Origin of the sequence: Streptomyces sp. NPDC057616, assembly GCF_042800575.1 — a bacterium.
Classification (GTDB): domain Bacteria; phylum Actinomycetota; class Actinomycetes; order Streptomycetales; family Streptomycetaceae; genus Streptomyces.
In genome coordinates, this window is the sequence record NZ_JBHVGU010000047.1 from 6734 (window position 1) to 61983 (window position 55250).

The window sequence follows — 55250 nt, forward strand, 5'->3', positions numbered from 1 at the left end:
CGGACGGGCTGGGGTGGCTGGACTGGGCTGAAGCAAGAAATGACCGGCCTCCCGGTTGCCGGGAGGCCGGTGGTCACCGCGTCGGTGTGGAGGGGGTCAGCGGTTGACGCCCAGGTTGCCGAAGGCGGGGTTCAGGACGCCGACGACGTTCACGCTGTTGCCCACGGCGTTCACCGGGATGTGGACCGGGGCCTGGATGAGGTTGCCCGAGATGACACCGGGCGAGCCCGCGGCGGTGCCGTCGGCGTGGGCGTCGGTGGCGGAGGCCATGCCGGCGCCGGCGGCGATCAGTCCACCGGCCACCATCGTCACGGCCGCTGCCTTCTTCAGGTTCTTCACTTTCTGAGCCCTCCCTAGCGACTGCCGCGACGTTCGCCGCAGCACGCACTGGAGAACGGCGGAGATCCACAGAGGATGCGCCATCCGGGGGCCATTCCCACGACAGTATGAATCTCAGCCCGGAGTGCAACCATCCGTGTTGCCGCCGGGAGCACCGGCGCGCACGGCGCGTCTCAGCCGGTCACGCCGTGGCGCACGGCCCAGAGTGCGGCCTGGGTGCGGTCGGCGAGGTCGAGCTTCATGAGGATGTTCGAGACGTGCGTCTTGACGGTCTTCTCGGACAGCACGAGGGCGCGCGCGATCTCGCGGTTGGAGCGGCCGTCCGCTATCAGGCCGAGGACCTCACGCTCCCGCTCCGTGAGCGAACCGCCTCTGCCCTGGCCCGAGTTGGCCTCCTCCTGTGACAGGAGGGCGCCCGCGACCTCCGGCTGGAGCAGGATGTGCCCGGCGTGCACGGAGCGGATGGCGCCGGCGAGGGCGTCCGGGTCCACGTCCTTGTAGACGTAGCCGGCGGCGCCCGCGCGCAGGGCCGGGACCACCGTGCGCTGCTCGGTGAAGCTGGTGACGATCAGCACGCGCGCGGGGTTGTCCAGCTCGCGGAGCTTGCGCAGGGCGTCCACGCCGTCCATACCCGGCATCTTGACGTCCATCAGGACGACGTCGGGCTGCAACTCCTCGGCGCGGGCGACTCCTTCGGCGCCGTCGGCCGCCTCGCCCACGACCTCGATGTCGTCCTGCACCTCCAGGAAGGTGCGCAGGCCGCGGCGGACCACCTGGTGGTCGTCGACGAGCAGCACCTTGATTGCGTCAGCCACCGGGGACCTCCATCTCGACCGTGGTGCCCTTTCCGGGCGCCGACTCCACCGTCAGCGTGCCGCCGACGCCGCTCGCGCGGTCGCGCATGGACACCAGGCCCAGGTGGCGTCCCGCGCGCCGTATCGCCTTCGGGTCGAAGCCGCCGCCGTCGTCCGCCACGCGCAGGACCGCGGCGCTGCCGCGCCGGGCCAGGGTGACGTCCACGCGCTCGGCGCCGGAGTGCCGCAGGGCGTTGTGCAGGGCCTCCTGGGCGACGCGCAGCAGGGCCTCCTCCTGGGCGGAGGGCAGGGCCCGCACGCCGCAGCTGTCGAAGGTCACGCGCGCGCTGTGGGCGCGGTCGAGCACCTGGATCTGGGTGCGCAGGGTGGCGACCAGGCCGTCCTCGTCGAGGGCCGCGGGGCGCAGCTCCACGACCGCGGCGCGCAGCTCGTCCGCCGCCTCGGCGGCGAGGACGGCGACCTGCTGCAGCTCGCCCTTGGCGCGGGACGGGTCGCGGTCGACGAGGGCGGCGGCGGCCTGGGCGGTCAGGCGCAGGGAGAAGAGCTTCTGGCTGACCGCGTCGTGCAGTTCGTGGGCGAGGCGAGAGCGCTCCTCGGCGATGGTCAGCTCGCGGCTGCGCTCGTACAGGCGCGCGTTGGTGAGGGCGATCGCCGCGTGCTGGGCGAGGATCGACAGGAGTTCCTCGTCGTCCTGGGTGAAGCCGCAGCTGCCCTCGGGCTTGGGGCAGTTCTTGTTGGCGAGGAAGAGGGCGCCGATGACCTCGTCGCCGTCCTTGATGGGCAGGCCCAGGAAGTCGGACATGTCGGGGTGGGCGGAGGGCCAGCCCTCGAAGCGGGGGTCCTTGCGGACGTCGGCGAGGCGCTCGGTCTTCGCCTCCCGGAGCATCGACGCGAGGATGCCGTGCTGGCGCGGGAGCGGGCCGATGGCCTTCCACTGGGCGTCGCTGACGCCGTCCACCACGAACTGGGCGAAGCCGCCGTGGTCGTCGGGGACCCCGAGGGCGGCGTACTGCGCGCCGAGCAGCTCGCGGGCCGAGGCGACGATCGTCTTGAGGACGTCGCGCACCTCGAGATGCCTGCTCATGGCCAGCAGCGCGGAGCTCACCGCGGCCAGGCCCGACCGGGGTCCTTGACTCATGTCCTCAAGGTACCGGCGGGGTGTGACAGCGCGGATCGGACCTGTGACGGCCCGGACTGCTCCGGTGGGCCTAGGTCCTCCGGCCTAGGCCCGGCCCCCCGGACCTGCGGCTTAGGGCGAAGGGCCCCGGCATGTTGCGGCCCGCGTCCGAGGCGCGGCGGGCGGCTCGGTTCCTACGTTGGGATCACCGCCGATCCGGAGGCGGGTGGGACGAGGGGACGTGTCATGCCGGTAGCGATCATCACGGGGGCCTCGAAGGGGCTGGGGCGGGCGCTCGCCGAGGCGCTGGCCGCGCGCGGCTGGGACCTGGTGCTCGACGCCAGGACGGCCGCGGTGCTCCAGGAGACGGCAGCTCTGCTCGAGAAGCACGGCAGGCGCGTGACGGCCCTGCCCGGGGACGTCACGGACGCCGGTCACCGGGCCGCGCTGGTGGCGGCCGCCCGGGAGCTGGGCGGGCTCGATCTGCTGGTGAGCAACGCGAGCGCGCTGGGCGCCGAGCCGCTCGTACGGCTGGAGGCGCTCGATCCGGACGGGCTGCGGCGGGCGCTGGAGGTGAACGTGGTGGCCGCGCTGGGCCTGGTCCAGGAGGCGCTGCCGCTGCTGCGCGCGTCCGGGGCGGGCACGGTGATCGCGGTCAGTTCTGACGCGGCCGCCGAGGCCTACGAGACCTGGGGTGGATACGGGGCGTCGAAGGCGGCCCTGGACCATCTCGCCGCGGTGCTCGCCGCGGAGGAGCCGGGGCTGCGGGTCTGGGCTGTCGACCCGGGCGACATGGCCACCGACCTGTACGCGGCGGCCGTACCGGACGACGGGGATCCACGGCCGGCGCCCGCGCGCGTGGTGCCGGGCTTCCTGAGGCTGCTGGACGAGCGTCCGGCGAGCGGCCGCTATGCCGCCCCGGCGCTGCTGGAGGGACAGCGATGACGGTGGCGGTGCGGGTTCCGGAGGAGCTGTCGGCGCGGATCCCGGTCGAGCAGCGCGGAGCCGGACCGGGCCGGGACGCCGTACGGCTGCTCGTGTCGCGCGGCACCGAGGTGTCGCACCACACCTTCAGGGAGCTGCCGCGGCTGCTGCGGGCCGGGGATCTGCTCGTGGTGAACACCTCGCCCACGCTGGCCGCCGCGGCGGACGGGTGGGTCGGGCACGAGCGCGTGGTGGTGCACTTCTCCACGCGCGGCGACGACGGGCGGTGGGCGGTCGAGCTGCGGGACCCCGACGGGAGGGGAACCACGCGCGCGCGTGCGGGCGGGCCCGCGGGTACGGAGGTGCGGCTGCCCGGGGGTGTGCGGCTGGTCCTGGAGGAGCCGCTGAGCGTGCATGCGGACCGCCTGTGGTGGGCACGCGTGTGCGGGGCGGAGGTGCTCGGGATGCTGCGGGAGCACGGGCGGCCCATCCGCTACTCCTACACGGAGCGGGACCAGCCGCTGTCCGTCTACCAGACGGTGTTCGCGCTCCCCTCCCGCGACGGGACGGGCAGTGCGGAGATGCCGAGTGCCGCGCGGCCCTTCACCGAGCGGCTGGTGGTGGAGCTGGTGAGCCGGGGTGTGCAGTTCGCGCCGGTGACGCTGCACACCGGGGTGGCGTCGATGGAGTCGCACGAGCCGCCGTATCCGGAGCGGTTCTCGGTGCCGGAGGCGTCGGCGCGGCTGATCAACGCCGCGAAGGCCGCCGGCCGCCGGGTCGTCGCCGTCGGGACGACCGCGGTGCGCGCCGTGGAGTCGGCCGCCGGGCCCGACGGGACCGTACGCGCGCGTGCGGGCTGGACGGACCTCGTGGTCACCCCCGAGCGCGGGGTGCGGGTGGTGGACGGGCTGCTGACCGGGCTGCACGAGCCGGAGGCCTCCCACCTGCTGATGCTGGAGGCGATCGCCGGGCGGACCGCGGTCGACCGCAGCTACGACGCGGCGCTGCGCGGGCTCTACCTGTGGCACGAGTTCGGCGACGTCCACCTCATCCTGCCGGAGGAGGGCCCTCACAGTGCGCATTGCGCCAGCAACTGCCGGTGAGACTGTTACGCCCCTGATGTGAGCCCGCGCATAGGGTCCACATCACGTACGAAGCCCGGTAGGAGATACAGCGTCCCTATTTGAGCGGGGCAGACGGTCCAGTCTGCCCCGTTTTGCCCATCCCTGATCCACTATCCAGGATCGTACGTCACATCTTTGCCTCCGCATTTTGCGGCCGCTAAGAATTGCTCCCGTCGCTCGGCGCCGCGGTTTCCCGCCGCGGCTTTTGTGCGGGACGGGCCCCATGCCCCCCGCCGGCTCGAAGCGACCTCCGCGCTATTCGAAGAGGTCCGTCTGCTATGCCCAAGAACATCCAGATTCGCCGACTCAGTCGCCAGCTCAACCGCCACCAGAAGATCGCGATAGCCGGTGTCGCCTCCCTCGGTGCCGCGGCCCTCGCGTTCTCCGCAGTCCCGAGCAGCGCCGACACGACCACGAACGAGGCCGCCGTCTCCACGGCCAAGGTGGAGTACAGCAACAAGCCCATCAAGGACGTGAAGGCCAGCGTCACCGACCAGCTCGCCGCCCAGCACCTGAAGGCCGAGGCCGTCGCGAAGCAGGCCGCCGCCAAGAAGAAGGCGGCCGCCGAGGCCGCCGCGAAGAAGGCCCTGGCGAAGAAGAAGGCGGCCGCCGCTGCCGCCGCCAAGAAGGCCGAGGCCGCGCGCAAGGCCAAGGCCGCCGCGAGCCGCTCCGCGCACCGGCCCACGATCAAGAAGGCCGCGCCGAAGCTCTACGCGAACAACCTCAACGGCTGGATCAACCACGCCCTCGACATCATGCACAAGAAGGGCATCCCGGGCAGCTACAACGGCCTGTACCGCAACATCATGCGGGAGTCGTCCGGCAACCCGAACGCGATCAACGGCTGGGACATCAACGCCATCAACGGCGTCCCGTCCAAGGGCCTGCTCCAGGTGATCCCGCCGACCTTCTCCGCGTACCACGTGAACGGCACGTCGTGGAACATCTACGACCCGGTCGCCAACATCACCGCCGCCGCCAACTACGCGGCCGACAAGTACGGCTCGATCGACAACGTCAACAGCGCGTACTGAGGTCGGCGCGGACCTCTTCACGTGAACGCCGAAGGGCGGCACCCCGTACGGGTGCCGCCCTTCGCACGTCACTGGAGTGCGACTACTTGCGCATGACCTCCGGCTCGTGGCGGCGCAGGAAGCGCGCCACGAAGAAGCCGCAGATGACGCCCAGGACGATCAGGGCGAGCATGTCCATGCCCCAGGCACCGACCGTGTGCTCCCACAGCGGGTCGTTGCTCTTGCCCTTGCCGGGCGGACTGATCTTGTTGAAGTCCAGCGTGGCGCCGGCCGCGGCCACCGCCCAGCGGGACGGCATCAGGTACGAGATCTGGTTGGCGCCGATCGAGCCGTTCAGGGCGAAGAGGCAGCCGGTGAACACGACCTGGATGATCGCGAACATGACCAGCAGCGGCATGGTCTTCTCGGCCGTCTTCACCAGCGACGAGATGATCAGGCCGAACATCATCGAGGTGAAGCCCAGGCCCATGATCGGGATGGTGAGCTCGAGCAGCGTGGCGTTGCCGAGGACGAGCCCCTCCTTCGGGATGTCGCGGCTGGCGAAGCCGATGACGCCGACCATCAGGCCCTGCAGGATCGTGACCACGCCGAGCACGAAGACCTTGGACATCAGGTAGGCCGAGCGCGACAGGCCGGTCGCGCGTTCGCGCTCGTAGATGACCCGTTCCTTGATCAGCTCACGGACGGAGTTCGCGGCGCCGGCGAAGCAGGCGCCCACCGCGAGGATCAGCAGGACGGTGGTGGCCGTGCCGTTCGGGACGGGCTGGCCGGTGGCCCGGTTGATCATCGGGTTCGGCAGCAGGCCCTTGCCGGAGTCGATGAGCAGGCTCACCGCGCCGAGGACGAGCGGCAGGATCACCGTCAGCGCCAGGAAGCCCTTGTCCGAGGCGATGACCGACACGTAGCGGCGCACCAGCGTGACGAACTGCGACATCCAGCCCTGCGGCTTCGGCGGCTTCATCGCCTGCATCGGCGGCATCTGTACGGACTGCGGCGCAACGGCGTCGATGTCCGCGGCGTACATCTGGTAGTGCTGCGAGCCCTTCCAGCGGCCCGCCCAGTCGTAGTCGCGGTAGTTCTCGAAGGCGGAGAAGACGTCGGCCCAGGTGTCGTAGCCGAAGAAGTTCAGCGCCTCCTCCGGCGGGCCGAAGTAGGCCACCGAGCCGCCGGGCGCCATCACCAGGAGCTTGTCGCAGATCGCCAGCTCGGCCACGGAGTGGGTGACGACGAGGACCGTGCGGCCGTCGTCGGCGAGGCCGCGCAGCAGCTGCATGACGTCGCGGTCCATGCCCGGGTCGAGGCCCGAGGTGGGCTCGTCCAGGAAGATCAGCGACGGCTTGGTGAGCAGCTCCAGGGCCACCGAGACGCGCTTGCGCTGGCCGCCGGAGAGGGAGGTGACCTTCTTCTCCTTGTGGATGTCCAGCTTCAGCTCGCGCAGCACCTCGTCGATACGGGCCTCGCGCTCGGCGCCGGTGGTGTCGGCCGGGAAGCGGAGCTTGGCCGCGTACTTGAGGGCCTTCTTGACGGTCAGCTCCTTGTGCAGGATGTCGTCCTGCGGGACCAGACCGATGCGCTGGCGCAGCTCGGCGAACTGCTTGTAGAGGTTCCGGTTGTCGTAGAGGACGTCGCCCTGGTTGGCGGGCCGGTAGCCGGTGAGCGCCTTGAGCAGGGTCGACTTTCCGGATCCGGACGGGCCGATGACCGCGATCAGCGACTTCTCCGGGACGCCGAAGGAGACGTCCTTCAGGATCTGCTTGCCGCCGTCGACCGTGACGGTCAGGTGGCGGGCCGAGAAGGAGACCTCACCGGTGTCGACGAACTCCTCGAGGCGGTCGCCCACCAGGCGGAAGGTCGAGTGGCCGACGCCGACGATGTCGTTCGGGCCGAGGAGCTGCGAGCCGCCCTTGGCGATCGGCTGGCCGTTGACGTAGGTGCCGTTGTGCGAGCCGAGGTCGCGGATCTCGAAGCGGCCGTCCGGCGTCGCGTGGAACTCGGCGTGGTGGCGGGAGACCTGCAGGTCCGAGACGACCAGTTCGTTCTCCAGCGCACGGCCGATGCGCATGACGCGGCCGAGCGAGAACTGGTGGAACGTGGTCGGACTGCGGTCGCCGTAGACCGGCGGCGCCCCCGCGCCACCACCGGGACCCTGCTGCGCCGGAACCTGCGCCGCGCCCTGCTGGGACGCGGACTGCTGCGGCCAGCCGGCCTGCGGCGCCTGCTGCTGCGGCGGCGCCTGCTGCGCCCAGCCGGGGCCCGCGCCCTGGGCGGCGTACGGCTGCTGCTGGGGCTGGGCGACGGCGGCCGCCGCCCCGCTCACGGTCACCAGTGGGCCGTCGGTCGCGTTGCCGAGGTGCACGGCGGCGCCCGGCCCGACCTCCATCTGATGGATCCGCTGCCCCTGCACGAACGTGCCGTTGGTGCTGCCGTGGTCGTCGATGACCCAACTGCGGCCGTTCCAGCTGATCGTGGCGTGACGCCAGGACACCCTGGCGTCGTCGATCACGATGTCGCCCTGCGGATCGCGTCCGAGGGCGTACGGCCTGGACGGATCGAGCGTCCAGGTACGTCCATTCAATTCCAGTACGAGTTCAGGCACTCCATGCCCCATGAGTAGTCCCCCGAGTTGCCCCCATCACAGGGAGTCTAGGGATGTCGAACATCGTCGGGAACTATTTCAGGCTCGCCCCCCTGACCGAAAGTCGGGCCTTGTGAAGACCACGCCGGTGCGCATCGGATGGTTCCGTTGACGGGGTTGAAACCGACCCGGAGAGTGGTAATCCACGCGAGGGGGACAGGCGCGGTGGCCGTGCCGTGTCGCGGATCGGGGGGTCTGCCATGAGCGTGTCGTCGAGTGTCGAGACCGTACGGAGCGGCGCCAAGGTGCCGTGGGGGGATGTCGCGCTGTCCGCGATCGCCTCCGTGAGCTGGGCGTTGATAGGAATGGCGGGCACGGCCGCGCTCGGTCTGCACCTGCTGGGCGCGGACGCGTCGGCCTCGCTCGGGCCGATGACCGCGGCGGTGGTGGCGCTCGGGGCGGGCGGTTCGGTCACGCCGTCCGGAGATGTGTCCGCGTTCGGGCTGAAAGGCGCGGAGGCGCACACGGCCGTCACGATCACCCCGCTGGGGGTGAGCCTGGTCGGGGCGCTGCTGTTGTCCTGGTTCTTCCTGAGGTCCTTGCGTACGGCGGGAGTTGTGGTCGAACCGGCCGAACTCCTCGCCCGTGCGGGCGCGGTGGTCGCGCTGTTCGTGGCGACGCTGGGCGGGCTCGCCTGGGCAGGACACGATGTCATCACGATCGACGGCGGCTCACTGGGGCTGGACAAGCTGCCGGGCGGCGGAGGCGGGGGCGGCGGCGTCAACATCCCCGGACTCGGGGACATCGGGGACATCGGCGGGCTGCTGCCCGACAAGATCGGCAACCTCATCGACGCGAAGGCGGCGGTCGGCTTCACCGTCGACACCGCGGCGACGCTGCTCGGCGGCCTCGGCTGGTCGGCCGGCGTGCTGCTGATCGCCCTGCTCGCCTCGCGCCGCACCCCGCTGCCGCGCGGCTGGGAGGCCGTGCACCGGGTCGTGCGGCCGGCGGTGTCGGCGGTCGTCATGGTGATGGTGATGTCGGTGGTGGCGGGGCTGGCGGCCGCGACATACGCGGCGATCGGCGACGACCATCCCAAGCGGATCTTCGGCGCCGCGCTGCTGGGCGCACCCAACGGCACCTGGCTGGCCATCCCGATCGGCCTCTTCGTGCCCTACGACGGCAAGGCGACGGGTGAACTGGCCAAGCTGCTGCCGAATCCGCTGGACGACCTGCTCACGGCCAAGACCGACCAGTCGGTGACGCTGGGGCGGCTGGCGGACCTGGACGGGCGGGTGTGGCTGCTGGCCGTGGCGGCGGCCGTGATGATGCTGCTGGCCGGGGTGCTGACGGCGGTACGGACGCCGGTCGACATCGACGGTGTACGGGGGCCGGGCGCCCTCGGGTTCGCGGGGCGCTGCGCGGTGCGGCTGGGGATCGTCACGGCGCTGACGCTGCCGCTGCTCGCCTGGCTGACGGAGGTGTCGGTGAACGCCTCGCTGTCGGTGCTGGGCTTCGACGCGTTCGGCGCCGGGATCACCTTGAACGGCAATCTCGGGCTGGCGCTGCTGCTGGGCGCCCTGTGGGGTGCGGGTGCGGGGGCCGTCGGGGCGCTGCTGGCCTGGTCGGCCGGGTCGGCGGGACGGCGGGCGGCGCCGCTCGCGCTTCGGGCCGCGGGCTCGGGGGCGCCGGCCGAGGGTGCCGCGCAGCCGCCGCAGTATGTGCGCGAGGCGGGGGTGCCTGCCGGCGAGCCGGGCAGGCACCGGGCGGCAGGGACGGCTGGGGCTGCAGGGCCGTACACGCCGGGCCGGCCGTACCGCGCGCCGAACCCGGCCACGAACCCCTACCTCCAGCTGCCGGACGAACTCCGCGACCCCGAGGACGCACGACCACCGTCCGGCACGACGCCGCCCGGGGACGGCGCGAGCGACGACAGCAACATGTACGGCGCCCCCACGGTCGCCTGGCAGGCAGGAGACCCACCCCCACGCCCCCCACGCCGCCGCCCGCGCCCCGGCGAACGCCCGCGGTCGTCACGGGACGACGGCCCGCCTCCACCTCCTCCACCGCCACCGCCGGCACCGCCCAAGCGGTCTTAGGGGGCGGCCTTGAGGTGATGGGAGCGGTGGGGGTGGTGCGGGAGTGGACGGCGGCCGCCGGGACGGAAGGGGGCCGACGGCAGCGCCGCGGGCCGGCAACTGGCCGCCGGAAGGAAGGGCCGCCGTGGGCCGGCGGTCGCGGGACGACGAGCCCCCGCCTCCGCCGCCGAGGCCGAGGCGGAGGCCGAGGCCGAGGCCGCCCAAGTCTGTGAGCTGCCGCGTGCCGCCGCGGCCTGTCCGAGGGGCACCGCGGGCTGTCCGAGCGGCACCGCGGCCTGGCAGGCGCCGCCACGGCACCAGGAGGGGGCCCTGGGCCGGCGGACGGCCGCCGGGGACTGATGAGCTGCCGTGGGCGTCGGGCGCAGCCGCCTCCTGACTGGGCACGCCGCCCTGGCCGGCGCAGGGCGCCCGGGGCCGAGGGTGCCGGGGAAGACAAGCGTGGCCCCCGCTCTGGCCGCCCCCGTTGATGTCTGCGAAGCTGCTGCTGTCGGCGTGGGGCCTCGGGGCTGCCGTGGCCGGAGCTTCAATCCGTTGTCATCCACGCGACACCCACTGTTCCGTGTCCGCTAGGCGGACCGCGGCGGCGGTAGGCACTGGGTGCCGGATACGGTGGAGCCACCATGAGCGCTGAGCAGACCTCGACCTCCGACGTTCCCACACTCCTTGTCAAGATCTTCGGCAAGGACCGGCCCGGCATCACGGCCGGCCTCTTCGACACCCTCGCCGCCTACTCCCTCGACGTGGTCGACATCGAGCAGGTCGTCACCCGTGGCCGAATGGTGCTGTGCGCGCTCGTGACCCAGCCGCCGGCCGGACTCGAGGGTGACCTGCGCGCGACCGTGCACAGCTGGGCCGAGTCGATGAAGATGCAGGCGGAGATCATCTCCGGCCGCGGCGACAACCGGCCACGCGGCCTCGGGCGCTCCCTGGTCACCGTCCTCGGGCATCCGCTCACCTCGGAGGCCACCGCCCGCATCGCCGCCAAGATCACCAAGGCCGGCGGCAACATCGACCGCATCTTCCGCCTCGCCAAGTACCCCGTGACGGCGGTCGAGTTCGCGGTGTCCGGCGTGGAGACGGAACCGCTGCGCACCGCCCTGGTGACGGACGCGGCGGCACTCGGTGTCGACGTGGCGGTCGTCGCGGCGGGCCTGCACCGCCGGGCGCAGCGGCTGGTGGTCATGGACGTCGACTCCACGCTCATCCAGGACGAGGTGATCGAGCTCTTCGCCGCGCACGCGGGCTGCGAGGACAAGGTCGCCGAGGTGACCGCGGCCGCGATGCGCGGCGAGCTGGACTTCGAGCAGTCGCTGCACGCGCGCGTGGCGCTCCTGGAGGGGCTCGACGCCTCCGTGGTCGACAAGGTGCGCAGCGAGGTGCGGCTGACACCGGGTGCCCGCACCCTGATCCGCACCCTGAAGCGCCTCGGCTACCAAGTGGGCGTGGTCTCCGGCGGGTTCACCCAGGTCACCGACGACCTCAAGGAGCGGCTGGGGCTGGACTTCGCCCAGGCCAACACCCTGGAGATCGTCGACGGGCGGCTCACCGGCAAGGTCACCGGCGAGATCGTCGACCGCGCGGGCAAGGCGCGCCTGCTGCGCCGGTTCGCCGCCGAGGCGGGCGTACCGCTGGCCCAGACCGTGGCGATCGGCGACGGGGCGAACGACCTGGACATGCTCAACGCGGCCGGCCTCGGCGTCGCCTTCAACGCCAAGCCCGTCGTCCGCGAGGCCGCCCACACCGCGGTGAACGTGCCCTTCCTCGACACCGTCCTGTACCTGCTGGGCGTCACCCGCGAAGAGGTCGAGGCGGCGGACACCCACGACGAGGACTAGGCCTCTCACGCACACGCGAGGGGCCCGGCACCGTGGTGGTGCCGGGCCCCTCGTGCGTCGTGCCGGCTACTCGGACGGCGCCCAGTAGTCGATCAGCGTGGCCACGGACGGCTCCAGGGTCTTCCAGGAGCCCTCGAAGGACAGGACGGCGAAGGCGGCGGCCGGGAAGCCGCGGCGGTCCAGCCGCTCACGGGCGTCGCCGTCGGCCGAGCCGGCCAGGATGTCGGTGAGGCCCTGCACGCCCGGGTTGTGGCCGATCAGTACGGCATTCTGCACGTCGTCCGGGGTTTCGTTGAGCAGCGCGATCAGCTCGCCGGGCGAGGCCTCGTAGATCCGCTCCTCGTAGACGGTTTTCGGCCGCTGCGGGAACTCGTGGACCGCGAGCTTCCACGTCTCGCGGGTCCGGACCGAGGTGGAGCACAGGGCCAGGTCGAAGGGGATGCCGGTGTCGGTCAGCTTGCGTCCGGCGACTGCGGCGTCCGTCCGCCCCCGCTCAGCGAGGGGGCGCTCGTGGTCGGTCACCTGCGGCCAGTCGGCTTTCGCATGCCGGAAGAGGACGATCCTGCGTGGTTCAGCGACGCTCATGGAATCCAGCTTCGCACGAAACAGGCCAATGGGCGCAGGTAGTTGACCGGCGGCCGGAACGGCACTCAGTGCGCCATCAGCTGCTGCAGGCGCTCGAAGAGGTGGGCTATCGCCGGGTCGCCCGACGCGGCCTGGGCGTCGGTCGGGTTCAGCATCAGGGCCAGGAGAACGACGAAGGCGAGCGCGGGCAGGGCGAGGGCCCACCACGGCAGCCGGATGTCGACGCCACCCTTGGCCGTCGGGTGGGACAGGGTGTGCGTGCGGCCCGACATGGATACCTCCGCTGATCTTCGAACGGTCCGTGGTCCGCCTCTCGCGGTCACAGTTCGAAGGTACGGATCCGGCGGCCCTCAACCCATCCGGAGATCCACCCACTTGACCCTGACACCCACCCCCTAGGGGACAGGGGGGCTAACCCCACCATCGGGTGTCACGGCCCCGCGGCGGGACGCCCGATGGTGGGGTCACGGCGCGCAGCCCGCCGTCACGGCGAGGCGATCGTCGCGATGACGGCGATGATCACGAAGATGGCGAGGAACGAGCCGAAGACGAGCAGCATCTTCTTCTGGCCGTTCTGCGGGTTCGGGTCGAGCACTGGCATACGGCAAGTCTCGCACCCCCCGCGCGCGGCGGTGCGGCGGGGGTGAGCGATCCGCGCCACCGCACGTCCGGGGGTCAGGCGGCCGCCTCGTCCTCCACGGTGCGGTTGCGGCCCGCCAGGACGCCGACCAGCATCTGCGGGATCAGCAGCGCGGTCATGAGGGCGATCGGCAGGCTCCAGCCGCCGCTGTGCTGGTAGAGCACGCCCACCAGGAGCGGGCCGGGGATGGACAGCAGATAGCCGGTGCTCTGCGCGAAGCCGGACAGCTGGGCCACGCCCGCGCTGGTCCTGGCCCGCATGCCGACCATCGTGAGGGCCAGCGGGAACGAGCAGTTGGAGATGCCGAGCAGCACGGCCCACGCCCAGGAGCCGGCCGCGGGGGCGAGGTACAGGCCGCCGTAGCCCACGAGGCCGCAGACACCCAGCGCGACCACGATCGGGCCCTGGTGGGGCAGCCGGGTGGCGAGGCGCGGGATGACGAAGGCGAGGGGCACGCCCATCACCATCGTGACGGCCAGCAGCAGCCCCGCGGTGCTCGCGGGAACGCCCGCGTCGCGGAAGATCTGCGCCATCCAGCCCATCGTGATGTACGCGCCGGTGGCCTGGAGCCCGAAGTAGACGGCGAGCGCCCAGGCGGTGCGGCTGCGGGTGATCCGCAGCGCGGGCGGCTGCACACGCGCGTGCTGCTGCGGCGCGGCCGCCTCCTCGGCGGGCCCGGCACCCCGCTGCCGGACGAAGGGGATCCAGGGCAGGATCGCGACCACTGCGAGGATCGACCAGATCGCGAGGCCGGACTGCCAACTGCCGCCCAGGGCCTCGGTCATGGGCACCGTCACGGCCGCCGCGGCCGCGGTGCCGAGGGCGAGGGCCATCGAGTAGAGGCCGGTCATGGAGCCGACCCGGTCGGGGAACCAGCGCTTGACGATGACCGGCATCAGGACGTTGCTGACCGCGATGCCCATCAGGGTGAGCGCGCTGGCGGCCAGGAAGCCGGCCGTGCTGTGCGTGTACGGCCGTACCAGCAGGCCCGCGCCGATGGCGGCCATGCCCACGCAGACCACCGCGGCCGGCCCGAAGCGGCGCGCCAGACGCGGCGCCGTGACGCCGAAGACGGCGAAGCAGAGCGGGGGCACGGAGGTGAGCAGCCCGGCCACGCTGCCGCTCATGCCGAGGCCGTCGCGGACCTCCTCCAGGAGCGCGCCCAGGCTGGTGATGGCGGGGCGGAGGTTCAGGGCGGTGAGGACGATGCCGACCATGAGCAGGCGCGTCATCCACGCGCGCGTGGCGGGCCCCGTGGTCGCCGGCGCCTCCGGGGTGCGTATCTGCTGGGACGTGATCGTCCTGGATTCCTCGCTTGCCATGTCGCCCATCATAGAATCATGGGATGATTGGTTGTCCATCCCCGGTCCGTCCGTACCGGGTACCCCCGTGCGAAGGTGTGCCATGCCCTTGAGCCACCCCCGTCGCTCGGCGCTGTCCGAGCAGGTCATCGCCGCGCTGCGGCACCAGATCACCTCGGGCGAGTGGCCGGTCGGCTCGCGCATCCCGACCGAGCCGGAGCTGGTCGAGCAGCTCGGCGTGGCCCGGAACACGGTCCGTGAGGCCGTCCGCGCGCTCGCGCACAACGGCCTGCTGGACATCCGCCAGGGCTCGGGCACGTACGTCGTGGCGACCAGCGAGCTGGCGGGTGTGATGCACCGCCGCTTCGCCGAGGCGGACCCGCGGCACATCGCCGAGCTGCGCTCCACGCTGGAGTCGGCCGCCGCGAGGCTGGCCGCCGAACGGCGCACCGAGAAGGACCTCAAGCAGCTGGACGCGCTGCTGGTGCGGCGCGAGGAGGCCTGGGAGTCGGGCGACACGGAGGCGTTCGTGACGGCGGACGCGACCTTCCACCTGGCGGTCGTGGCGGCGTCCCACAACGACGTGATGAGTGCGATGTACGCCGACCTCGGCGAGGTGCTGCGGGACTGGCTGCGCGAGGACGTGGGCGAGGCGCTGACGCCGGAGACGTACATGGAGCACACGCGCCTGGTCGACGCGATCCGTGCGGGCGACGCCGAGGCGGCGGGCGGGGCGGCGGCCAGCTATCCCTTCCTGTGCCGTCCCGGGCGGTTCACCGCCTCCGGTGACTGATCCACACCGAGCGGACCTCCTCCCAGCACCGTCCGGTGAGCCGTACGGTCATCGCGGGACCGGCGTCGACCGGGGTGCCGTCGGTGTCGAGGTCCCACCACCGCGCGCACTCGACGTGCAGACTGACGGCGTCCGTCTGCGGATAGGGGTTGTGGCAGTACGCGGTCACGTGCGAGCCGGTGATCCTGGTGCGGCACTCCGCCCCGAAGAGCTGCGGGGAGGGCGGCTTACCGGGCTCCACGCGCGTGTGGGGCATCGCCTCGTACGGCAGGGACATCACGAGGACCACGGCAACGGTCGCTGAGGCCAGGCTGCGAAGCAGACGCACAAGGGGACCTCCTCGGCCGTGCTGGGGAGGGAATCACGTGCTGAACACGTAATCCAGAGTGCCCAGTTGAGGCCCCGCCCCGCCCGGCCGGGTAGGCCGAACGGGTGATACGCCAAGGGCGCGCACCCCGCGGGATGCGCGCCCTCGATCGCCGTCGTACGGCGGTGTCCGGGTCAGGCGCCGATGGCGTGCAGACCGCCGTCCACGTGGACGATCTCGCCCGTGGTCTTCGGGAACCAGTCGCTCAGCAGCGCGACGATGCCCTTGCCGGCCGGCTCCGGGTCCTTGAGGTCCCACTCCAGCGGGGAGCGGCTGTCCCACACCGCGGCCAGGTCGCTGAAGCCCGGGATGGACTTGGCGGCCATCGAGCCGATCGGGCCCGCCGAGACGAGGTTGCAGCGGATGTTCTGCTTGCCCAGGTCGCGGGCGAGGTAGCGGCTGGTGGCCTCCAGGGCGGCCTTGGCCGGGCCCATCCAGTCGTACTGCGGCCAGGCGTACTGGGCGTCGAAGGTGAGGCCGACGACCGAGCCGCCGTTCTGCATCAGCGGCAGGCAGGCCATGGTGAGCGACTTGAGGGAGTACGCCGAGACGTGCATGGCCGTGGCGACCGACTCGAACGGCGTGTTCAGGAAGTTGCCGCCGAGCGCGTCCTGCGGCGCGAAGCCGATGGAGTGCACGACGCCGTCGAGGCCGCCGAGCTCCTCGCCGACGATGTCGGCCAGTCGGCCGAGGTGCTCGTCGTTGGTGACGTCGAGCTCGACGACCTTGGTGGGCCTGGGGAGCTTCTTGGCGATGCGCTCGGTCAGCGTGGGCCGCGGGAAGGCGGTCAGGATGATCTCGGCGCCCTGCTCCTGGGCCAGCTTGGCGGCGTGGAAGGCGATGGAGGACTCCATCAGCACACCGGTGATCAGGACGCGCTTGCCCTCGAGAATTCCGCTCATGGTGATCAGTGACCCATTCCCAGTCCGCCGTCAACGGGAATGACGGCTCCAGTGATGTACGAGGCGTCGTCGGAGGCGAGGAACCGCACCGTCGCGGCCACCTCCTCGGGCTGCGCGTACCGGCCGAGCGGCACCTGCGACACGATGTTGGCGCGCTGCTCGTCGGTGAGCACCTTGGTCATGTCGGTGTCGACGAAGCCCGGCGCGACGACGTTGAAGGTGATGTTGCGCGAGCCCAGCTCGCGGGCGAGGGAGCGCGCGAAGCCGACGAGACCGGCCTTGGACGCGGCGTAGTTGGCCTGGCCGGGGCCGCCGAACAGCCCGACGACCGACGAGATGAGCACGACGCGGCCCTTCTTGGCGCGCAGCATGCCGCGGTTGGCGCGCTTGACCACGCGGAAGGTGCCGGTGAGGTTGGTGTCGAGGACGGACGTGAAGTCCTCCTCGGACATGCGCATCAGGAGCTGGTCCTTGGTGATGCCCGCATTGGCGATCAGGACCTCGACCGGGCCGTGCTCGGCCTCGATCTCCTTGTAGGCCTGCTCCACCTGCTCGGTGTCGGTGATGTCGCACTTGACCGAGAGGAAGCCGGCCGGCGGCTCTCCCGAGCGGTATGTGATGGCGACCTTGTCGCCGGCGTCGGCGAATGCGCGGGCGATGGCGAGGCCGATGCCCCGGTTGCCTCCGGTGACGAGAACCGAGCGGCTCAACGGATCACCCTTTCGATAGCGGTCTGATGCCTCCGCCCGAACACCTGGATGACAGGCGGCTTCCTCGAAAACCTATCGGTCCGGGACGTCCGGCGGACAATCGGGCACCGACAGTGGCTAACGGGACTCGCTGTCGGGTCCCTACAGAAAGTTCGCCGTACCGGACCGAAACCTGTGGTCCGCCGGGCGGCCTCACGACATGATCGGAGCAACCACAGGTCACGACGGGTCACGACAGCAAGGAGAGACCTCGGTGCCTCATTCCATCGACGAAGCCTTCACGGCACTTCCTCTACGCGCCCTCGCCGACGCGGCGCTGGCACGCGCGCGTGCGCTGGGCGCCGAGCACGCGGACTTCCGGTTCGAGCGGGTGCGCAACGCGTCCTGGCGGTTCCGGGACGCCAAGCCCGCCGGCTCGTCGGACACCACCGACCTCGGGTACGCGGTGCGGGTCGTGCACGGCGGCACCTGGGGTTTCGCGTCGGGCGTGGACCTGAACCTCGACGCCGCGGCCAAGGTCGCCTCGCAGGCGGTGGCGATGGCCAAGCTCTCCGCCCAGGTGATCAAGGCGGCCGGGTCGGACGAGCGGGTGGAACTCGCCGCCGAGCCCGTGCACGCCGACCGGACCTGGATCTCCTCGTACGAGATCGATCCGTTCACCGTGCCCGACGAGGAGAAGTCGGCGCTGCTGGCGGACTGGAGCGCGCGGCTGCTCGCGGCGAACGGCGTGGACCACGTCGACGCCTCGCTGCTCACCGTGCACGAGAACAAGTTCTACGCCGACACCGCGGGGACCGTGACGACGCAGCAGCGCGTGCGGCTGCACCCGCAGCTGACGGCCGTCTCGGTCGACGAGTCGAGCGGCGAGTTCGACTCGATGCGGACGATCGCGCCACCCGTCGGGCGCGGCTGGGAGTACCTCACCGGCACCGGCTGGGACTGGGAGGGCGAGCTGGAGCAGATCCCGGAGCTGCTCGCCGAGAAGATGCGCGCGCCGAGCGTCGAGTCAGGCCTGTACGACCTGGTCGTCGACCCGTCCAACCTGTGGCTGACCATCCACGAGTCCATCGGGCACGCCACCGAGCTGGACCGCGCGCTCGGCTACGAGGCCGCCTACGCCGGCACCTCCTTCGCCACCTTCGACCAGCTCGGCAAGCTGCGGTACGGCTCGGAGCTGATGAACGTCACGGGTGACCGCACCGCCGAGCACGGCCTCGCCACGGTCGGCTACGACGACGAGGGCGTCGCGGGCCAGTCCTGGGACCTGGTGAAGGACGGCACGCTCGTCGGCTACCAGCTGGACCGGCGCATCGCGAAGCTGACCGGCTTCGAGCGCTCCAACGGCTGCGCCTTCGCGGACTCCCCCGGTCACGTCCCCGTGCAGCGCATGGCCAACGTGTCGCTCCAGCCGGACCCGGCCGGGCTGTCGACCGAGGACCTGATCGGCGGGGTCGACCGCGGCATCTACGTCGTCGGGGACCGCTCCTGGTCCATCGACATGCAGCGCTACAACTTCCAGTTCACCGGCCAGCGCTTCTTCCGGATCGAGAACGGGCGGATCACGGGGCAGCTGCGGGACGTCGCGTACCAGGCGACGACCACCGACTTCTGGGGCTCGATGGCCGCGGTGGGCGGCCCGCAGACCTATGTCCTCGGGGGTGCCTTCAACTGCGGCAAGGCCCAGCCGGGCCAGGTCGCCGCCGTCTCGCACGGCTGCCCCGCCGCGCTCTTCAAGGGCGTCAACATCCTCAACACCACGCAGGAGGCCGGTCGATGAGCGCCCGTACCAGCAAGCCGCACGAGATCGTCGAGCGGGCGCTGGAGCTGTCCACCGCCGACGGCTGCGTCGTCATCGCCGACGAGGGGTCCACCGCCAACCTGCGCTGGGCCGGCAACACGCTCACCACGAACGGCGTCACCCGCGGCCGTACGCTCACGGTCGTCGCGACCGTCGACGGCAAGGAGGGCACGGCCTCCGGTGTCGTCTCCCGTTCGGCCGTGACCGCGGACGAGCTGGAGCCCCTGGTCCGGGCCGCCGAGGCCGCCGCGCGCGGAGCGGGTCCCGCCGAGGACGCGCAGCCCCTGGTGACGGGCGTGGCGCAGTCGCCGGACTTCACCGACGCGCCCGCCGAGACCACCTCCGCGGTCTTCGCCGACTTCGCCCCGGCGCTCGGCGAGGCGTTCGCACGCGCGCGTGCGGGCGGCCGCGAGCTGTACGGCTTCGCCAACCACGAGCTGGTGACGAGCTACGTGGGGACGTCGACGGGGCTGCGGCTGCGCCACGACCAGCCCAACGGGACGCTGGAGCTGAACGCCAAGTCGCCCGACCGCACGCGTTCGGCGTGGGCGGGCCGCTCCACGCGGGACTTCAAGGACGTCGACCCCGCGGCGCTCGACGCGGAGCTCGCGGTGCGCCTGGGCTGGGCCGAGCGGCACATCGACCTGCCGGCCGGGCGGTACGAGACGCTGCTGCCACCGACCGCCGTCGCGGACCTGCTGATCTACCAGCTGTGGTCGGCGTCGGGCCGGGACGCGGCCGAGGGCCGCACGGTGTTCTCCCGGCCGGGCGGCGGCACGCGCGTGGGCGACCGGCTCAGCGAGCTGCCGCTGACCCTGCGCAGCGACCCGAACGAGCCGGGCCTGGAGTCGGCGCCCTTCGTGATCGCGCACTCCTCGGGCGGCGACCAGTCGGTCTTCGACAACGGCCTGCCGCTCGCGGCCACCGACTGGGTGCGCGAGGGCGAGCTGACGCATCTGACCACCAGCCGGCACAGCGCCGGACTGACCGGTCTGCCCGTCGCCCCGGCGATCGACAACCTCGTCCTGACCGGCGGCGAGGACCGCTCCCTGGACGAGATGGTCGCGAGCACCGAGCGCGGGCTGCTGCTGACCTGCCTGTGGTACATCCGCGAGGTCGACCCGGCGACGCTGCTGCTGACGGGCCTGACCCGGGACGGCGTGTACCTCGTGGAGAACGGCGAGGTGACCGGCGAGGTCAACAACTTCCGCTTCAACGAGTCGCCGGTGGACCTGCTCGGACGGGCGACCGAGGCCGGACGCACGGAAAAGACGCTGCCGCGGGAATGGAGCGACTGGTTCACTAGGGCTGCGATGCCCGCGCTGCGGGTGCCCGACTTCAATATGAGCTCTGTCAGTCGGGGCGTATAACCTCGTAGCCGGTAGTCGCGCGACTGCCCGAAGATCATCAAGGAGATACGAGAACCGTGACGGACATCGTCGACGAACTGAAGTGGCGCGGGCTGATCGCCCTCTCCACTGACGAGGACGCATTGCGCAAGGCGTTCGCGGACGGTCCCGTCACGTTCTATTGCGGCTTCGACCCGACCGCGCCCAGCCTGCACCTCGGCAACCTCGTGCAGATCCTGACGATGCGCCGCATCCAGCAGGCCGGGAACCGGCCGCTGGGCCTGGTCGGAGGTGCCACCGGCCTGATCGGTGACCCCAAGCCCAACTCCGAGCGCACGCTCAACGCCCCCGAGGTCGTGGCCCAGTGGGTCGAGCGGCTGCGCGGGCAGATCGCGCCGCTGCTGGACTTCGAGGGCCCGAACGCCGCGGTCATGGTGAACAACCTGGACTGGACGCAGGGCCTGTCGGCCATCGAGTTCCTGCGGGACGTCGGCAAGCACTTCCGCGTGAACAAGATGATCGCGAAGGAGGCCGTCGCCCGGCGCCTGGAGTCCCAGGAGGGCATCAGCTACACGGAGTTCAGCTACCAGATCCTGCAGGGCATGGACTTCCTGCAGTTGTACCGGCGGTACGGCTGCACCCTGCAGACCGGCGGCAGCGACCAGTGGGGCAACCTCACCTCGGGCACCGACCTGATCCACAAGGTCGAGCCCGACGCGGCGGTGCACGCGCTGGGCACGCCGCTGATCACCAAGGCCGACGGCACCAAGTTCGGCAAGACGGAGTCCGGCACGGTCTGGCTCGACCCCGAGATGACCACGCCGTACGCCTTCTACCAGTTCTGGCTGAACGCGGACGACCGGGACGTCTCCAAGTTCCTGCGCATCTTCAGCTTCCGGTCCCACGAGGAGATCGAGGAGCTGGAGCGGCAGACCGAGGAGCGTCCGCAGGCCCGTGCCGCGCAGCGCGCGCTGGCGGAGGAGCTGACGACGCTGGTGCACGGCGCCGGCCAGACGGCCGCCGTCGTCGCCGCGTCCAAGGCGCTGTTCGGCCAGGGCGAGCTGGCGGAGCTGGACGAGAAGACGCTCACCGCGTCCCTGTCCGAGCTGCCGCACGTCCAGGTCGCCGAACTCGGCCCGGTCGTCGACCTGTTCGCCGAGGTCGGGCTGGTGGCCAGCAAGTCGGCCGCGCGGCGGACCGTCAAGGAGGGCGGGGCCTACGTGAACAACGTGAAGGTCGCCTCCGAGGACGCGGTGCCCGGCAAGGAGGAGCTGCTGCACGGACGGTGGCTGGTGCTGCGCCGGGGCAAGAAGAATCTGGCCGCGGTCGAGGTGACCGGGGCGTAGGCGCCTGAGCGCCGTCAGGGTGCGGGACCGTGTGCCGACGCGGTTCCGCGCCCTTGTCGCTGCTCAGGCGCGTTGCTGTTTGCGTTTGCCCAGCGTCGCCATGTACAGCATGTCGACCACGAAGACGATGATGATCGCCGCCACCAGCTGGAAGGCGTGGCGGCTCCAGTCGATGCCCCGGGTCGACTCGACGCCGACGGCGCGCGCGATCGCGTTGCCCACGATCGCGCCGAGCATGCCGCAGATGGTGGTCAGCCAGAGGGGGCTGTGCTGCTTGCCGGGGATGATCGCCTTGGCGATCAGACCCAGTACGAATCCCACGATGATCGCCCACAACCAGCCCATGGCTGCCTCCTAGTACGGCTCGACGTGAGCATTACTCCCAGTGTCGGCCCGTGCACAATACGGCGCATGTCGGGGACGCCCGTACGCGCTACGGCTGAGGCCGTCCGCCCAGGCAGGACGTGCCCCGGTCTCGTAGGCGGCGCAGGCGCGGCGTACCGTGTGACGTGTCCGGGAGTCGTCCCTCGACCGGGGACGGACCGGGCACGGGGACGGGGAAAGTCCGATGCGGGCGGATGGTGGAATCAGATGCGGAAGCAGCATGGCGACGGCAAGGGCCAGGTGTTCCGGATCACCGGCGCCCGGACGAGCCTGGACGAGGACGTACGCGGGCGCCAGCGCAGGTACGTCATCTCGATGTCCATCCGAACGCTGGCGGTGATCCTCGCGGCCTCGCTGTGGAACGTCGAACGGTACGTCGCGGTCGTGGCGTTGGTGCTCGGGCTGGTCCTCCCCTACGTCGCCGTGGTGATCGCGAACGCGGGGCGGGAGAACGCGCCGTCGCTGCCGTCGTCGTTCCTCGGTGTCCCCACGCGTCCGATGATTGCGCCGCCGCGGGCGGACGACCGTGTCTCGGAACCGGTCCCGGAAGACGTCGCGTCCGAGCCCGCACCGGGCGCGAGGAGCGAACCGCGCGACCGGGCGTGATCCCGGCGGGCGCCGCGCAGACGGTCGCGGGCCCCGCGGAAAGCTCAAGAAATGCTCAGATCAATCATGTTGTTCCGGTGCCGGGCGACGGGTGACCCGTGACATACTTCCTAAGCGCTCCGCATCCCCCGTCGGAGCGACGGACCGACGCCGGGCAGCTCCCCCCGTGGCTGCTCGGCGTCGCCTTTTCAGGCTGCCGGCCGCGCCTGTACGCCCCCGGAACAGCCGCTGCTCATGCCCTTGACGTTCGTCTGTCCGACCCTCCTGGCGCTCGGGCTTGCGGTCATGGTTCTTCCCACGTCACGCCATGCGAGCGCCGGCCACTGAACGAGGCTCGGCTAGGGTCGACGGCGTGAATCTGAACGCTCCCGGCGCCGAACCGTCCACCCCCATCTGCTCCGCCAAGGGCTGTCGCGTCGATGCCGTCTGGGTGCTGGCGTGGAACAACCCCAAGATCCATACGCCGGAGCGGCGGAAGACGTGGCTGGCCTGTGAGGAGCACCGGGAGCACCTGTCGCAGTTCCTCGGGGTGCGCGGCTTCCTGAAGGACGTGGTCCTGCTGACCGAGTGGGAGTCTCCCGAGGGGGCCTAGCCGCCGATCGCCGACATGGGGCGGTCCGGCTGGAGGAACGAAGGGTCGTCCAGACCCGAACCGGCCTTCTTGCCCCACATGGCCAGACGCCAGATGCGGGCGATCTCCTCGTCCGGGGCGTCGGAGCGCAGCGCGGCGCGCAGGTCGGTCTCCTCCTGCGCGAACAGGCAGGTCCGTATCTGGCCGTCCGCGGTCAGGCGGGTGCGGTCGCAGGCCGCGCAGAACGGGCGGGTGACGGAGGCGATGACGCCGACGCGGTGCGGGCCGCCGTCGACGATCCAGCGCTCGGCGGGGGCCGAGCCGCGCTCCTGGGAGCCCTCAGGGGTCAGCTCGAAGCGGGTGCGCAGGGCGGCGAGGATGTCGCCCGCGGTGACCATGCCCTCGCGCTTCCAGCCGTGCTGGGCGTCCAGGGGCATCTGCTCGATGAAGCGCAGTTCGTAGTCGTTCTCCACGGCCCATGCGAGGAGGTCCGGGGCCTCGTCCTCGTTCAGCCCGGGCATCAGGACGGTGTTGACCTTGACCGGGGTCAGCTCCGCGGCGCGGGCCGCCTCGAGGCCCTCGAGGACGTCCTTGTGCCGGTCCCGGCGGGTGAGGGTCTTGAAGACGTCCGGGCGCAGGGTGTCCAGCGAGACGTTGACCCGGTCCAGGCCGGCCGCCTTGAGGGCCGCCGCCGTGCGCTTGAGGCCGATGCCGTTGGTCGTCAGGGACATCCAGGGCCGCGGGTCCAGCGCGGCGACGCGCTCGACGATGCCGACCAGGCCCGGGCGGAGCAGGGGTTCACCGCCGGTGAAGCGGACCTCCTCGATGCCCAGCGAGGTGACGGCGATGCCGATGAGGCGGACGATCTCGTCGTCGGTGAGCAGATCGGGCTTCGCCAGCCACTGCAGGCCCTCTTCCGGCATGCAGTACGTGCACCGCAGGTTGCACCGGTCGGTCAGCGAGACCCTCAGGTCGGTGGCCACTCGGCCGTAGGTGTCGATAAGCACGTGGCCCCTCCCTCGTAGCGGATCGGTACCCAGTCATCATTTCCCGTCACGTGCGAGCCTACGTGACCCGGCTGACAACGACATCGGCCCGATCCGACGAGGTACGGCACGGCCGCGTCGTAGATCTCTCCGACGCGGCCGCTCAGGGGGCGTTCCGGCTGGTTGCCGGCCGGCTGCCCGTCAGTGGGCGCCGGTGCCGGTCAGCGACCGGACCTCCAGCTCCGCGTACTTGCCGGCGTCCGGCTCCTCCTTCGACAGGTAGGTGCCGAGGATGCCCAGCAGGAAGCCGACCGGGATCGAGACGAGGCCGGGGTTCTCCAGCGGGAACCAGTGGAAGTCGGCGTCGGGGAACATCGACGTCTCCTTGCCGGAGACCACCGGCGAGAACAGCACCAGGCCGACCGCCGTGACCAGGCCGCCGTAGATCGACCACAGCGCCCCGGAGGTGGTGAACCGCTTCCAGAAGAGGCTGTAGAGGATGGTCGGCAGGTTGGCCGAGGCGGCGACCGCGAACGCGAGGGCGACCAGGCCGGCCACGTTCAGGTCGCGGGCCAGGGCGCCGAGCACGATGGAGACGGCGCCGATGCCGACCGTCGCCAGGCGGGCCGCGCGCAGTTCCTCCTTCTCGCTCGCCTCACCCTTCTTGATGACGTTCGCGTAGATGTCGTGGGCGAACGAGGAGGACGAGGCCAGGGTCAGGCCGGCAACGACCGCGAGGATCGTGGCGAAGGCGACCGCGGAGATCGAGGCGAGCAGGATGGCGCCCCAGTTGGAGTCGACGCCGCCCAGATGCAGCGCCAGCAGCGGGGCGGCCGTGTTGCCCGCCTTGTTGGAGGCGATGATCTCGTCCGGCTTGATGAGCGCCGCGGCGCCGAAGCCCAGCGCCAGCGTCATCAGGTAGAAGGCGCCGATGAGGCCGATCGCCCAGTTGACGGACTTACGGGCGGCCTTGGCCGAGGGCACGGTGTAGAAGCGGATCAGGATGTGCGGCAGGCCCGCCGTGCCCAGGACCAGGGCGATGCCCAGCGAGATGAAGTCCAGCTTCGACGTCGAGGTCAGGCCGTACTTCAGGCCGGGCTCCAGGAACGCCGATCCCTTGCCGCTGTTGTCGGCGGCCGAACCGAGCAGGTCGGAGATGTTGAAGTGGAACTTCAGCAGCACCAGGAAGGTCAGCAGCAGGGCGCCGACGATCAGCAGCACGGCCTTGACCATCTGCACCCAGGTGGTGCCCTTCATGCCGCCGATGGTGACGTAGACGATCATCAGGACGCCGACGAGGGCGACGATGCCGATCTTGCCGCCGTCGCTGGTGATGCCGAGCAGCAGCGAGACCAGGACGCCGGCGCCCGCCATCTGCGCGAGCAGGTAGAAGATCGACACGACGATCGTGGAGGTGCCGGCCGCCGTGCGGACGGGGCGCTGGCGCATCCGGTAGGCGAGGACGTCGCCCATCGTGTAGCGGCCCGAGTTGCGCAGCGGCTCGGCGACCAGGAGCAGGGCCACCAGCCAGGCGACCAGGAAGCCGATGGAGTACAGGAAGCCGTCGTACCCGGCGAGCGCGATCGCGCCGGCGATGCCGAGGAAGGACGCCGCGGACATGTAGTCGCCGGAGACCGCGAGGCCGTTCTGGAAGGCGGTGAACTGCCGTCCGCCGGCGTAGAAGTCGGCCGCGTCCTTGGTCTGGCGGCCGGCCCACACGGTGATGACGAGGGTCGCGACGACGAACACCGAGAACAGGGTGATGATCAGCGGCCGGTGCTCGCTCGCTTCTCCGGCCGCGAGCAGGGTGCTGTGAACGGGGCTCATGCGCCGCCCTCCATACGGGACTTGATGGCTTCGGCCTTCGGGTCGAGCTTCGCGGCGGCGTGCCGCGAGTACCACCAGGCGATGAGGAACGTGGTGAGGAACTGGGCGAGGCCCAGCACCAGGGCGACGTTGATGTTGCCGAACAGCTTGGTGCCCATGAAGTCGCCCGCGTAGTTCGACAGCAGGACGTAGAGCAGGTACCAGGCGATGAAGCCGACGGTCAGCGGGAAGGCGAAGGAGCGGTAGGAGCGGCGCAGTTCACCGAACTCCGCGCTCTCCTGCTCCGCGACGAACTCCTCGGTGGAAGGAAGCCGGGCTTGGGTTTTCGAGGGGGGCGGTGTCTCGGTGGCCACGGAGTCTCCTCGCGTTGCGGATGCGGTTGTGACGGGGATCGGGGGCGAGTGTCCTCGTGCTCCCTGCTCAAGGTCACGGCGCCACGCGATGGCGGGTTCAACTCGCTTGACCAGTTTCCGGACTCGTCTTGGGCAACTCATTGCTGACCAGCACCTTCGGGGGTTAGTTTCTGGCCTGCACCGCCCGTCATGTACCTGCCCGAGCGCCACCGTGTCTCGGGCGGTTCCGTTTCCGGATGATGTGGAGATCCCATGGCTCATCTGCGTTCCAGACGCCGGCTCGCCCTCGCCGTACCGGTCGTGCTGTCCCTGACGGCCTCGCTCGGCTTCCTGCCGGCGGCGGCGCAGGCCGCCCCGTACGCGGAGTCCACGGCGCAGGCGGCGGACGCGGGAACCTACGCGTACCTCGTCAACACCAGGACGGACCGTCACACCATCGCGTCGGTGGAGAAGGCGATCGCGGCCAACGGCGGCAGCGTCGTGGTCGCGTACGAGAAGATCGGCGTCATCGTCGCGCATTCCGCGAACCCCGATTTCGCCGCGAAGATACGCAAGGTGCGCGGCGTGCAGTCGGCGGGTGCCTCGCGCACCTCGCCGGTGACCGCGGCCGGCACCACGGACGAGGGAGCGGTCCAGTACCTCTCCAAGGCCGAGGCCGCGAAGGCCGCCGCGAGTGCGGCGACCGGCCAGGAGCCGCTCGAGGCCGACCAGTGGGACCTCAGGGCGATCGGCGCCGACAAGGCGTCGCGTATCGACCCGGGCAGCAGGAAGGTGACAGTCGGCGTCATCGACACCGGCGTGGACGACACCCACCCCGACATCGCGCCCAACTTCTCCGCCTCGCAGTCCGCGAACTGCGTGAGCGGCAGGGCCGACACGACGTACGGCGCCTGGCGGCCGGTGGACGCCGACCACTACCACGGCACGCATGTGGCGGGCGAGATCGCCGCGGCCCGCAACGGCATCGGCGTCGCGGGCGTCGCTCCCGGCGTGAAGGTCGCGAGCATCACGGTGGCGCAGCCGGACGCGAACTCGCTGTTCTTCCCGGAGAGCGTCGTGTGCGCCTTCGTGTTCGCCGCCGACCACGGCATCGAGGTCACCAACAACAGCTATTACGTGGACCCGTGGCTGTACAACTGCATGAACGACCCGGATCAACGTGCCATCGTCGATGCGGTCAACAGGGCCCAGCTGTACGCCCAGCACAAGGGCACGCTCAATGTCGCCTCGGCGGGCAACTCCAACGACGACCTCGACTCGAACGCCCTCGTCGACGACTCCAGCCCCGACGACTCGACCGCGGTGACGCGCACCGTCGACCCGCACGAGTGCTTCGACGTGCCGACCCAGCTGCCGGGTGTCGTCACGGTCAGCGCGACCGGCGTCACGAGCGCCAAGTCCTACTACTCCAGCTACGGCGACGGCGTCATCGACGTCGCGGGACCGGGCGGCGACAAGTACAAGGCCGCGGACACCCCGTCGAAGGACGGCCGCATCCTGTCCACGCTGCCGAACAACCAGTACGGCTTCCTGCAGGGCACCTCGATGGCCTCGCCGCACGTCGCGGCCGTCGCGGCGCTGCTGAAGTCGACGCATCCGCACGCCACCCCGGCGCAGCTCCAGGCGCTCCTCAAGGCGCAGGCCGACAACCCGGGCTGCCCGACCGCGCCGTACGACGGCAACGGCGACGGGGTCGTCGACGCGACCTGCGTGGGCGGCAAGCGTGTGAACGGCTTCTACGGCTTCGGCATCGTGAACGCGCTGCGTGCCGTGAAGTAGCAACCCGCACGATGACATGAGGGGCCGGACGGAGTGGATCCGTCCGGCCCTGTCACGTCTGTGCGCCCCGATCCAGCCCGATATATTGATTGAATCAATAATGCATAGTGCTGTCATGATGGAAATCAAGACGGCATGGACGGAGCTGGGCGGCGATCCCGCCCTGGCCGCGCGGGTCTCCACCGTGGCCCGCCGGGGAGCACTCGAAGCGCGGCTTCCCGTACGGGAGTCGGCGCGGGCGTGCGTCGGTGCCTGTGCGCTGGCCGCCGCCGAGCTGGCGGCGCGGCGGGGCGGGCTCGCGCAGGTGCCCGCAGTGGTGGTCGACGACGGGGCCGTCGCCGCGGCCTTCCACAGCGAACGGAATCTGCTGGTGGACGGGCGGGCCCCGGTCACCTTCGCGCCGTTGTCGCGGATGTGGCGGACGGCGGACGGGTGGGTGCGGACGCATGCCAACTACCCGCACCACCGTGCCCGGTTGCTGGACGTACTGGGCGTGCCCGAGGACGTGACCGCCGTCGAGGCGGCCTTGGCGGAACGGTCCTCGCTGGAGATCGAGGAGTCGGTGTACGCGGCCGGCGGGCTGGCCGTGGCCTTGCGGACGCCCAAGGAATGGGCGGCGCACGAGCAGGCGGTCGCCGTGGCCGCGCGGCCGCTGGTGGAGCGCGAGCGGCTGGACGCGGCGCACGCGCGCGTCCTCCCTCCTCTCGGCGGCACTCCTCTGCTGCCCGCCGCGGGCCTCCGGGTGCTGGACCTGACGCGGGTCCTCGCGGGCCCGGTCGCCACCCGCACGCTCGCGCTGCTGGGCGCGGACGTGCTGCGCGTGGACCCGCCGCAGCTGCCCGAACTGCCCGACCAGCACGCCGACACGGGGTTCGGGAAGCGCTCCGCGACTCTCGACCTCACGGCCGATCGGCGCGCCTTCGAGGACCTGCTGGAGACCGCGGACGTGGTCGTCACCGGCTATCGGCCGGGCACCCTGGACCGGTTCGGGCTGTCGCCGCGGGCGCTCGCCGAGCGGCGGCCCGGGCTGGTCGTGGCCCAGGTGTCGGCCTGGGGTGCGTACGGGCCGTGGGGCGGCCGGCGGGGCTTCGACAGCCTGGTGCAGGTGGCCTCGGGGATCGCCGTCACCGAGGGCTCGGCGGAGCGGCCGGGCGCACTGCCCGCGCAGGCGCTCGACCACGGCACGGGCTACCTGCTGGCCGCCGCCGTGCTGCGAGCGGCCACCGAGCAGTCGTACGACGGCGGCAGCAGGCTCGTACGGCTGGCGCTGGCGCGGACGGCCGAGTGGCTGACCGGCGGCATCGCCGCCACGGAGGCGAGCCCCGAGGACGCCGCGTACGACGGGCCCGGCCCCTGGCTCGCCGAACGGGACGGCGCGCTGGGGCGGTTGAGGTACGCCGTGTCGCCGGTGTCCTTCGCGGGCGGGCCCGCCGACTGGGCGCGGCCGCCGGTTCCCTGGGGGACGGATCCCGCGCGCTGGCTCTGAGCCGCAACTGCTGAGCCATAACTGCTGAGCCGCGGCCGCTGAGCGCCGGCGCGACCGAAAACGTACCCATGGGCGGAATGCCGTACCGCCAGTTGTTTTACTTCACTTGCCCGGTTCTGCGACGGCCGGTGAGGATCTCGAGGTGACGTTGACCAGACCCACGGCCGGGGCGGCCGACGCGAACGGGCCGATACGGCGTCCCGGAACCGTCCGGGCCGTGGCCGTCCTCGTCCTGGTGGCGCTGGCGGGGCTCATCCCCCTGCTCGCGCCGTCCGCCGCGCTGCACGGCACCGGCGAGGCCGCCGCACCCGGTGTGGGCGGCATCGCGCTGCTCCGGGCGGTGCTGTTCGCCGCGCTGTGCGTCCCCGTGGGCGAGCTGTTCGTCGACCGCCTGGCCCGAGCGCTGCCCGGCTCCCCCGCCGCCGCACCGCCCCGCAGCTGGGCGCCGTACGCGGCCTGCGCCGGTCTGCTGGCCGCGCTGGGGCTGGCCTCGGTGGTGTCCACGGGCAACCTGGTGCCGCACAGCGTCGCCCAGATCGACGTCGGCGGCCTGTACGACTCCCGGGACGGCAAGCTGGCGCTGATCGAGGTCAACGCCTTCCTCGCGGCCCTCCTGTGCGCCCGCTCGCGCCATCCCGCGACCCAGGTGTGGCCCCTGGCCGCGGTGATCGTGGCGGAGGCCCTGCGCGCGCACCCCGCCCCCGAGCACAACCCGCTGCTCGGGTCGGGGCTCACGCTGGTCCACCTGGCGTGCGCCGCCCTGTGGACGGGCGGCCTGCTGCACGCGCTGCGCACCCTGCGCCACTGGGGCCCGTCGGAGGCGGGCCCCGCGCTGCTCGGGCTCTACGCGCGCGTGGCGGCGGTCCTGCTCGCCGCCATCACCGCGACGGGGGTGTGGAGTTCGCTGCGCCGGATGCCGCCGCACACCGTCCTCGACCAGCTGACGGCGACGGCGTACGGACGCGTCCTGCTCGCCAAGGTGATCCTGGTGGCCAGCGTCGCGCTGCTCGCCCTGTGGGCGCGCATCCGCCTGAGCCGTGCCGCCGACCCGCTGACCGCCTGCTCCCCCGCGCGCGCGGAGGTCGCCGTGCTGGGCGTGGTGGTCGCGGTGTCGGGGCTGCTGACGGCGCTGCCGCTGCCGATCAGATGGTGAGCGTCAGTTGGTCACCAGCACCTTGAGCGCGGTGCGCTCGTCCATCGCCTTGTAGCCGTCCGGGACGCCCTCCAGACCGACCGTCATGTCGAAGACCGGGGAGGCGTCGACGGTGCCGTCCAGGACGTCCGGCAGCAGCTCCGGGATGTAGGCGCGGACCGGTGCGACGCCGCCGCGCAGCGCGATGTTCCGGTCGAACATGACGCTGAGATCGAGACCGGTGCCGCTGCCGTGCGGCACGCCGACGAAGCCGATCGCGCCGCCGTCGCGGGAGATGCCGACCGCCGTACGCATGGACTGCTCGGTGCCGACGGCCTCGACGACCGCGTGCGCGCCCTGTCCGCGGGTGAGCTCCCGCACCGCCTCGACGGCCGCGTCCCCGCGCTCGGCGACGACGTCCGTGGCGCCGAAGCGGCGCGCGATGTCCGTACGGACCTCGTGGCGGCCGAGGGCGATGATCCGCTCCGCGCCGAGCCGCCTGGCGGCGAGCACCGCGCACAGGCCGACCGCTCCGTCACCGACGACGGCGACCGTGGCACCGGGGCGCACGCCCGCGCCGAGGGCGGCGTGGTGGCCGGTGCCGAGGACGTCGGAGAGGGTCAGCAGGGAGGACAGGAGGCGGTCGTCGGACGCGGCCTCCTTGGGGAGCTGCACGAGCGTGCCGTCGGCGAACGGCACGCGCACGGCCTCGCCCTGGCCGCCGTCGTGGCCGACGGCCCCCCAGAAGCCGCCGTGCTCGCAGGAGGTGGTCAGGCCCTCGCGGCAGTAGTCGCAGACGCCGTCGGACCACATGAAAGGCGCGACGACGAGGTCGCCGCGGCGCACCGTGCTCACCTCGGAGCCGGTCTCCTCGACGACGCCGAGGAACTCGTGCCCGATCCGCTGCCCCGGCTGCCGGGCCGCCTCGCCGCGGTACGCCCACAGGTCGCTGCCGCAGATGCAGGCGCGCAGCACCCGCACCACGGCGTCGGTGGGCAGCTGCGCCACGGGTTCGGGCACGTCCTCCACGCGCATGTCGTAGGGGGCGTGGATGGTGGTGGCGCGCATGGCGAGGGTCCTTCTCGTGCTGTGTTCGTGGGCGCGCCCAGGGGTGGCGAGCGCACTTCACCGTACGCCGCCACCGGTGCGGGCCGCGCGGCGAGGGCGCCCGGACCAGCGGGAACCGTGCCGGGACGGACGTGGGCACCGTCACCCGGAGGAAGGGGGCCGGGTCGTCACGCGGCCGCGGTTCCCTCGGCGGCGGCCGGTTCCGCGACCGCGGCCGGCTGCGTCACCGGTGCCGGCCGCCAGCCCGGCCCGCGGAACACCCGCCCGGCCCGCTCGCGCCAACTCCTGGCCGCCCGTACATCGTTGACGATGGACACGTACTCGTGGGTGGCCACCTTGACCGGGTTGAACGTGTTGATGTTCTTGGTCAACCCGTAGACGGGCCGCCGGCCCTCGGCCACGAACGAGCCGAACATCCGGTCCCAGACGATGAGGATGCCGCCGAAGTTGCGGTCCAGGTAGCCGCCCTGGGAGGCGTGGTGGACGCGGTGGTGGGACGGCGTGTTGAGGACGAACTCGAACCAGCGCGGCATCTTGTCGATCCGCTCGGTGTGGATCCAGAACTGGTAGACGAGGTTCACCGAGGAGCAGAACGCGAGGGCGGCCGGGTGCACGCCGGCGGCGATCAGGGGGACGTAGAACGGCCAGGACGTGAGGGACGTCCAGGGCTGGCGCAGCGCGGTGGAGAGGTTGAACTTCCGGCTGGAGTGGTGGACGACGTGGCAGGCCCACAGGATGCGGACGACGTGGTGGCCTCGGTGCTGCCAGTAGTAGAAGAAGTCCTGGGCGAGCAGCATCAGGGCGACGGTCCACCACAGCACCGGCACGCGCAGCGGGGTCAGTTCGTAGACCGCACCGTAGATGCCGACGATCGGGATCTTCCAGAGGAAGTCGAAGAAGAGACTGCCGAGCCCCATCCCGATGCTCGTCGCGGCGTCCTTGGCCTCGTATCCCGCGGCGTCCTCGTCCGGATGGATGCGCACGCTGATCATCTCGACGACGGTGAGCAGCACGAAGGCGGGTATCGACAGCAGCACGGCATCGGGCAGGTTCGGCATGTACGCACCGTAGGGCCGCTGATCGGCGACGGCTAGACGTTGTTACCCACAAGTATCGCGGGCCGTCAGGCTCCCACGGCCCCGAGCAGGGCTCCTGCCGCGTAGGTGACTCCCATGGCGAGGGCGCCGCCGACCACGTTCCGCAGGATGGCCGGCCGCGGCTTCGCGGCGCCCAGGCGTGCGCTGCTCCAGCCCGTGAGGGCGAGGGCCGCCAGCACCGACACCACCGTGACCCCGAGCCGCCAGTCCGGCGGCGGCAGCACGATCGCCAGCAGCGGCAGCAGCGCCCCCACGGTGAACGACAGGAAGCTCGCCCACGCCGCGTGCCAGGGGTTGGTCAGCTCGTCGGGGTCGATGCCGAGCTCCACGCGCGCGTGCGCCCTGAGCGCGTCCCGTTCGGTCAGCTGCTCGGCCGCCTCGCGGGCCACCTCGCGCGACATCCCGCGCTGCTGCAGCAGTTCGGTCAGCTCGTCCAGCTCGGCCTCCGGCTGCTCGCGCAACTCCCGCCGCTCCAGGGCGAGTGCGGCCATCTCCGAGTCCCGCTGGGTGGAGACGGACACGTACTCGCCCGCGGCCATCGACATCGAACCGGCCAGCAGGCCGGCGAGCCCGGCGGTGAGCAGCGCGGTGCGGTCGTCGGTCGCGCCGGCCACGCCCACGACGAGGCCCGCCGTGGAGACGATGCCGTCGTTCGCGCCGAGCACGGCCGCCCGCAGCCAGTTCAGGCGCTGCCCCAGCGCGCCCGCGTGCGCCTCGTCGTGCGTAGGTTGCGTCACACACGGGAGGATGCCACCGCGGGCGTCACCACACGCGTACCGACGCTCCCCGCGCGAACGCCGGGCTCGTCGCGTCCGCCGGCGGCTTCTCCAGCGGCTGCGCGACCTCCTCGACCGTCGGGCCCACCCTGGCCGCGATCGGGTCCAGCAGGTCCAGGTCGAAGCCGTAGACGCGGGCCGCGTTCCCGCCGACCATGGCCGCGACCTCGTCGCGCGGCACGCCCGCGTAGGCGATGCGCAGGCCCTCCCTGGAGTACGGGTAGGTCCCCTCGTCGTGCGGGTAGTCGCTGCCCCACATGATCTTGCCGATGCCGATGCGGTCGCGCAGCGGCACCTCGTGGGGGCGCATGAAGCTGGCGCCGACGAAGCAGTTCTCGTGCCACACCTCGGACGGCGGCCGGCCCATGCGGGCGGCCAGCCCCGCGCCGAACTTGGACTCGGCGGTGCTCGCCCGGGTCGCGGCGGCCACCAGCCGCCCGTGGTAGTAGTCCAGCATGTCGAGCACCCCGGGGATCCACCCCGAGCCCTGCTCGGTCAGCACCAGCTTCAGCCCGGGGTGGCGGCGGAACGCGCCGCCGAAGACCAGGTGCCACAGGGCGCGGTGGGAGAACCAGGTCGTCTCGACCATGAAGACGGCGCGGGCGGCCGGTTCGTCGCCCAGCGGCGGGGAGGCCGAGCCCGCGTGGTGGTTCACGGGGACGCCCAGCTCCTCGCAGACCGCCCAGATGGGGTCGTACGCCTGCGAGTAGAGCTCGGGCAGGCCCGAGCCCGGGGGTGTGCCGGGCAGCATCAGGCCGCCCTTGAGGCCCGCGCCGGCCGCCCATCTGATCTCCTCGACCGCCGCGTCCACGTCGTTCAGGAGGATCTGGAAGACGCCCGCCCGGCGGCCCGGCGCCTGCGCGCAGAAGTCCGCGAGCCAGCGGTTGTGGGCGCGCAGCCCGGCCCAGCGGCGCTCGAACTCCTCCGGGGTCGGGGCGGGCGCCATCAGCGAGCCGGAGGGGAAGAACGGCGGGATCGTGTTCGGGAACACGACCTCCGCGACGATGCCGTCCTCCTCCAGCTCCGCCACCCTGCGCCCGGAGTTCCAGTTCTTGTCGGCCGTGTCGGCGAGCAGGTCCTCGTACGGGTTGACGTACGTCGCCGCCCACACGTCGAAGTCGTCGTGGTAGCGCTTGTCCAGGTACGGCCTGTAGTCCAGCAGGTCGGCTCCGGCGTGGCAGTCGGCCGAGATGACCGTGTACCGGTCGCTCACTGCGTCACCCCCAGGGTCGGGAAGTCGTGGTCGGTCAGCCAGTGCCTGCCCACCTCGCGCGAGCGCGCCCAGGACGCCGCCACGGCCGCCTGGTCGTCGGGCTGGCCGAGGTCGGCCGGGGTGGGGCCGATGCGGCGGGCCAGCGGGCCGAGCCTGGCCACGTCGAAGCCGAAGACCTCCGCCGCCGCCGTACCCAGCATGCGGCGGGTCTCGTCCACCGGGATGTCGTGGAAGGTGCGCCGCAGCCACGCGCGCGTGTCGGGCCAGGTGCCCTCGGGGTGCGGGAAGTCGCTGCCCCACAGGATGTTGCCGACGCCGATCTCGTAGCGCTGGGCCAGTTCACGGCGCTTGGTGTTGGTCGCGCAGATGAAGACCTGGCGGTCCAGGTACTCGTGCGGCGGGCGCTTCAGCTCCTGGAACGGGGAGAGCTTCTTGCCGCCGTGCGCGCCCAGGTAGAGGCGGTCCATGAACCACAGAAGGTTCGGCAGCCACCAGCAACCCGACTCCGCCACACCGAACTTCAGGCCCGGATGGCGTTCGAGGACGCCGGACCACAGCAGGAACCAGAGCGGGCGCGCGGGCCACCAGGTGACCTCGGAGACGTAGATGCCCAGATGGTCGCCGTACTCGTGGCGCGGGGCGGCACCCGAGTGCGTCACCACCGGCATCGCGCACTCGACGGCCGCCGCCCACACCGGGTCGTAACGGCGGTCGTGGTAGGGCTCCTTGTCGACCCACATGGCCGGGATCATCAGGGCGCGCAGGCCGGACTCCCTGGCCCGGTGCACCTCGGCGACCACGCGGTCCGTGTCGGCCGTGATCGGCAGCAGGGCGACCCCGCAGTGCCGTTCGGGGTGCTCCGAGACGAAGTCGGCCAGCCAGCGGTTGTGCGCCTGCGCGCCCGCCATGCCCAGCTCCGGGTCCTGGTCGCCGGAGAGGCCGAGACCGACTCCGAAGGGGGCGGCGGTCCGGCTGTCGACCGCGTCCGCGTCGGGGAAGACCACCTCGGCCGCCACCCCGTCGCCGTCGAGCTCCTTGAGCCGCTGCGCGGCGTCCCAGCCCCCGCGCAGCCCTTCCTCGTTGTCCTGGAACCACTTGCTCGCGAACGCCTCGTTGCGGATGCCGAGCCGTGTCATCTCCTCGCGGCGGCGGTCGCGGCCGGCGAGGAAGTCGTCGAAGTCCCGGTGGAAGCGCGCGTCCAGATAGGGCCGGTACTCCTCGGTGGGCAGCCCGGCGTGGCAGTCGGAGGAGATGATCAGGTACGGGTCCTGCGGGTCCTGGCCGGTCACGCGGTCCCCCTTGTCAGTCCAGGATGAAGCTCTCGAGATACGACGGGTTGGTGCGGTCGAGCATCGAGCGGGCCCGCGCGCGGATCTGGGCGTCGCTGTGCTCGCTCGGCGGCAGCAGCCAGAAGCGGCCGGCGCGGACGCCCTCGACGACGAGGTCCGCGACCTCCTCCACGGGCGTGAAGTGCACCTCCTTGCCCGCCTCGCGCATCGCGCTCTCCCACTGGTCCACGCTGCGGTACGGCGTCCGGCGCGGCCGCTCCTTGGCGTAGCGCGCGGGCCGGTTGCGGTGCGACTCCCACAGGCCGGTGCGCAGCATGTGCGGTCCGGGGAAGAGCACCGACGCGCCCACGCGCGCGTGCTCGGCCCGGAGATGGGCGTAGAGGGACTCGGTCATCGTCACCACGGCCGCCTTGGTGACGGCGTAGACGGAGGCGGTGGGCAGCGGGGCGATGCCGCCGTCCCCGGAGGACGTGTTGACGACATGACCGGGTTGACCAGACTTGATCATCCGTGGCAGGAATGCCTGGATGCCGTGGAAGACACCCCACACGTTGACGGAGAACGCCCATTTCCAGTCGTTCGGCTCGTGCTCCCACATCCGGCCCTCGGCGCCCGAGCCGACTCCGGCGTTGTTGCACAGCACATGGACGGCGCCGTAGGTGTCGTACGCCGACTCGGCGAGATCCAGCACCTGTTGGCGCTCCCCGACGTCCACCACGCGCGCGTACACGTCGGCGCCCTCGGCGCGCAGCCCAAAGGCGGCCTTGTCCAGTGCGTCCGGCTCGACGTCCGCGAGGACGACCTTCAGCCCCTCGGCCGCGAAGCGCCGGGCCATCGCGAGCCCGATCCCGCTCGCGGCGCCGGTGACGACGGCGACCTGTCCGGCCCGCAGCTCCATCAGGCGCTCCCCTCGGGCGGCGCGTCGTGGACCTGCCGCGGATCGTCGTAGCGCTGGTGGACGTAGGGCAACAGGGCCTCGGCGGCGACCCGTTCGACGACCCTGCCGCGCTGGTCGCTGGTCTTCTCGCCGATGGTGATGTCGACCAGGGTGCGGACCGGGAGGTCGGCGACCGGGTCGTACATGGACTCGCGCAGGACGACGTCCCCGGTGACGCGCTCCAGCCTGCGCACCTTCTCGTGGCGCAGGCAGTGGATCAGCACCGGGTCGGCGTCGAAGCCCGAACCGTCCACCGCGGGAAGGAACTTGAAGTAGAAGTCGGTCTTCCGGCTCGGCTCCGGCAGCGGCAGCTCGCCGTCCACCGCGCCGCGCACCTCGACGAACGGGATGCCGTGCCGGGCCATCCACGCGCGCACGACGAGCCCGGCCCGCTCGACCGCCACCTCGCCCAGCTTCTTCGGCTCCCCGAAGACCTCGCGGCCGCCGGTGAGGGCCCGCTCGTGGGTCATCGGCATGACGAGCGGATACCAGCCGTCGACGCCCGCGTGGCTCGCGGCGACCGCGAACGAGCCCGCTCCGAGGGGGTATCCGGTCAGTTCGACCTTGCTGATGTTCACCCGGACCAGTGGCCTGCCGGTGGGTTTGAGCGGTGGCGGCAGGACCGCGGCGAGTGCGTCCGGGTCGGTCTCCCACAGGGCCACGACCCCGGTGGACCAGATGTCGGGAAGCCGCGCGCTCGCCGTGCGCGCGGCGGCGATCTCCGCCTCGGTCCGTGCGCCGTACCGTACGCGTGCCATACGCCGTACCGCCCTTCCGTCGAGGGTCACACGCCGGGCGGGCAGCACGGTCGCACCGGGGACCGAAAAGGTCCATAGCCACGGGCACAGACATTCGCGCCATTCGCGGCACGCGAACGGCGCGGCGTGGAAGGCCACCTGACGGTCAGGACTGTCAGTGGCGGCCCGTATCCTCAGGGACCATGCTCGAAGACCAAACGACCGCAGCGTCCTCCCCCACAGCGTGGCCGGCCGCGTATCCGCTGGGATACGCGGTCGTTGACGTGGAGACCACGGGCCTGGCCCGGGACGACCGGATCATCTCCGCGGCCGTCTACCGGCTGGACGCGCGCGGCGAGGTCGAGGACCACTGGTACACGATGGTCAACCCCGAGCGGGACCCGGGCCCGGTGTGGATCCACGGTCTGACGAGCGAGATGCTCGAGGGCGCGCCCCTCTTCCAGGACATCGCCGAGGAGCTCGCGGACCGGCTGCGGGACCGGGTCCTCGTCGCGCACAACGCGGTCTTCGACTGGCAGATGATCGCGCGGGAGTACGCGCGCGTGCGGATCGAGGCGCCGGTGCGGCAGCGGCTGTGCACCATCGCGCTGTCGAAGGAGCTGGGCCTGCCGCTGCCCAACCACAAGCTGGAGTCGCTGGCCGCCCACTTCGGCGTGGTGCAGCAGCGCGCGCACCACGCGCTGGACGACGCGCGCGTGCTGGCGGAGGCGTTCCGGCCGAGCCTGCGGGCCGCCGCCCAGGGGGACGTACGGCTGCCGCTGCTGGAGTGCCGGCCGCTGACGGAGTGGACCGACCGGCCCGTGCCGCGCCAGTCCGGCGGCTACGGCGGCTACCGGCCCACCAGTTGGCGCCCGGCCCGCAAGCGGCCCGCGTGCCCCTACCCCAACCCCGGGCGCTACGAGGACGGCCGGCCGCTCAAGCAGGGCATGCGGGTCGCCTTCTCCGGCGACACCTCCGTCGAGCGGGAGCTGCTGGAGGACCGCGCGACCGAGGCGGGGCTGCACGTGGCGACGAGCCTGTCCCGGCTGACCAGCCTGCTCGTGACGAACGACCCGGACTCGGGCACCTCCAAGGTGGTCAAGGCGCGGCAGTTCGGCACACCGGTGGTGGACGAGGCGGCGTTCGGCCAGCTGCTGCGGGACGTGGAGCCCTCGGACGGGTGATTGCCGCGCGACTCGCCCGCCGCCCACTCGCCCGTGCGACGGCGAGGGCTCACCCTGTGGCGCATGGCGACCTGTGAAGTATGTGGCAATGACTACGGAATGTCCTTCGAGGTGCATGCTCAGGGAGCGGTGCACGTCTTCGACTGCTTCTCCTGCGCGATCCACCGGATGGCACCCCAGTGCGAGCACTGCCGGGTGTCGATCATCGGCCAGGGCGTGGAGGTCGAGGGCCACTGGTACTGCGGAGCGCACTGCGCCCGCGAGGAGGGCAAGGCGGGGATCGTCGACAAGGTGTGACCCCCCGCCCGCCCCGCGGCACCCCACGCGCTGACACCCCACGACCGGGAGGTACCGTCGTGGGGTGTACCGCTTCCTGTTGTCCCGGCAGTGGGTGATCCTCACCCTCGTCGCCCTCGTGCTGATCCCCACCATGATCAGGCTGGGCATCTGGCAGAAGCACCGCTACGAGATGCGGACCGCCCGCAACGACCTGGTCTCCTCGGCGCTGCACGCCAAGCCGGTACCCGTGGAGCGGCTCAGCTCGCCCGGACACGCCGTGACCACGGCCGAGAAGTACCGCACCGTCACCGCGACGGGCACCTTCGACACCGCCCACGAGGTCGTCGTGCGGCGCCGCACCAACTCCGACGACGAGGTCGGCTTCCACGTCCTGACCCCGTTCGTCCTCACGGACGGCAAGGTGCTGCTGGTCAACCGCGGCTGGATCCCGGCGAACGGCGCGCAGACCACCTTCCCGAAGATCCCCGCGCCGCCCGCCGGCAAGGTCACCATCGAGGGCCGGCTGAAGGCCGACGAGACGACCGCGGCCAGCGGCATCAAGGAGATCAAGGGACTGCCTCCCCGGCAGATCATGCTGATCAACAGCGAGGAGCAGGCGCGCCGTCTGGGCGCCACGGTCCTCGGCGGCTACGTCGAGCAGACGGCGCCGGAGCCGAAGGGCGGCAGCCCCGAGCAGATCTCCGACCCCGGCAGCGAGGACGCCCCGCTGAACTACGCGTACATGATCCAGTGGTGGCTGTTCGCCGCCGCCGTGCCGGTGGGCTGGTGGGTCCTGGTGCGGCGCGAGCGCCGCGACCGCGAGGAGGCGTCGGCCGAGGCGACGTCCGAGGAGACGGAACCCGCCGCCGTCTGACCCACGCGTCCCGCACCCCTCGCGCGTCACTCCCGCGGACCTGGCCCTGATTGCCCGGCGCCCGGGCCGGGAATCCGCAACTGCGTGCACCACCACCGCATCGAGGACTACGCCCTCATCGGCGACGAGCAGACCGCCGCCCTGGTCGGCCGGGACGGCTCCGTGGACTGGCTCTGCCTGCCCCGGTTCGACTCCGGGGCCTGCTTCGCCCGGCTGCTCGGCGACGAGGACAACGGCCACTGGCGGATCGCGCCGAAGCACGCGTCCGGCCACTGCACCCGCCGCGCCTACCGCCCGGACACCCTGGTGCTGGACACCGAGTGGGAGACCGGCAAGGGCGCGATCCGGGTCACCGACCTGATGCCCCAGCGCGACCGCGCGCCCGAGCTCGTGCGCGTCGTGGAGGGCCTGCGCGGCCACGTCACCGTGCGCAGCACCCTGCGGATCCGCTTCGACTACGGCTCGATCGTGCCGTGGATGCGCAGGTCCGGCGGCCACCGGGTGGCCGTCGCCGGGCCGGACTCGGTGTGGCTGCGCAGCGAGCCGCAGGTCGAGACCTGGGGCAAGGACCGTGCCACGCACTCGGAGTTCACGGTGAAGGAGGGCGAGAAGGTCGCGTTCGTGCTGACCTGGCACCCCTCGCACGAGCCGCGCCCGCCGCTCGTCGACCCGCACGAGGCGCTGCGCGCCAGCGTCCACGACTGGCGGCAGTGGGCGCGCCGCTGCCGCTACGCCGGCCCGTACCGCGACACCGTCGTCCGCTCCCTGATCACGCTCAAGGCGCTCACCTACCGGCCGACCGGCGGCATCGTCGCCGCGGCCACCACCTCGCTGCCCGAGCAGCCGGGCGGCGTCCGCAACTGGGACTACCGCTACTGCTGGCTGCGCGACTCCACCCTGACCCTGAACGTCGGTCTGTCGGCGGGCTACCGCGAGGAGGCCGAGGCGTGGCGGGACTGGCTGCTGCGCGCGGTCGCGGGCGACCCGGCCGACCTGCAGATCATGTACGGCCTCGGGGGCGAGCGGCGGCTGCCGGAGTTCGAGCTGCCGTGGCTGTCGGACTTCGCCGGGTCGCGGCCGGTGCGCATCGGCAACGAGGCCGTCAGCCAGCTCCAGCTGGACGTGTACGGCGAGGTGATGGACTCCCTCTATCTGGCCCGGCGCGAGGGCCTGCCCGCGAAGCCTCACATGTGGGACATCCAGGCCGCCCTGATGGAGTGGCTGCGGGAGCAGTGGCGCCAGCCGGACGAGGGCCTGTGGGAGGTGCGGGGCGGCAGGCGCCACTTCGTGCACTCCAAGGTCATGGTGTGGGTGGCCGCCGACCGCGCGGTCCGCACCCTGGAGGAGAACCCGGAGCTGAGCGGCGATCTCGACGGCTGGCGCGCGCTGCGCGACGAGGTGCACCGCGAGGTGTGCGAGAAGGGCTTCGACGCGCGGCGCAACACCTTCACGCAGTACTACGGTTCGGCCGAACTCGACGCCGCGGTCCTGCTCATCCCCCGCGTCGGCTTCCTGCCGCCCGACGACCCGCGGGTGCTCGGCACCGTGGACGCGGTCCGCGAGGAGCTGGGCCAGGACGGCTTCCTGCGCCGCTACAGCACGGACGGCCCGGCGGTCGACGGGCTGCCCGGCGACGAGGGCACCTTCCTGGTGTGCTCGTTCTGGCTGGCGGACGCCCTGCATCTGACGGGCCGCGGCAAGGAGGCCCGGGAGCTGTTCGAACGGCTGGTGGGCCTCACCAACGACGTGGGCCTGCTCTCCGAGGAGTACGACCCCGTGGAGCACCGGCAGCTCGGCAACTTCCCCCAGGCCTTCAGCCATGTCGGCCTGGTGAACACCGCCCTCGCCCTGTTCGGGGGCGAGCAGGCAGGATAGGGGCCATGGATCTTGGACTGAAGGACCGGGTGTACGTCGTCACCGGGGCCACGCGCGGCCTCGGCAACGCCGCCGCGCGCGAGCTCGTCGCGGACGGCGCGAAGGTGGTCGTCACGGGGCGGGACGAGAAGCGGGTCGCGGACGCGGCGGCGGAGCTGGGGCCGAACGCCGCCGGGATCGCCGTGGACAACGCCGACCCGGACGCGCCGGAGCGGCTCATCCAGGCCGCGCGGCAGCGGTTCGGCGGCTTCGACGGCATCCTCATCAGCGTCGGCGGGCCGCCGGCCGGGTTCCTCGCGGACAACACGGACGAGCAGTGGCGTACGGCGTTCGAGTCGGTGTTCCTGGGCGCGGTCCGGCTCGCCCGGGCGGCGGCCGCGGAGCTGGAGGCCGGCGGTGTGATCGGGTTCGTGCTGTCCGGCTCGGTGCACGAGCCGATCCCGGCGCTGACCATCTCCAACGGCCTGCGGCCGGGCCTGGCCGGCTTCGCCAAGTCGATCGCGGACGAGCTGGGGCCGCGCGGCATCCGGGTGGTCGGGCTGCTCCCGGCCCGCATCGACACGGACCGCGTGCGCGAGCTGGACGGGATGTCCGCCGATCCCGAGGCGACGCGCGCGGCCAACGAGTCCCGTATCCCGCTGCGCCGCTACGGCACGCCGGACGAGTTCGGGCGTACGGCGGCGTTCCTGCTGTCCCCGGCCGCCTCCTACCTGACGGGGATCATGGTGCCGGTCGACGGCGGCATGCGGCACGGCTTCTGAGCGCGGGCGCTCAACTCACCCGCTCCGCCCGGTGCTTGACCGCCTTCATCCGCACCTCCGCGGGAAGGGCCGCGAGACCGGCCGAGTCGCGGGCGTGCGCCAGCGCCTCTGCGGTCAGGTGGGACAGGGCCGTTCCCGGGTCCACGTGCGGTTCCAGTTCGAGCCGGAGGCGCGCCTCGGGGGCGGTCCGGCCGCCGGTCAGCCGGGCGCGGGCGTGCGCCACACCCTCCAACTGGCCCGCCTCGCCCGCCAGTACGTTCTCCAGGGCCCGGCCCCGCAGCAGCGCGCCCTCGCCGTCGCCGGTGTCCACCAGCACCTCGGCGAGCCGGCGCCGGCGCAGCACCGCGGTCAGCCACCACAGGGCGATCAGGACGAGCACGGCCAGCGCGGCGATGACGGTCGGCCACCACCAGCCGGAGTCCCTCCAGTGGGTGCGCTCGGCGTCGCTGAGCAGCACGTCGTGCCGGCCGTCGTGGATCCACCAGGAGGGCGGCCGCACCCCGAGGCCCACGGCCAGCACGGCGCCGCCCAGCACCAGCAGCACCAGGCCCACCAGGGCGATCAGCACGCGATTGACGGTCCTGAGCACCGTCCTCACCCCTTCCGTCCGGGACGCCGTACCCGCACCGTCAGCGCGGGCGGCCGGGCGAGGCCCATGCCGCTTACGGCCTCGCCGAGCGTGGCGTCCAGATCGGCCCGTACGTCGTCCAGTTCGCGGAAGTGCGCGAGGGCGAAGACGTCGGCGCGCCTGCGGCGCATCCGCACCCGTACGGACTGGACGCCGGCCACCTCCATGGCGCGGTCGCGCAGCACCAGGGCGGCCGCGTCGCGGTGCAGCCCGGCGCGGACGTCGGGCTGCGGGCGCCGCATCGGCAGCACGTCGCGCAGGCCCGGCGTGAGGGCGAGCACGATCAGCCAGAGGCCGAGGGCGGCGGCGACGCCGGCGCCGACGAGCACCCAGATGTCGTCGAGGGGGCGCTCGGCGAGCTGCCGGGCGAGCTCGCGGCGCCAGGCCATCGCCGGCCGGTTCGCGCGCACGGCGGCGATGTCGTAGAGGAAGACGCCCGCGACGGCGAGGACCAGCACCGCGACGACGGCCGCCGGGACGCGGCGCGCGGACCAGAAGCGGCCCTCGCGGGCGCCCTCGTCGGCCGGCGGGGGTGGTGCTCCCCCGCCGAGGTCGTCGTCGAACTCCTTCTCGATGACCGGTAGTCGCTGTGTGGTGCCCTCGGAGCCCTGGGGCTCGCTCATCGCGTCCTCCCCTGTGCCGCGCCGTGCGCCGGGGTCAGGTGCAGCCGCTCCACGTGGACGGCGACCTCCGGCACCTCCATGCCCACCAACGCGCGTACCCGCAAAGCGACATGTCGACGCACCTCGGCGCAGCGGGCGCCGATGTCGGCCGGATAGGCGAGGTCGAGGTGGACACGGATCCGGACGGACCCGTGATGGACGACGACGGTGGCGTGCGGGGCCGTTGCCGCCGCGGGCAGAACTCCCAGCGCCTCACGCGCCGCCTGCGAGGCGATCTTCGAGACGACCCGGTCGGTGATCCGGTTCGCGCCGCGGTCGCCGGGTGCAACCACCGCGAGAGGTCCGCGGAGTTCACCGGCCCCGTTGCTCACGGGTGTCACCGCCGCCGGTCGTCACGCGCGCGGAAGAAGTCGCCGAAGTCCATATCCCCTTCCAGGAACCGGCCGACGACAAATCCGACGGCGCCCAGGGCTGCCACCAGCAGGAAGGCACCGAACCCGCCGAAATACCCGGCGAACCCCAACGCCATGCCGGCGATCATGCCGACCACGGCCATGCTCATCGTGCGCTCCTCAGCTGTCCGACGGTGGATCGGTCGATCGGCAGGTCACTGGATCCGGGGCTGCTCCGGCTCCTCGTCCTCTTCCTCCGGCAGTTTCACGTCGCTCACCGCGATGTTGACCTCGACCACTTCGAGGCCGGTCATCCGTTCAACTGCCGTGATGACGTTCTCCCGTACGGCCCGGGCCACGTCGGCGATCGCCACGCCGTAGTCGACGACGATCTCCAGGTCGAGCGCGGTCTGCACCTCACCGACCTCGGCCTTGACTCCACGGGTCACGGATTTCTGCTGACCGGGAACCCGTTCCCGCACGGCCCCGAAGGTCCGCGAGAAGCCGCTGCCCATGGCGTGCACGCCGACGACGTCCCGCGCGGCCAGTCCGGCGATCTTCTCCACGACTCCGTCGGCGATGGTCGTCCGACCACGGCCGGCCGGGTCTCCCCCGCCCCGCCTGGCGACCTTACGGGTCTGTACAGGCTCGTTCCCGCCCTCGAGGGTCCCCGTCCGGTTCTGTTCCGTCATGTCGGTCATACCCGTACGTCCCTTCGATCGTCCTCCCTCCGACTACCGTAAGCGGGGTTGCGCGATCGCGCGCCAGGGATGCGGCAGGCTGGAGGAATGACGACGTCGGACCCGTGGACACAGGCAGTACGGCATCAGCTCGGGCCGGGCAGATTCCTGCCCCTGGGCGGCCCGCGCGACGGTGCATGGATCTCGGAGAGGGCGGCCGAGGCGGTGCTCCGGCGTGCGACGGAGCATCTGCGCGGCGTACAGCTGATCGCGCTCCGCATCGCCCTCGCCGACCCGGAGGACACGCACGACCCCGCCGTGCCGCCCCCGCCGAGCGCTCTGCCGCCGGGGCCGCTGCGGGTGACGGCGGAGTTCGCGGCGACGGCCGCCGCGCCGCTGCCGCAGACGGCGGCCCTGGTGCGGGCGGTCCTGGCGGCCGCGGCCAAGGAGCGGCTCGGCCTTCAGGTGGCGGACGTGGACCTGCGGGTCGCGGCCCTCCTGGACGAGGAACCGGACCCCGTCCCCGTACGACAGCCCGACGTGCCGCACGCCGCAGAACCCGGGCCGGGCGAGGAGGGCCGCGTGGCGGCCGCCGCCCTGTCCGTCCCGGGAGTCACCCACCTCACGACCGGCCTGGGCCGGGCGGTCCACCTCGAAGAACGGCACGAGGAGAACACCCTGCCCCACCGCCACGCGCGCGTGGAGTTCGCGGTGGACAGCGACCACCGGACATCGGACGTGGCGCAGCAGGTGCGCACGGCGGTCCGGGACGCCCTGCCGGACCGCCCGACGGTGGCGGTGCTGGTGACGGCGGTCGGCTGAACGCCTACTCGCCGAGCCCGGCGAGGTCCCGCAGACGGCGGGCCTGGGCCGCCCTCTCCGCGGCACGCTGGTCGTCGTAGGAGCGGCCGTGGGCTCCGCGGATGAGGGCCTTCGTCTCGATGACGGCGTCGCGGGGGGCGGCCAGGATCGCGGACGCGAGGTCGTGGACGGCGCCGTCGAGCTGGCCGGCCGGGACGGCGAGGTTGGCGAGGCCCGTGCTGACGGCCTCCTCGGCCTGCACGAAGCGGCCGGTGAGGCAGATCTCCAGGGCGCGGGCGTGGCCGACCAGCCCGACGAGCGGGTGCGTGCCCGTCAGGTCCGGCACCAGCCCGAGGCTGGTCTCGCGCATGGCGAACTGCACGTCGTCCGCGACGACGCGCAGGTCACAGGCGAGGGCAAGCTGGAAGCCCGCTCCGATGGCGTGCCCCTGCACGGCGGCGATGGACACGAGGTCGCTGCGCCGCCACCAGGTGAAGCCGTCCTGGAACCCGGCGATGCTCGCGTCGAGTTCACCGTCGCTGCTGCGCGCGAGATCGATGAACGTCGGCTCGCCCTCGATGCCTTCGGGCGTGAACATCTGCCGGTCGAGGCCGGCCGAGAACGACTGGCCCTCGGCGCGCAGCACGACCACACGCACGGACCCCGGCAGGACCCGCCCGGCCTCGGCGAGCGCCCGCCACATCGCGGGGCTCTGCGCATTGCGCTTGGCCGGATTGGTCAGCGTCACCGTGGCGATCGCGTCGTCGACGGTGAGCCGTACGCCGTCCTTGTCGAGTACGGGACCGAGGTCCTTGGCGGGCGTGGCCATGGGGCGCCTCCGATGAGTGCGGTCAGCAGAGCAGAGCTAAGTGACTGCACAGTAACCACCCGGCCGATCGTCCGACCGACCGGGTGGCCACCATCGGAGCCGAGGGGCCGCCCGGGGTCAGCCTGAGGCTTTCTTACCCCGCGTCGCCCCGCCACGCCCACGGAGCGTGACGCCCGATTCGCTGAGCATCCGGTGTACGAAGCCATACGAGCGGCCGGTTTCCTCGGCCAGTGCCCGAATGCTCGCACCGGAGTCGTACTTCTTCTTCAGGTCTGCCGCGAGCTTGTCGCGCGCGGCGCCGGTTACCCGGCTGCCCTTCTTCAGAGTCTCGGCCACCCGTGCCTCCTCATGGGAAGTGCGCTCTGGTCTCCTCATGATCACCCCTCCGGGGCTTCATGGCCACCCATTCGGCAAGGTCCGTAAGACAGGGATTTGACGACAGGAGCGCATCCCCACAAGAGGAATCCGGAATTCCACCCGGCACCGTTCGTACCGCCGAACGGGTTGTTCCGCGAAGTGCCAGGTCAGCGACGTACGACGGCCGAGCCCTTGCGGATAAAGGGCTCGGCCGCGAATTCGATGTAGGACACACCTCGGTACGAGGAGATCTCACACAGATGATGGATCACCGATGGGCCGAATGATCCATACGCTGTGGATCACGCTTTCGATCAAGCCAGGGCGACGAGATCCGCGTAGTCCGAGCCCCACAGGTCCTCGACGCCGTCCGGAAGCAGAATGATCCGCTCCGGCTGGAGCGCCTCGACGGCGCCCTCGTCGTGGGTGACGAGAACGACCGCGCCCTGGTACGTGCGCAGCGCCCCGAGGATCTCCTCGCGGCTGGCCGGGTCGAGGTTGTTGGTGGGCTCGTCGAGCAGCAGGACGTTGGCGGCGGAGACCACGAGCGTCGCGAGCGCCAGCCGGGTCTTCTCGCCGCCGGAGAGGACCCCGGCCGGCTTGTCGACGTCGTCGCCGGAGAACAGGAACGAGCCGAGCACCTTGCGGACCTCGACGAGGTCCATGTCGGGGGCGGCCGAGCGCATGTTCTCCAGGACCGTGCGGTCCGGGTCCAGGGTCTCGTGCTCCTGCGCGTAGTAGCCGAGCTTGAGGCCGTGGCCGGGGACGACCGCGCCGGTGTCGGGCTGCTCGACGCCCGCGAGAAGCCTCAACAGGGTCGTCTTTCCGGCGCCGTTGAGGCCGAGGATGACGACGCGCGATCCCTTGTCGATGGCCAGGTCGACGTCCGTGAAGATCTCCAGCGAGCCGTACGACTTCGACAGGCCCTCGGCCATCAGCGGGGTCTTGCCGCAGGGCGCGGGCTCCGGGAAGCGGAGCTTGGCGACCTTGTCGGACTGGCGGACGGCCTCGAGGCCGGCGAGCAGCTTGTCGGCACGGCGGGCCATGTTCTGCGCGGCGACCGTCTTGGTGGCCTTGGCGCGCATCTTGTCGGCCTGCGAATGCAGCGCGGCGGCCTTCTTCTCGGCGTTGGCCCGCTCGCGCTTGCGGCGCTTCTCGTCGGCCTCGCGCTGCTGCTGGTAGAGCTTCCAGCCCATGTTGTAGATGTCGATCTGGGCGCGGTTGGCGTCCAGGTAGAACACCTTGTTCACGACCGTCTCGACCAGGTCGACGTCGTGGGAGATCACGATGAAGCCGCCGCGGTAGGTCTTCAGGTAGTCCCGCAGCCAGATGATCGAGTCCGCGTCGAGGTGGTTGGTGGGCTCGTCGAGCAGCAGCGTGTCCGCGTCCGAGAAGAGGATGCGGGCCAGTTCGATACGGCGGCGCTGACCGCCGGAGAGGGTGTGCAGCGGCTGGCCGAGCACCCGGTCGGGCAGGTTGAGCGCGGCGGCGATGGTGGCGGCCTCGGCCTCGGCGGCGTACCCGCCCTTGGTGAGGAACTCCGTCTCCTGGCGCTCGTACTGCTTGAGGGCCTTCTCGCGGGTGTTGCCCTTGCCGTTGGCGATGCGCTCCTCGTTCTCGCGCATCTTGCGGATCAGGACGTCCAGGCCGCGCGCGGACAGGACGCGGTCGCGGGCGAGGACGTCGAGGTCCCCGGTGCGCGGGTCCTGCGGGAGGTAGCCGACCTCGCCGGAGCGGGTGATCTGGCCGGCGGCCGGGATGCCCTCGCCGGCCAGGCACTTGGTGAGGGTGGTCTTGCCCGCGCCGTTGCGCCCGACCAGGCCGATGCGGTCGCCCTTGGCGACACGGAAGGTGGCGGACTCGATGAGGACACGGGCGCCGGCGCGCAGCTCGATACCGGAGGCGGAGATCACGGACAGGCTCCAGGGCAGACAGGGTTGGCGGGTATGGGCGGCTGAGGACGTTCCCGCCGTCTAATGCGCGAGGAGAATGGCCATGGGCCAAGTCTAACGGGGCGATGCAACCAGTTTTTCTGGGTTCGCGTGTTCGGTCGCCCGGGCGTGACGAAGGGCACGCCCGGGCGCGTGTGCGCGTGCCGGCTCAGCCGCCGGTGTGCACCTGGAAGGCGGCGCGGCGCACGGCCTTCGCCAGGGCGGGGTCGGGGTGCGCCGCGGCGAGCGCGACCAGGACCTGCACGGTGCGCGGGTGGCCGACGGCGCGCACCTCGTCCAGGAGCGAGGGGACGGTCGCCTGCACGGCCGACTCCAGGTGCCGTACGAGCATCGGGGCCTCGCCGTGGTCGGCGACGGCGGCCGCGGTGTCGACCCACAGCCAGGTGGCCTCCTCGCGGGTGAGCACCTCGTGGGCGTCCTCGGGGTCCACCCCGTCGTGCTCGGCCAGCCACAGCAGCGCGTACGGCCGCAGGGTGGGCTCCTCGACCACGGAGCTGACGTCGGTCTCGGCGGGGGCACCGACCACGCGCAGCGCCTCGAAGGCGAGGCCGCGCAGCAGGGCGTCGTCGCCGCGCGCCGCGTCGATGAGCTCGGTGACGGCGCTGCCCACGGGCCGGGCGGCGAGCCAGGCGCGGTACTCGGCGCGGGCCGCGTTGGGGCGCAGCTGGGCGCAGCCGCGCAGCATGTCCTCGGCCGCCTGCTCGATGTTCCCGGCGGGGCTCTGCGCGGCGACGCAGATCTGCTCCAGCTTGACCCATACCGCCCAGTTGCCGAGCGGGGTGAGCGTGGCGTGCGCGTCGTCGTAGGTCAGCGCTCCCACGGCGGCGAGGGCGCGCAGGGACCAGTCGAGGAGAGGCGCGAGCGGGGTGTCCGCGGGCTGCTGCTGCACGGGCTCCGGCTGCGGGCCGTAGGGGATCTCGCAGCGCGCGGTGCGCAGTTCGGTGACCCGCTGCTCCAGGAGGTCGAGGAGCTGGTCGACCGGGACGGGCCCGGCGGACAGCTGGAGGAAGGAGAGCACCTGGGGCATGGCCGAGACGACCTCGGCGACGGCGGCGGGCTCGTGGTCCGCGGGCTCGGGGTGGGCGAGCGACCAGGCGTCGAAGAGGGCGACCCAGCCGCGCAGCACGGCGCTGTCGTCGCGGTTCCAGGCGCGCAGCCGCCAGCCGGGGCGGGCGCTGTCGCCGTGCACCTCGATGAGGCCGGCGAGGCGGGCGGTGTCCCAGTCGGCGCGGACCTGAACCGGGCTCAGGCCCAGCTCCGCCGCGGCGCGTTCGGCCGTCTCGTCGGAGAGGGTGGCCTTGCCGTCCGCCGTCGCGCCGTCGCCGCCCGGGCCGAGTGCGGCGTCGGCCCAGCGGGCGACGCGGGCCGCGGCGGCCAGACCGGAGCGCGCCATTCTGGCCAGCTCCGCGGGTGCCGGTGTGCCCTCCGGGGGGCGGGGCGCGGGGCGGCGTGGGCGCCGTTGGTTCACTGCTGTGGGGGCGGCGGCCAGGGGTCGCGGGCGGACGAGTCGAAGCCTGGAGTCGCGCGGGATACGGGACGTCACGGGTGCAGTCTTCCGGTTGACGGTCCGAAAACCCAAACGGAATGTCACGGCGGGCGACGGGACTGGCCAACGCACGGGGTCCGGCGGGCGGCTCGGGGCCGAGAACAGGCCAGTCGTACGGCCTTAAACGGAATCGCGCCGACCGTACAGCCGTACGTCCGCGGGGCCCCCGGCCGGGGCCCGGCCGCGGGTCACATCAGCGGGGTGAGGAAGCGGCGCAGGGTCTCCTCGTAGGCCTGCGGGTCGGCGTTCCACATCGCGCCGTGCTGAGCCTGCGCGACCGTGTGCAGGGCGATCAGGTTGGGGCGGGCGTTCGCGAACCGGCGGGAGTGCTCCCAGGGGGCCAGGGTGTCGTCCGGGCCGTGGAAGATCATCGTCGGCACGGTGAGCTGCACGGCCTCGGCGGTGCCGTCGCGCTCCAGGCCCGTGCGCCCCTGGGCGGCCCGCACGGCGAGCGGCAGCAGGGCGCCCGGGGTGCGGCGGGCCGAGGCGAGGGCGCGCAGCGTCGTCGGCCAGCTGAGGACCGGGGAGTCGAGGATCAGGCCCGAGATCCGCTCGCGCAGCGCGGAGCGCACGGCGGCGCGCAGCGCCATGGTGGCTCCGGTGGACCAGCCGTGCAGGACGACCTGCCGGGCGCCGTTGTCCACGGCGTAGCGGACCGCCGCGTCCACGTCGCGCCACTCCGTCTCGCCCAGGTGGTTCAGACCGTCCGGGGAGCGGGGTGCGCCGCGGTCGCCCCGGTAGGCGAGGTCGAGCACCGGGAAGCGCTGGCGGTGCAGGAACTCCATGACGTTCATGGGGTGTTCGCGGGTGGCTCCCAGTCCGTGCACCGTGATCACCCAGGTGTCGCGCACGCCGGGCACGAACCAGGCGGGCAGGGCGCCCAGTTCGCCGAGGATCTCGACGTCGCGGTGGTCGAGGCCGAGCGCGGAGCGCGGGTCGCCGATGTGCACGGTCGGCGTCAGCCGCACCTTGTCGCCCGCCTCCAGCGTGCCGCGCGTGACCCGCTCCAGGCGCCGCACGACGGAATCGGCGGAGTGCGTGGTGCTGCCGAGCACCTCGCCGACGACCGCGTGCGTGCCGTCGCCGGCGAGGCCGTAGACGCCGGGGCGCAGGGCCGCCAGGTCGCGGGTGAGGGCGATCTGGCCCGCGGCCGTGGCGTGCACGGTGAGCCGGGGCTCGGTGGGCAGCGGTTTACCCGGGGGCGCCTTGAGCGCTGCGTCGCTCGCGAACCGGCCCGCCGCCACGCTCGCCGCGCCGGCCGCCAGGGCTACGGTGACGGCCGCGGCCGTCGCTTTGACTGTGCGCACCCCTCCAGTGTCCCGGCGGACCGGGTGACCGGCCAGCGGGAGGAAGGCACGGGGTGACGCGAGTTCTCGGCGGTTGCGTGGTCTGCTCACGCTGCCCGGATACCCCGCACGGTCACGGGCGCTGCCCGTACCCCCGCAGTTTCTCGGCCACCTCCGCGAGCTGCCCGCCGGAGAGCAGGGACGGCGACATGCCCGGCACGGACGACGCCGTGAGCCACAGCCGGCACATCCACTCCAGCTGCGCGGTGCGGTCGTAGGCCTGATCCAGGGAGGCGCCGTAGGTGATCGTGCCGTGGTTCTGCAGGAGGCAGCCGGTGCGATCGGCCAGCGCGCGGAGCATGTTCTCGGCCAACTCCTCGCTGCCATAGGTCGCATAGGGGGCGACTCGGACCGGGCCGCCGAGGGCGGCGGTCATGTAGTGGATCACCGGGAGCTCGGGGACGAGGGTGGAGACGGCCGTCGCGTGCACGGCGTGCGTGTGGACGACGGCGCGGGCGTCGGTGGTGCGGAAGACGGCGAGGTGCATGGGCAGCTCGCTGGTCGGGACCAGGGTGCCGAGCACCTGCCGGCCGTCGAGGCCGACGCCGGTCACGTCCTCGGGCGTGAGCCGGTCGTAGGGGACGCCCGTCGGCGTGACCAGCACGGTCTCGCCGACGCGCACCGAGACGTTGCCGGAGGTGCCGACGACCAGCCCCTCGGACACGGTGCGGCGGGCCGTGGCGACGAGGGCCTCCCAGGCGCGCGCCTCCTCGGGGAGCACATCCCTCCGCCACCCCTCCGGCACATCCCGTCCGCCCTCCCGGGCACCCCGTCCGTCCCGCTGGTCCTGCCGCTGCTCAGCCATGCCGCGATCCTGCCAGCCGCGGCCCGACACGCGGTCGGACCGGGGGCACTTTAGGACGGAGGCCGAGCCTCCGAAAGACCACATATGAGTACAAATCACTCTCTCACCATGCTTGGCCAGGGATCACCGCACATGCAACGAGCCTCCAGTAATCTCCCGTTGACCTGCCGCGCACGTCGCCATTCCGGGGGGAAACATGGCTCGTGACCACCGGGCGTTCCGCCGCCGCCGCTGCGCCGTCGCGGTCTCCGTGGCGGCGCTCACCGTCGGCGTCACCGTCCTCGCCGAGCTGCCGGCCTCGGCTGCCGGTCTGCCCAAGGGGCACGACGTCTCCTCGCACCAGAAGAACGTCAACTGGTCGCGGGCGAAGGCCAAGGGGGCCAGGTTCGTCTACGTCAAGGCGACCGAGTCCACCACCTACCGCAACCCGTACTTCACCCGGCAGTACAACGGCGCCCGCAACGCCGGCATCATCCGCGGGGCCTACCACTTCGCGCTGCCGGACCGGTCGTCGGGCAGGGCCCAGGCGGCGTACTTCGTCCGCCACGGCGGCCGGTGGCGGGCGGACGGCTGGACGCTGCCGCCGGCGCTCGACATCGAATACAACCCCTACAGCGCCAGGCACCGCTGCTACGGCCTGAGCAAGGCGGGCATGGTCCACTGGCTGCACGCGTTCAGCGACGAGGTGAAGCGGCGCACCGGGCGCCGGCCGGTGATCTACACCACGGCCCGCTGGTGGAACACCTGCACGGGCCGCAGCCGTGCCTTCGGCGCGCACCACGCGCTGTGGCTGGCCGGCCGCAACCCCGCGGCCTCGGGAGCGCTGCCCGCCGGGTGGTCGTACTGGACCTTCTGGCAGTACGGCAGCAAGGGCAGCCTGCCGGGTGACCAGAATCTCTTCAACGGCTCCCGGGCGCAGCTGAAGCGGTTCGCCAGGGGCGGGTGACCAAGGGGCGCCGGGAATCCGGGGGCCGCCGGGCCGAGGCGGAGCGGCGACCCCCTCATCAGGTCACCTCGACGCCCTGCTCAGTTCATCTTCCGTTCACTCAGGTTTCCTACGGTCAAGCGACCGATGACTTCGAACGATTGCCTGGGTAAATGGAAAACTTCTCGCTGATCCTCGCGATTGTGGTTGTGACCGCACTCGCGTTTGATTTCACGAACGGTTTCCACGACACCGCCAACGCGATGGCCACCACCATCTCGACCGGCGCACTCAAGCCCAAGGTCGCGGTGGCCATGTCCGCCGTGCTCAACCTTGTCGGCGCCTTTCTGTCGGTGGAGGTCGCCAACACGATCTCCAAGGGCCTCGTCGACGAGGCCGGCATCCGTCCCGAGGTCATCTTCGCGGCCCTGGTCGGCGCGATCCTCTGGAACCTCGTGACCTGGCTGGTGGGGCTCCCCTCCAGCTCCTCGCACGCCCTGATGGGCGGTCTGATCGGCGCCACCGTCGCCTCGGCCGGCTTCGGCGCGGTGCACGGCGACGTACTCGTCACCAAGGTGCTCCTCCCGGCGGTCGCCGCCCCGATCGTGGCCGGCCTGGCCGCCATGATCGGCACCCGGCTGTCGTACACGATGAGCCGCAAGGCCGACGGCAAGGCCGCCGAGAAGGGCTTCCGCACCGGGCAGATCGCCTCCGCGGGCCTGGTCTCCCTGGCCCACGGCACCAACGACGCGCAGAAGACGATGGGCGTCATCACCCTCGCCCTGGTCGCCGGCGGTGTCGTCGCCCCCGACTCGGACCCGCCCACCTGGGTCATCCTCTCCGCCGGCCTCGCCATCGCGCTCGGCACCTACATCGGCGGCTGGCGCATCATCCGCACGATGGGCAAGGGCCTGACAGAGCTGCGGCCGCAGCAGGGCTTCGCCGCCCAGACCAGCGCGGCGACGGCGATCCTGGCCTCCTCGCACCTCGGCTTCTCCCTGTCCACCACGCACGTGGTCTCCGGCTCGGTGATGGGCGCGGGCCTCGGCCGCAAGGGCGGCGTCGTCCGCTGGTCGACCGCGACCCGGATGCTGGTCGCCTGGGTGCTCACCCTTCCGGCCGCCGCCCTGGTGGCCGCCGGCGCCGAGTCCCTGACGGATCTCGGCGACTGGGGCACCGCCGTCGTCGCCGTCTTCCTGGTCGCGGCGAGCGCCACGATCTGGAAGCTCTCCCGGCGCGAGGTCGTCGACGCGACGAACGTCAACGACTCCGACGAGCCGGCCGGCGTGGTCACCACGGCGATCGCCGCCGTGACGCCGCCTCCCGCGGCCACCGTCACCGAGGACCTGACGGCCACCGTCCCGGCCCCGGCCAAGACCGCCACCCCCGACCAGGCGGCCCCGGCGACCCCGCCGGCCGCGACCGTCTGAGCCGGCGCTCCCGGTACGAAGGAAGAGAAGCAGCATGAAGATCGACTGGGCAGCTCTGGGCTCCGTCTT

56 protein-coding genes (1 of these 56 cut by a window edge) are annotated in these 55250 nt (G+C 72.0%); 23 read left to right on the forward strand and 33 right to left on the reverse strand.

The window, feature by feature from the left end; genetic code table 11:
- Positions 1 to 96: 96 nt before the first annotated feature.
- From chpE to ACFU97_RS39460, 3 genes are all read right to left on the reverse strand, one after another.
- Positions 97 to 339 carry a chaplin ChpE gene (gene chpE, locus ACFU97_RS39450; RefSeq protein ID WP_384266328.1) on the reverse strand — a complete coding sequence of 81 codons (243 nt, stop codon included), beginning with the start codon at positions 337 to 339 and terminating at the stop codon, positions 97 to 99.
- A gap of 173 nt (positions 340 to 512) precedes the next feature.
- The gene (locus ACFU97_RS39455; protein WP_384266331.1) at positions 513 to 1154 is read right to left on the reverse strand and encodes a response regulator; all 642 of its coding nucleotides are present in this window, start codon (positions 1152 to 1154) and stop codon (positions 513 to 515) included.
- Positions 1147 to 2292: a GAF domain-containing sensor histidine kinase gene (locus ACFU97_RS39460; protein ID WP_384266333.1), complete on the reverse strand. Its 1146-nt coding sequence runs from the start codon at positions 2290 to 2292 to the stop codon at positions 1147 to 1149. The genes ACFU97_RS39455 and ACFU97_RS39460 overlap by 8 nt, the downstream gene beginning before the upstream one ends.
- 225 nt (positions 2293 to 2517) lie before the next feature.
- On the opposite strand from ACFU97_RS39460, the gene ACFU97_RS39465 reads away from it, so the two are divergent.
- The 3 genes from ACFU97_RS39465 (at position 2518) to ACFU97_RS39475 (ending at position 5353) form a co-directional block, all read left to right on the forward strand.
- Positions 2518 to 3216, forward strand: coding sequence for an SDR family NAD(P)-dependent oxidoreductase (locus ACFU97_RS39465; protein ID WP_384266336.1), 699 nt, complete (start codon positions 2518 to 2520; stop codon positions 3214 to 3216).
- Positions 3213 to 4298 (forward strand): S-adenosylmethionine:tRNA ribosyltransferase-isomerase, encoded by a 1086-nt coding sequence (locus tag ACFU97_RS39470; RefSeq protein WP_384266339.1) that lies wholly within the window; start codon positions 3213 to 3215, stop codon positions 4296 to 4298. The genes ACFU97_RS39465 and ACFU97_RS39470 overlap by 4 nt, the downstream gene beginning before the upstream one ends.
- Before the next feature lie 299 nt (positions 4299 to 4597).
- Positions 4598 to 5353 (forward strand): transglycosylase SLT domain-containing protein, encoded by a 756-nt coding sequence (locus ACFU97_RS39475; protein ID WP_384266342.1) that lies wholly within the window; start codon positions 4598 to 4600, stop codon positions 5351 to 5353.
- 82 nt (positions 5354 to 5435) lie between these two features.
- On the opposite strand, the gene ACFU97_RS39480 is transcribed toward ACFU97_RS39475, so the two are convergent.
- Positions 5436 to 7949, reverse strand: a complete 2514-nt coding sequence (locus ACFU97_RS39480; protein ID WP_384266345.1) for an FHA domain-containing protein — start codon at positions 7947 to 7949, stop codon at positions 5436 to 5438.
- A gap of 239 nt (positions 7950 to 8188) precedes the next feature.
- On the opposite strand from ACFU97_RS39480, the gene ACFU97_RS39485 reads away from it, so the two are divergent.
- Both ACFU97_RS39485 and serB read left to right on the forward strand, forming a co-directional pair.
- Entirely contained in the window at positions 8189 to 10027 is a 1839-nt protein-coding gene (locus ACFU97_RS39485; protein WP_384266348.1) for a streptophobe family protein, read from the forward strand.
- Between the two features lie 620 nt (positions 10028 to 10647).
- Positions 10648 to 11862 (forward strand): phosphoserine phosphatase SerB, encoded by a 1215-nt coding sequence (serB, locus tag ACFU97_RS39490; protein WP_384266350.1) that lies wholly within the window; start codon positions 10648 to 10650, stop codon positions 11860 to 11862.
- Positions 11863 to 11928: 66 nt separating this feature from the next.
- Here serB and ACFU97_RS39495 read toward each other — a convergent pair whose 3' ends face one another.
- The 4 genes from ACFU97_RS39495 to ACFU97_RS39510 all read right to left on the reverse strand — a co-directional run bounded on the left by ACFU97_RS39495 (position 11929) and on the right by ACFU97_RS39510 (position 14421).
- Positions 11929 to 12447: a SixA phosphatase family protein gene (locus tag ACFU97_RS39495; RefSeq protein ID WP_384266353.1), complete on the reverse strand. Its 519-nt coding sequence runs from the start codon at positions 12445 to 12447 to the stop codon at positions 11929 to 11931.
- A gap of 65 nt (positions 12448 to 12512) precedes the next feature.
- On the reverse strand, positions 12513 to 12719 hold the full coding sequence (locus tag ACFU97_RS39500) for a hypothetical protein (RefSeq protein WP_384266355.1): 207 nt from the start codon (positions 12717 to 12719) through the stop codon (positions 12513 to 12515).
- A gap of 212 nt (positions 12720 to 12931) precedes the next feature.
- Complete coding sequence (locus ACFU97_RS39505) at positions 12932 to 13048, reverse strand: SGM_5486 family transporter-associated protein (protein ID WP_097262240.1); 117 nt, start codon at positions 13046 to 13048, stop codon at positions 12932 to 12934.
- A gap of 74 nt (positions 13049 to 13122) precedes the next feature.
- Positions 13123 to 14421, reverse strand: coding sequence for a CynX/NimT family MFS transporter (locus tag ACFU97_RS39510; protein WP_384266358.1), 1299 nt, complete (start codon positions 14419 to 14421; stop codon positions 13123 to 13125).
- Positions 14422 to 14491: 70 nt separating this feature from the next.
- Here ACFU97_RS39510 and ACFU97_RS39515 point away from each other — a divergent pair, with 70 nt between their 5' ends.
- Positions 14492 to 15181, forward strand: coding sequence for a FadR/GntR family transcriptional regulator (locus tag ACFU97_RS39515; RefSeq protein WP_384266361.1), 690 nt, complete (start codon positions 14492 to 14494; stop codon positions 15179 to 15181).
- On the opposite strand, the gene ACFU97_RS39520 is transcribed toward ACFU97_RS39515, so the two are convergent.
- The 3 genes from ACFU97_RS39520 to fabG all read right to left on the reverse strand — a co-directional run bounded on the left by ACFU97_RS39520 (position 15162) and on the right by fabG (position 17160).
- Positions 15162 to 15509, reverse strand: a complete 348-nt coding sequence (locus ACFU97_RS39520; protein ID WP_384266363.1) for a hypothetical protein — start codon at positions 15507 to 15509, stop codon at positions 15162 to 15164. The two genes, ACFU97_RS39515 and ACFU97_RS39520, sit on opposite strands and share 20 nt — an antisense overlap.
- A gap of 173 nt (positions 15510 to 15682) precedes the next feature.
- On the reverse strand, positions 15683 to 16450 hold the full coding sequence (fabI, locus tag ACFU97_RS39525; RefSeq protein WP_384266365.1) for an enoyl-ACP reductase FabI: 768 nt from the start codon (positions 16448 to 16450) through the stop codon (positions 15683 to 15685).
- A 5-nt stretch (positions 16451 to 16455) separates the two neighbouring features.
- Positions 16456 to 17160, reverse strand: a complete 705-nt coding sequence (gene fabG / locus ACFU97_RS39530) for a 3-oxoacyl-[acyl-carrier-protein] reductase (protein ID WP_384266368.1) — start codon at positions 17158 to 17160, stop codon at positions 16456 to 16458.
- Positions 17161 to 17413: 253 nt separating this feature from the next.
- On the opposite strand from fabG, the gene ACFU97_RS39535 reads away from it, so the two are divergent.
- From ACFU97_RS39535 to tyrS, 3 genes are read left to right on the forward strand one after another with little or no spacing between them, the layout of a single operon-like run.
- On the forward strand, positions 17414 to 18937 hold the full coding sequence (locus ACFU97_RS39535) for a TldD/PmbA family protein (RefSeq protein WP_384266371.1): 1524 nt from the start codon (positions 17414 to 17416) through the stop codon (positions 18935 to 18937).
- Positions 18934 to 20328 carry a metallopeptidase TldD-related protein gene (locus ACFU97_RS39540; protein ID WP_384266374.1) on the forward strand — a complete coding sequence of 465 codons (1395 nt, stop codon included), beginning with the start codon at positions 18934 to 18936 and terminating at the stop codon, positions 20326 to 20328. The genes ACFU97_RS39535 and ACFU97_RS39540 overlap by 4 nt, the downstream gene beginning before the upstream one ends.
- A gap of 56 nt (positions 20329 to 20384) precedes the next feature.
- Positions 20385 to 21653 carry a tyrosine--tRNA ligase gene (tyrS, locus tag ACFU97_RS39545; protein ID WP_384266376.1) on the forward strand — a complete coding sequence of 423 codons (1269 nt, stop codon included), beginning with the start codon at positions 20385 to 20387 and terminating at the stop codon, positions 21651 to 21653.
- Between the two features lie 63 nt (positions 21654 to 21716).
- On the opposite strand, the gene ACFU97_RS39550 is transcribed toward tyrS, so the two are convergent.
- Complete coding sequence (locus ACFU97_RS39550; protein ID WP_384266379.1) at positions 21717 to 21998, reverse strand: GlsB/YeaQ/YmgE family stress response membrane protein; 282 nt, start codon at positions 21996 to 21998, stop codon at positions 21717 to 21719.
- 246 nt (positions 21999 to 22244) lie between these two features.
- On the opposite strand from ACFU97_RS39550, the gene ACFU97_RS39555 reads away from it, so the two are divergent.
- Both ACFU97_RS39555 and ACFU97_RS39560 read left to right on the forward strand, forming a co-directional pair.
- The gene (locus ACFU97_RS39555; protein ID WP_384266381.1) at positions 22245 to 22643 is read left to right on the forward strand and encodes a DUF3099 domain-containing protein; all 399 of its coding nucleotides are present in this window, start codon (positions 22245 to 22247) and stop codon (positions 22641 to 22643) included.
- A gap of 352 nt (positions 22644 to 22995) precedes the next feature.
- Positions 22996 to 23235 carry a hypothetical protein gene (locus tag ACFU97_RS39560; RefSeq protein ID WP_384266384.1) on the forward strand — a complete coding sequence of 80 codons (240 nt, stop codon included), beginning with the start codon at positions 22996 to 22998 and terminating at the stop codon, positions 23233 to 23235.
- Here the strand turns inward: ACFU97_RS39560 and moaA are convergent.
- The 3 genes from moaA to ACFU97_RS39575 all read right to left on the reverse strand — a co-directional run bounded on the left by moaA (position 23232) and on the right by ACFU97_RS39575 (position 26380).
- Positions 23232 to 24221, reverse strand: a complete 990-nt coding sequence (moaA, locus tag ACFU97_RS39565) for a GTP 3',8-cyclase MoaA (protein WP_384266385.1) — start codon at positions 24219 to 24221, stop codon at positions 23232 to 23234. The genes ACFU97_RS39560 and moaA overlap by 4 nt on opposite strands.
- A 180-nt stretch (positions 24222 to 24401) precedes the next feature.
- Entirely contained in the window at positions 24402 to 26027 is a 1626-nt protein-coding gene (locus tag ACFU97_RS39570; RefSeq protein ID WP_384266387.1) for a cation acetate symporter, read from the reverse strand.
- Positions 26024 to 26380: a DUF485 domain-containing protein gene (locus tag ACFU97_RS39575; protein WP_384266389.1), complete on the reverse strand. Its 357-nt coding sequence runs from the start codon at positions 26378 to 26380 to the stop codon at positions 26024 to 26026. The genes ACFU97_RS39570 and ACFU97_RS39575 overlap by 4 nt, the downstream gene beginning before the upstream one ends.
- Positions 26381 to 26632: 252 nt before the next feature.
- On the opposite strand from ACFU97_RS39575, the gene ACFU97_RS39580 reads away from it, so the two are divergent.
- The 3 genes from ACFU97_RS39580 to ACFU97_RS39590 all read left to right on the forward strand — a co-directional run bounded on the left by ACFU97_RS39580 (position 26633) and on the right by ACFU97_RS39590 (position 30798).
- Positions 26633 to 28159, forward strand: coding sequence for a S8 family serine peptidase (locus ACFU97_RS39580; RefSeq protein ID WP_384266390.1), 1527 nt, complete (start codon positions 26633 to 26635; stop codon positions 28157 to 28159).
- A 115-nt stretch (positions 28160 to 28274) separates the two neighbouring features.
- Positions 28275 to 29645 carry a CoA transferase gene (locus tag ACFU97_RS39585; protein WP_384266393.1) on the forward strand — a complete coding sequence of 457 codons (1371 nt, stop codon included), beginning with the start codon at positions 28275 to 28277 and terminating at the stop codon, positions 29643 to 29645.
- Positions 29646 to 29787: 142 nt separating this feature from the next.
- Positions 29788 to 30798: a CopD family protein gene (locus tag ACFU97_RS39590; protein WP_384266395.1), complete on the forward strand. Its 1011-nt coding sequence runs from the start codon at positions 29788 to 29790 to the stop codon at positions 30796 to 30798.
- A gap of 3 nt (positions 30799 to 30801) precedes the next feature.
- Here the strand turns inward: ACFU97_RS39590 and ACFU97_RS39595 are convergent, their stop codons facing one another.
- From ACFU97_RS39595 to ACFU97_RS39625, 7 genes are all read right to left on the reverse strand, one after another.
- Entirely contained in the window at positions 30802 to 31845 is a 1044-nt protein-coding gene (locus tag ACFU97_RS39595; protein WP_384266397.1) for a zinc-dependent alcohol dehydrogenase family protein, read from the reverse strand.
- Positions 31846 to 32012: 167 nt separating this feature from the next.
- Entirely contained in the window at positions 32013 to 32903 is an 891-nt protein-coding gene (locus tag ACFU97_RS39600) for a sterol desaturase family protein (RefSeq protein WP_384266399.1), read from the reverse strand.
- 65 nt (positions 32904 to 32968) lie between these two features.
- Positions 32969 to 33679, reverse strand: coding sequence for a VIT family protein (locus tag ACFU97_RS39605; RefSeq protein WP_384266401.1), 711 nt, complete (start codon positions 33677 to 33679; stop codon positions 32969 to 32971).
- Positions 33680 to 33704: 25 nt separating this feature from the next.
- On the reverse strand, positions 33705 to 34931 hold the full coding sequence (locus tag ACFU97_RS39610) for an amidohydrolase family protein (protein ID WP_384266404.1): 1227 nt from the start codon (positions 34929 to 34931) through the stop codon (positions 33705 to 33707).
- Complete coding sequence (locus ACFU97_RS39615) at positions 34928 to 36220, reverse strand: amidohydrolase family protein (protein WP_384266406.1); 1293 nt, start codon at positions 36218 to 36220, stop codon at positions 34928 to 34930. Before ACFU97_RS39615 ends, ACFU97_RS39610 begins: the two co-directional genes overlap by 4 nt.
- A 13-nt stretch (positions 36221 to 36233) precedes the next feature.
- Positions 36234 to 37118, reverse strand: a complete 885-nt coding sequence (locus tag ACFU97_RS39620; protein WP_384266409.1) for an SDR family NAD(P)-dependent oxidoreductase — start codon at positions 37116 to 37118, stop codon at positions 36234 to 36236.
- Positions 37118 to 37915 (reverse strand): acetoacetate decarboxylase family protein, encoded by a 798-nt coding sequence (locus ACFU97_RS39625; RefSeq protein ID WP_384266411.1) that lies wholly within the window; start codon positions 37913 to 37915, stop codon positions 37118 to 37120. Before ACFU97_RS39625 ends, ACFU97_RS39620 begins: the two co-directional genes overlap by 1 nt.
- Positions 37916 to 38097: 182 nt before the next feature.
- On the opposite strand from ACFU97_RS39625, the gene ACFU97_RS39630 reads away from it, so the two are divergent.
- The 5 genes from ACFU97_RS39630 (at position 38098) to ACFU97_RS39650 (ending at position 42867) form a co-directional block, all read left to right on the forward strand.
- Positions 38098 to 39078, forward strand: a complete 981-nt coding sequence (locus tag ACFU97_RS39630) for a DEDDh family exonuclease (protein ID WP_384266413.1) — start codon at positions 38098 to 38100, stop codon at positions 39076 to 39078.
- Positions 39079 to 39141: 63 nt separating this feature from the next.
- Positions 39142 to 39375 (forward strand): hypothetical protein, encoded by a 234-nt coding sequence (locus ACFU97_RS39635; RefSeq protein WP_384266415.1) that lies wholly within the window; start codon positions 39142 to 39144, stop codon positions 39373 to 39375.
- Between the two features lie 64 nt (positions 39376 to 39439).
- The gene (locus ACFU97_RS39640) at positions 39440 to 40231 is read left to right on the forward strand and encodes an SURF1 family protein (RefSeq protein WP_384266417.1); all 792 of its coding nucleotides are present in this window, start codon (positions 39440 to 39442) and stop codon (positions 40229 to 40231) included.
- A gap of 84 nt (positions 40232 to 40315) precedes the next feature.
- Positions 40316 to 42106 (forward strand): glycoside hydrolase family 15 protein, encoded by a 1791-nt coding sequence (locus ACFU97_RS39645; protein WP_384266419.1) that lies wholly within the window; start codon positions 40316 to 40318, stop codon positions 42104 to 42106.
- 5 nt (positions 42107 to 42111) lie between these two features.
- Positions 42112 to 42867 (forward strand): SDR family oxidoreductase, encoded by a 756-nt coding sequence (locus tag ACFU97_RS39650; RefSeq protein ID WP_384266422.1) that lies wholly within the window; start codon positions 42112 to 42114, stop codon positions 42865 to 42867.
- A 10-nt stretch (positions 42868 to 42877) separates the two neighbouring features.
- Here ACFU97_RS39650 and amaP read toward each other — a convergent pair whose 3' ends face one another.
- Genes amaP through ACFU97_RS39675 form a run of 5 tightly spaced genes read right to left on the reverse strand, consistent with a single transcriptional unit; the run spans position 42878 to position 45211 of the window.
- Positions 42878 to 43456 carry an alkaline shock response membrane anchor protein AmaP gene (gene amaP, locus ACFU97_RS39655; protein WP_384266424.1) on the reverse strand — a complete coding sequence of 193 codons (579 nt, stop codon included), beginning with the start codon at positions 43454 to 43456 and terminating at the stop codon, positions 42878 to 42880.
- Positions 43457 to 43461: 5 nt separating this feature from the next.
- Positions 43462 to 44118 carry a DUF6286 domain-containing protein gene (locus tag ACFU97_RS39660; RefSeq protein ID WP_384266426.1) on the reverse strand — a complete coding sequence of 219 codons (657 nt, stop codon included), beginning with the start codon at positions 44116 to 44118 and terminating at the stop codon, positions 43462 to 43464.
- Positions 44115 to 44498, reverse strand: a complete 384-nt coding sequence (locus ACFU97_RS39665) for an Asp23/Gls24 family envelope stress response protein (protein ID WP_384266427.1) — start codon at positions 44496 to 44498, stop codon at positions 44115 to 44117. The genes ACFU97_RS39660 and ACFU97_RS39665 overlap by 4 nt, the downstream gene beginning before the upstream one ends.
- Positions 44495 to 44680 carry a hypothetical protein gene (locus ACFU97_RS39670; RefSeq protein ID WP_384266430.1) on the reverse strand — a complete coding sequence of 62 codons (186 nt, stop codon included), beginning with the start codon at positions 44678 to 44680 and terminating at the stop codon, positions 44495 to 44497. Before ACFU97_RS39670 ends, ACFU97_RS39665 begins: the two co-directional genes overlap by 4 nt.
- Positions 44681 to 44725: 45 nt before the next feature.
- Complete coding sequence (locus ACFU97_RS39675; RefSeq protein ID WP_384266432.1) at positions 44726 to 45211, reverse strand: Asp23/Gls24 family envelope stress response protein; 486 nt, start codon at positions 45209 to 45211, stop codon at positions 44726 to 44728.
- Between the two features lie 87 nt (positions 45212 to 45298).
- Here ACFU97_RS39675 and ACFU97_RS39680 point away from each other — a divergent pair, with 87 nt between their 5' ends.
- Entirely contained in the window at positions 45299 to 46012 is a 714-nt protein-coding gene (locus ACFU97_RS39680; RefSeq protein WP_384266433.1) for a nucleopolyhedrovirus P10 family protein, read from the forward strand.
- 4 nt (positions 46013 to 46016) lie between these two features.
- Here the strand turns inward: ACFU97_RS39680 and ACFU97_RS39685 are convergent, their stop codons facing one another.
- The 6 genes from ACFU97_RS39685 to ACFU97_RS39710 all read right to left on the reverse strand — a co-directional run bounded on the left by ACFU97_RS39685 (position 46017) and on the right by ACFU97_RS39710 (position 52826).
- Positions 46017 to 46820 (reverse strand): enoyl-CoA hydratase/isomerase family protein, encoded by an 804-nt coding sequence (locus ACFU97_RS39685; RefSeq protein ID WP_384266436.1) that lies wholly within the window; start codon positions 46818 to 46820, stop codon positions 46017 to 46019.
- 117 nt (positions 46821 to 46937) lie between these two features.
- Complete coding sequence (locus tag ACFU97_RS39690) at positions 46938 to 47156, reverse strand: helix-turn-helix domain-containing protein (RefSeq protein ID WP_384266437.1); 219 nt, start codon at positions 47154 to 47156, stop codon at positions 46938 to 46940.
- Positions 47157 to 47491: 335 nt separating this feature from the next.
- Complete coding sequence (gene abc-f / locus ACFU97_RS39695; RefSeq protein ID WP_384266439.1) at positions 47492 to 49090, reverse strand: ribosomal protection-like ABC-F family protein; 1599 nt, start codon at positions 49088 to 49090, stop codon at positions 47492 to 47494.
- Between the two features lie 187 nt (positions 49091 to 49277).
- Positions 49278 to 50672, reverse strand: coding sequence for a hypothetical protein (locus ACFU97_RS39700; protein ID WP_384266442.1), 1395 nt, complete (start codon positions 50670 to 50672; stop codon positions 49278 to 49280).
- Positions 50673 to 50863: 191 nt separating this feature from the next.
- The gene (locus ACFU97_RS39705; RefSeq protein ID WP_384266444.1) at positions 50864 to 51982 is read right to left on the reverse strand and encodes an alpha/beta hydrolase; all 1119 of its coding nucleotides are present in this window, start codon (positions 51980 to 51982) and stop codon (positions 50864 to 50866) included.
- A 112-nt stretch (positions 51983 to 52094) separates the two neighbouring features.
- Positions 52095 to 52826, reverse strand: coding sequence for a class II aldolase/adducin family protein (locus ACFU97_RS39710; RefSeq protein WP_384266447.1), 732 nt, complete (start codon positions 52824 to 52826; stop codon positions 52095 to 52097).
- A gap of 196 nt (positions 52827 to 53022) precedes the next feature.
- Between ACFU97_RS39710 and ACFU97_RS39715 the strand changes: the two genes are divergently transcribed.
- From ACFU97_RS39715 to ACFU97_RS39725, 3 genes are all read left to right on the forward strand, one after another.
- Complete coding sequence (locus tag ACFU97_RS39715; protein ID WP_384266449.1) at positions 53023 to 53772, forward strand: lysozyme; 750 nt, start codon at positions 53023 to 53025, stop codon at positions 53770 to 53772.
- Positions 53773 to 53924: 152 nt separating this feature from the next.
- Positions 53925 to 55181, forward strand: a complete 1257-nt coding sequence (locus ACFU97_RS39720; protein ID WP_384266452.1) for an anion permease — start codon at positions 53925 to 53927, stop codon at positions 55179 to 55181.
- Positions 55182 to 55215: 34 nt separating this feature from the next.
- Positions 55216 to 55250 carry the beginning of a hypothetical protein gene (locus ACFU97_RS39725; protein WP_384266455.1) on the forward strand. Its footprint extends 193 nt past the window's final position, so the window shows 35 of its 228 coding nt (coding positions 1-35); its start codon is at positions 55216 to 55218; the stop codon falls past the right edge of the window.

What these genes read in the sequence shown, in the direction of transcription:
- ACFU97_RS39485 (WP_384266348.1), top strand. Translation starts at nt 8,189, where the DNA reads ATGAGCGTGTCGTCGAGTGTCGAGACCGTACGGAGCGGCGCCAAGGTG.
- ACFU97_RS39680 (WP_384266433.1), top strand. Translation starts at nt 45,299, where the DNA reads ATGACGACGTCGGACCCGTGGACACAGGCAGTACGGCATCAGCTCGGG.
- ACFU97_RS39710 (WP_384266447.1), bottom strand. Translation starts at nt 52,826, where the DNA reads ATGGCTGAGCAGCGGCAGGACCAGCGGGACGGACGGGGTGCCCGGGAG.
- ACFU97_RS39540 (WP_384266374.1), top strand. Translation starts at nt 18,934, where the DNA reads ATGAGCGCCCGTACCAGCAAGCCGCACGAGATCGTCGAGCGGGCGCTG.
- ACFU97_RS39660 (WP_384266426.1), bottom strand. Translation starts at nt 44,118, where the DNA reads ATGAGCGAGCCCCAGGGCTCCGAGGGCACCACACAGCGACTACCGGTC.
- fabI (WP_384266365.1), bottom strand. Translation starts at nt 16,450, where the DNA reads ATGAGCGGAATTCTCGAGGGCAAGCGCGTCCTGATCACCGGTGTGCTG.
- ACFU97_RS39460 (WP_384266333.1), bottom strand. Translation starts at nt 2,292, where the DNA reads ATGAGTCAAGGACCCCGGTCGGGCCTGGCCGCGGTGAGCTCCGCGCTG.
- ACFU97_RS39550 (WP_384266379.1), bottom strand. Translation starts at nt 21,998, where the DNA reads ATGGGCTGGTTGTGGGCGATCATCGTGGGATTCGTACTGGGTCTGATC.
- ACFU97_RS39600 (WP_384266399.1), bottom strand. Translation starts at nt 32,903, where the DNA reads ATGCCGAACCTGCCCGATGCCGTGCTGCTGTCGATACCCGCCTTCGTG.
- ACFU97_RS39555 (WP_384266381.1), top strand. Translation starts at nt 22,245, where the DNA reads ATGCGGAAGCAGCATGGCGACGGCAAGGGCCAGGTGTTCCGGATCACC.
- ACFU97_RS39650 (WP_384266422.1), top strand. Translation starts at nt 42,112, where the DNA reads ATGGATCTTGGACTGAAGGACCGGGTGTACGTCGTCACCGGGGCCACG.
- ACFU97_RS39595 (WP_384266397.1), bottom strand. Translation starts at nt 31,845, where the DNA reads ATGCGCGCCACCACCATCCACGCCCCCTACGACATGCGCGTGGAGGAC.
- ACFU97_RS39500 (WP_384266355.1), bottom strand. Translation starts at nt 12,719, where the DNA reads ATGTCGGGCCGCACGCACACCCTGTCCCACCCGACGGCCAAGGGTGGC.
- ACFU97_RS39675 (WP_384266432.1), bottom strand. Translation starts at nt 45,211, where the DNA reads ATGACCGACATGACGGAACAGAACCGGACGGGGACCCTCGAGGGCGGG.
- ACFU97_RS39585 (WP_384266393.1), top strand. Translation starts at nt 28,275, where the DNA reads ATGATGGAAATCAAGACGGCATGGACGGAGCTGGGCGGCGATCCCGCC.
- ACFU97_RS39505 (WP_097262240.1), bottom strand. Translation starts at nt 13,048, where the DNA reads ATGCCAGTGCTCGACCCGAACCCGCAGAACGGCCAGAAGAAGATGCTG.
- ACFU97_RS39635 (WP_384266415.1), top strand. Translation starts at nt 39,142, where the DNA reads ATGGCGACCTGTGAAGTATGTGGCAATGACTACGGAATGTCCTTCGAG.
- ACFU97_RS39720 (WP_384266452.1), top strand. Translation starts at nt 53,925, where the DNA reads ATGGAAAACTTCTCGCTGATCCTCGCGATTGTGGTTGTGACCGCACTC.
- ACFU97_RS39570 (WP_384266387.1), bottom strand. Translation starts at nt 26,027, where the DNA reads ATGAGCCCCGTTCACAGCACCCTGCTCGCGGCCGGAGAAGCGAGCGAG.
- ACFU97_RS39515 (WP_384266361.1), top strand. Translation starts at nt 14,492, where the DNA reads ATGCCCTTGAGCCACCCCCGTCGCTCGGCGCTGTCCGAGCAGGTCATC.
- ACFU97_RS39580 (WP_384266390.1), top strand. Translation starts at nt 26,633, where the DNA reads ATGGCTCATCTGCGTTCCAGACGCCGGCTCGCCCTCGCCGTACCGGTC.
- ACFU97_RS39470 (WP_384266339.1), top strand. Translation starts at nt 3,213, where the DNA reads ATGACGGTGGCGGTGCGGGTTCCGGAGGAGCTGTCGGCGCGGATCCCG.
- ACFU97_RS39620 (WP_384266409.1), bottom strand. Translation starts at nt 37,118, where the DNA reads ATGGAGCTGCGGGCCGGACAGGTCGCCGTCGTCACCGGCGCCGCGAGC.
- serB (WP_384266350.1), top strand. Translation starts at nt 10,648, where the DNA reads ATGAGCGCTGAGCAGACCTCGACCTCCGACGTTCCCACACTCCTTGTC.
- ACFU97_RS39630 (WP_384266413.1), top strand. Translation starts at nt 38,098, where the DNA reads ATGCTCGAAGACCAAACGACCGCAGCGTCCTCCCCCACAGCGTGGCCG.
- ACFU97_RS39625 (WP_384266411.1), bottom strand. Translation starts at nt 37,915, where the DNA reads ATGGCACGCGTACGGTACGGCGCACGGACCGAGGCGGAGATCGCCGCC.
- ACFU97_RS39715 (WP_384266449.1), top strand. Translation starts at nt 53,023, where the DNA reads ATGGCTCGTGACCACCGGGCGTTCCGCCGCCGCCGCTGCGCCGTCGCG.
- ACFU97_RS39465 (WP_384266336.1), top strand. Translation starts at nt 2,518, where the DNA reads ATGCCGGTAGCGATCATCACGGGGGCCTCGAAGGGGCTGGGGCGGGCG.
- ACFU97_RS39685 (WP_384266436.1), bottom strand. Translation starts at nt 46,820, where the DNA reads ATGGCCACGCCCGCCAAGGACCTCGGTCCCGTACTCGACAAGGACGGC.
- ACFU97_RS39475 (WP_384266342.1), top strand. Translation starts at nt 4,598, where the DNA reads ATGCCCAAGAACATCCAGATTCGCCGACTCAGTCGCCAGCTCAACCGC.
- ACFU97_RS39495 (WP_384266353.1), bottom strand. Translation starts at nt 12,447, where the DNA reads ATGAGCGTCGCTGAACCACGCAGGATCGTCCTCTTCCGGCATGCGAAA.
- ACFU97_RS39510 (WP_384266358.1), bottom strand. Translation starts at nt 14,421, where the DNA reads ATGATGGGCGACATGGCAAGCGAGGAATCCAGGACGATCACGTCCCAG.
- ACFU97_RS39670 (WP_384266430.1), bottom strand. Translation starts at nt 44,680, where the DNA reads ATGAGCATGGCCGTGGTCGGCATGATCGCCGGCATGGCGTTGGGGTTC.